At 65.2% G+C, this 57,014-nt stretch carries 54 protein-coding genes and 1 pseudogene (2 of these 55 cut by a window edge); 20 read left to right on the forward strand and 35 right to left on the reverse strand.

Annotation, left to right across the window (positions count from 1 at the left end):
* Positions 1–1,879, reverse strand: partial view of a non-ribosomal peptide synthetase gene (locus tag MYCSP_RS15355; protein WP_088415636.1) — the 5' portion only. Its footprint begins 5,789 nt before the window's first position; 1,879 of the gene's 7,668 nt are visible here — the first part of the coding sequence; it begins with the start codon at positions 1,877–1,879; its stop codon lies off the left edge, out of view.
* Between the two features lie 289 nt (positions 1,880–2,168).
* On the opposite strand from MYCSP_RS15355, the gene MYCSP_RS15365 reads away from it, so the two are divergent.
* Together MYCSP_RS15365 and MYCSP_RS15370 are read left to right on the forward strand one after the other, a co-directional pair.
* Positions 2,169–3,134 (forward strand): ArsR/SmtB family transcription factor, encoded by a 966-nt coding sequence (locus MYCSP_RS15365; protein WP_088414226.1) that lies wholly within the window; start codon positions 2,169–2,171, stop codon positions 3,132–3,134.
* 129 nt (positions 3,135–3,263) lie between these two features.
* Positions 3,264–4,310 (forward strand): oxygenase MpaB family protein, encoded by a 1,047-nt coding sequence (locus MYCSP_RS15370; protein WP_083019427.1) that lies wholly within the window; start codon positions 3,264–3,266, stop codon positions 4,308–4,310.
* Between the two features lie 4 nt (positions 4,311–4,314).
* Here MYCSP_RS15370 and MYCSP_RS15375 read toward each other — a convergent pair whose 3' ends face one another.
* The 5 genes from MYCSP_RS15375 to MYCSP_RS15395 all read right to left on the reverse strand — a co-directional run bounded on the left by MYCSP_RS15375 (position 4,315) and on the right by MYCSP_RS15395 (position 9,602).
* Positions 4,315–4,746: a DUF2752 domain-containing protein gene (locus tag MYCSP_RS15375; protein ID WP_083019429.1), complete on the reverse strand. Its 432-nt coding sequence runs from the start codon at positions 4,744–4,746 to the stop codon at positions 4,315–4,317.
* An 81-nt stretch (positions 4,747–4,827) separates the two neighbouring features.
* Complete coding sequence (locus MYCSP_RS15380) at positions 4,828–6,075, reverse strand: type I restriction endonuclease (protein ID WP_235629486.1); 1,248 nt, start codon at positions 6,073–6,075, stop codon at positions 4,828–4,830.
* Between the two features lie 123 nt (positions 6,076–6,198).
* Positions 6,199–7,200, reverse strand: a complete 1,002-nt coding sequence (ilvC, locus tag MYCSP_RS15385; protein ID WP_207547367.1) for a ketol-acid reductoisomerase — start codon at positions 7,198–7,200, stop codon at positions 6,199–6,201.
* 57 nt (positions 7,201–7,257) lie between these two features.
* Positions 7,258–7,761, reverse strand: a complete 504-nt coding sequence (gene ilvN, locus MYCSP_RS15390; protein ID WP_083015398.1) for an acetolactate synthase small subunit — start codon at positions 7,759–7,761, stop codon at positions 7,258–7,260.
* Positions 7,758–9,602, reverse strand: a complete 1,845-nt coding sequence (locus MYCSP_RS15395) for an acetolactate synthase large subunit (protein ID WP_083015401.1) — start codon at positions 9,600–9,602, stop codon at positions 7,758–7,760. Before MYCSP_RS15395 ends, ilvN begins: the two co-directional genes overlap by 4 nt.
* 233 nt (positions 9,603–9,835) lie before the next feature.
* Here MYCSP_RS15395 and MYCSP_RS15400 point away from each other — a divergent pair, with 233 nt between their 5' ends.
* Positions 9,836–10,258 (forward strand): PH domain-containing protein, encoded by a 423-nt coding sequence (locus MYCSP_RS15400; protein ID WP_207565770.1) that lies wholly within the window; start codon positions 9,836–9,838, stop codon positions 10,256–10,258.
* Here MYCSP_RS15400 and MYCSP_RS15405 read toward each other — a convergent pair.
* Genes MYCSP_RS15405 through MYCSP_RS15415 form a run of 3 tightly spaced genes read right to left on the reverse strand, consistent with a single transcriptional unit; the run spans position 10,255 to position 13,372 of the window.
* The gene (locus MYCSP_RS15405) at positions 10,255–11,481 is read right to left on the reverse strand and encodes a saccharopine dehydrogenase family protein (RefSeq protein WP_083015404.1); all 1,227 of its coding nucleotides are present in this window, start codon (positions 11,479–11,481) and stop codon (positions 10,255–10,257) included. The two genes, MYCSP_RS15400 and MYCSP_RS15405, sit on opposite strands and share 4 nt — an antisense overlap.
* A 2-nt stretch (positions 11,482–11,483) precedes the next feature.
* Entirely contained in the window at positions 11,484–12,869 is a 1,386-nt protein-coding gene (locus tag MYCSP_RS15410) for an aspartate aminotransferase family protein (protein WP_088414228.1), read from the reverse strand.
* The gene (locus MYCSP_RS15415) at positions 12,866–13,372 is read right to left on the reverse strand and encodes an Lrp/AsnC family transcriptional regulator (RefSeq protein ID WP_083015408.1); all 507 of its coding nucleotides are present in this window, start codon (positions 13,370–13,372) and stop codon (positions 12,866–12,868) included. The genes MYCSP_RS15410 and MYCSP_RS15415 overlap by 4 nt, the downstream gene beginning before the upstream one ends.
* A gap of 123 nt (positions 13,373–13,495) precedes the next feature.
* Here MYCSP_RS15415 and MYCSP_RS15420 point away from each other — a divergent pair, with 123 nt between their 5' ends.
* A complete protein-coding gene (locus tag MYCSP_RS15420) occupies positions 13,496–14,971 on the forward strand; it encodes a gamma-aminobutyraldehyde dehydrogenase (RefSeq protein WP_088415638.1) in 1,476 nt (491 codons plus the stop codon).
* Here MYCSP_RS15420 and MYCSP_RS15425 read toward each other — a convergent pair.
* A complete protein-coding gene (locus MYCSP_RS15425) occupies positions 14,968–15,438 on the reverse strand; it encodes a MarR family winged helix-turn-helix transcriptional regulator (protein WP_088414230.1) in 471 nt (156 codons plus the stop codon). The genes MYCSP_RS15420 and MYCSP_RS15425 overlap by 4 nt on opposite strands.
* A gap of 77 nt (positions 15,439–15,515) precedes the next feature.
* On the opposite strand from MYCSP_RS15425, the gene MYCSP_RS15430 reads away from it, so the two are divergent.
* Positions 15,516–16,688: an FAD-dependent monooxygenase gene (locus MYCSP_RS15430; RefSeq protein WP_088415639.1), complete on the forward strand. Its 1,173-nt coding sequence runs from the start codon at positions 15,516–15,518 to the stop codon at positions 16,686–16,688.
* On the opposite strand, the gene MYCSP_RS15435 is transcribed toward MYCSP_RS15430, so the two are convergent.
* Positions 16,685–18,379, reverse strand: a complete 1,695-nt coding sequence (locus tag MYCSP_RS15435; RefSeq protein ID WP_083015420.1) for an APC family permease — start codon at positions 18,377–18,379, stop codon at positions 16,685–16,687. The genes MYCSP_RS15430 and MYCSP_RS15435 overlap by 4 nt on opposite strands.
* A 119-nt stretch (positions 18,380–18,498) precedes the next feature.
* On the reverse strand, positions 18,499–19,305 hold the full coding sequence (locus MYCSP_RS15440) for a DoxX family protein (RefSeq protein ID WP_070909874.1): 807 nt from the start codon (positions 19,303–19,305) through the stop codon (positions 18,499–18,501).
* Positions 19,306–19,375: 70 nt separating this feature from the next.
* Here MYCSP_RS15440 and MYCSP_RS15445 point away from each other — a divergent pair, with 70 nt between their 5' ends.
* Positions 19,376–20,569 carry a PQQ-dependent sugar dehydrogenase gene (locus MYCSP_RS15445; RefSeq protein ID WP_070909873.1) on the forward strand — a complete coding sequence of 398 codons (1,194 nt, stop codon included), beginning with the start codon at positions 19,376–19,378 and terminating at the stop codon, positions 20,567–20,569.
* Here MYCSP_RS15445 and gatB read toward each other — a convergent pair.
* On the reverse strand, positions 20,566–22,065 hold the full coding sequence (gatB, locus tag MYCSP_RS15450; protein WP_083015423.1) for an Asp-tRNA(Asn)/Glu-tRNA(Gln) amidotransferase subunit GatB: 1,500 nt from the start codon (positions 22,063–22,065) through the stop codon (positions 20,566–20,568). The genes MYCSP_RS15445 and gatB overlap by 4 nt on opposite strands.
* 106 nt (positions 22,066–22,171) lie before the next feature.
* On the opposite strand from gatB, the gene MYCSP_RS15455 reads away from it, so the two are divergent.
* Positions 22,172–22,555 (forward strand): hypothetical protein, encoded by a 384-nt coding sequence (locus tag MYCSP_RS15455; protein ID WP_083015426.1) that lies wholly within the window; start codon positions 22,172–22,174, stop codon positions 22,553–22,555.
* 94 nt (positions 22,556–22,649) lie between these two features.
* On the opposite strand, the gene MYCSP_RS15460 is transcribed toward MYCSP_RS15455, so the two are convergent.
* The 5 genes and pseudogenes from MYCSP_RS15460 to MYCSP_RS15475 form a co-directional block, all read right to left on the reverse strand.
* Complete coding sequence (locus tag MYCSP_RS15460) at positions 22,650–23,681, reverse strand: ATP-dependent 6-phosphofructokinase (protein ID WP_070909870.1); 1,032 nt, start codon at positions 23,679–23,681, stop codon at positions 22,650–22,652.
* 46 nt (positions 23,682–23,727) lie between these two features.
* Complete coding sequence (locus tag MYCSP_RS15465) at positions 23,728–23,919, reverse strand: hypothetical protein (protein WP_088415640.1); 192 nt, start codon at positions 23,917–23,919, stop codon at positions 23,728–23,730.
* Positions 23,920–24,074: 155 nt separating this feature from the next.
* A complete protein-coding gene (locus MYCSP_RS15470; RefSeq protein WP_167346544.1) occupies positions 24,075–25,571 on the reverse strand; it encodes a carboxylesterase/lipase family protein in 1,497 nt (498 codons plus the stop codon).
* A 75-nt stretch (positions 25,572–25,646) separates the two neighbouring features.
* Positions 25,647–26,180 (reverse strand): annotated as a pseudogene (locus MYCSP_RS23540) (DUF417 family protein); the annotation flags it as partial.
* A complete protein-coding gene (locus tag MYCSP_RS15475; protein WP_083015622.1) occupies positions 26,068–26,343 on the reverse strand; it encodes a hypothetical protein in 276 nt (91 codons plus the stop codon). The gene MYCSP_RS15475 and the pseudogene MYCSP_RS23540, both read right to left, overlap by 113 nt.
* 278 nt (positions 26,344–26,621) lie before the next feature.
* On the opposite strand from MYCSP_RS15475, the gene MYCSP_RS15480 reads away from it, so the two are divergent.
* Positions 26,622–27,371 carry a response regulator transcription factor gene (locus MYCSP_RS15480; RefSeq protein WP_083015437.1) on the forward strand — a complete coding sequence of 250 codons (750 nt, stop codon included), beginning with the start codon at positions 26,622–26,624 and terminating at the stop codon, positions 27,369–27,371.
* On the forward strand, positions 27,368–28,492 hold the full coding sequence (locus tag MYCSP_RS15485) for a HAMP domain-containing sensor histidine kinase (protein WP_083015440.1): 1,125 nt from the start codon (positions 27,368–27,370) through the stop codon (positions 28,490–28,492). The genes MYCSP_RS15480 and MYCSP_RS15485 overlap by 4 nt, the downstream gene beginning before the upstream one ends.
* Here MYCSP_RS15485 and gatA read toward each other — a convergent pair.
* Positions 28,489–29,970, reverse strand: coding sequence for an Asp-tRNA(Asn)/Glu-tRNA(Gln) amidotransferase subunit GatA (gene gatA / locus MYCSP_RS15490; protein WP_083015443.1), 1,482 nt, complete (start codon positions 29,968–29,970; stop codon positions 28,489–28,491). The two genes, MYCSP_RS15485 and gatA, sit on opposite strands and share 4 nt — an antisense overlap.
* On the reverse strand, positions 29,967–30,275 hold the full coding sequence (gene gatC, locus MYCSP_RS15495; protein WP_070909863.1) for an Asp-tRNA(Asn)/Glu-tRNA(Gln) amidotransferase subunit GatC: 309 nt from the start codon (positions 30,273–30,275) through the stop codon (positions 29,967–29,969). Before gatC ends, gatA begins: the two co-directional genes overlap by 4 nt.
* A gap of 52 nt (positions 30,276–30,327) precedes the next feature.
* Between gatC and MYCSP_RS15500 the strand changes: the two genes are divergently transcribed.
* The gene (locus tag MYCSP_RS15500; RefSeq protein WP_088414234.1) at positions 30,328–30,984 is read left to right on the forward strand and encodes an ACT domain-containing protein; all 657 of its coding nucleotides are present in this window, start codon (positions 30,328–30,330) and stop codon (positions 30,982–30,984) included.
* A 123-nt stretch (positions 30,985–31,107) separates the two neighbouring features.
* Complete coding sequence (locus MYCSP_RS15505; protein WP_083015624.1) at positions 31,108–32,919, forward strand: ArnT family glycosyltransferase; 1,812 nt, start codon at positions 31,108–31,110, stop codon at positions 32,917–32,919.
* Between the two features lie 19 nt (positions 32,920–32,938).
* Here MYCSP_RS15505 and ligA read toward each other — a convergent pair whose 3' ends face one another.
* Positions 32,939–34,984 (reverse strand): NAD-dependent DNA ligase LigA, encoded by a 2,046-nt coding sequence (gene ligA / locus MYCSP_RS15510; protein WP_088414236.1) that lies wholly within the window; start codon positions 34,982–34,984, stop codon positions 32,939–32,941.
* A gap of 52 nt (positions 34,985–35,036) precedes the next feature.
* On the opposite strand from ligA, the gene MYCSP_RS15515 reads away from it, so the two are divergent.
* The 5 genes from MYCSP_RS15515 (at position 35,037) to MYCSP_RS15535 (ending at position 38,784) form a co-directional block, all read left to right on the forward strand.
* Positions 35,037–35,444 carry an MmcQ/YjbR family DNA-binding protein gene (locus tag MYCSP_RS15515; RefSeq protein WP_083015454.1) on the forward strand — a complete coding sequence of 136 codons (408 nt, stop codon included), beginning with the start codon at positions 35,037–35,039 and terminating at the stop codon, positions 35,442–35,444.
* A gap of 69 nt (positions 35,445–35,513) precedes the next feature.
* Positions 35,514–36,257, forward strand: a complete 744-nt coding sequence (locus MYCSP_RS15520; protein WP_083015458.1) for an Rv1815 family serine proteinase — start codon at positions 35,514–35,516, stop codon at positions 36,255–36,257.
* 101 nt (positions 36,258–36,358) lie between these two features.
* Positions 36,359–37,225, forward strand: coding sequence for an Rv1815 family serine proteinase (locus tag MYCSP_RS15525; protein WP_083015461.1), 867 nt, complete (start codon positions 36,359–36,361; stop codon positions 37,223–37,225).
* A gap of 5 nt (positions 37,226–37,230) precedes the next feature.
* Positions 37,231–37,911, forward strand: a complete 681-nt coding sequence (locus MYCSP_RS15530) for an Rv1815 family serine proteinase (RefSeq protein ID WP_070909856.1) — start codon at positions 37,231–37,233, stop codon at positions 37,909–37,911.
* A gap of 18 nt (positions 37,912–37,929) precedes the next feature.
* Complete coding sequence (locus MYCSP_RS15535) at positions 37,930–38,784, forward strand: crotonase/enoyl-CoA hydratase family protein (RefSeq protein ID WP_083015465.1); 855 nt, start codon at positions 37,930–37,932, stop codon at positions 38,782–38,784.
* On the opposite strand, the gene bluB is transcribed toward MYCSP_RS15535, so the two are convergent.
* The 3 genes from bluB to MYCSP_RS15550 are packed head-to-tail and all read right to left on the reverse strand — an operon-like array spanning position 38,781 to position 41,873.
* Positions 38,781–39,404, reverse strand: a complete 624-nt coding sequence (bluB, locus tag MYCSP_RS15540) for a 5,6-dimethylbenzimidazole synthase (RefSeq protein ID WP_083015467.1) — start codon at positions 39,402–39,404, stop codon at positions 38,781–38,783. The genes MYCSP_RS15535 and bluB overlap by 4 nt on opposite strands.
* On the reverse strand, positions 39,404–40,408 hold the full coding sequence (locus MYCSP_RS15545) for a methionine synthase (RefSeq protein WP_083015469.1): 1,005 nt from the start codon (positions 40,406–40,408) through the stop codon (positions 39,404–39,406). Before MYCSP_RS15545 ends, bluB begins: the two co-directional genes overlap by 1 nt.
* A gap of 16 nt (positions 40,409–40,424) precedes the next feature.
* Positions 40,425–41,873, reverse strand: a complete 1,449-nt coding sequence (locus MYCSP_RS15550; protein ID WP_083015472.1) for an NCS2 family permease — start codon at positions 41,871–41,873, stop codon at positions 40,425–40,427.
* 186 nt (positions 41,874–42,059) lie between these two features.
* Here MYCSP_RS15550 and MYCSP_RS15555 point away from each other — a divergent pair, with 186 nt between their 5' ends.
* On the forward strand, positions 42,060–43,061 hold the full coding sequence (locus MYCSP_RS15555) for an acyl-ACP desaturase (RefSeq protein ID WP_083015475.1): 1,002 nt from the start codon (positions 42,060–42,062) through the stop codon (positions 43,059–43,061).
* A gap of 109 nt (positions 43,062–43,170) precedes the next feature.
* The gene (locus MYCSP_RS15560; RefSeq protein ID WP_070910097.1) at positions 43,171–44,034 is read left to right on the forward strand and encodes an SGNH/GDSL hydrolase family protein; all 864 of its coding nucleotides are present in this window, start codon (positions 43,171–43,173) and stop codon (positions 44,032–44,034) included.
* A 4-nt stretch (positions 44,035–44,038) separates the two neighbouring features.
* On the opposite strand, the gene MYCSP_RS15565 is transcribed toward MYCSP_RS15560, so the two are convergent.
* Together MYCSP_RS15565 and MYCSP_RS15570 are read right to left on the reverse strand one after the other, a co-directional pair.
* The gene (locus tag MYCSP_RS15565) at positions 44,039–44,419 is read right to left on the reverse strand and encodes a limonene-1,2-epoxide hydrolase family protein (protein WP_083015478.1); all 381 of its coding nucleotides are present in this window, start codon (positions 44,417–44,419) and stop codon (positions 44,039–44,041) included.
* Positions 44,416–45,561, reverse strand: coding sequence for an NAD(P)H-dependent amine dehydrogenase family protein (locus MYCSP_RS15570; RefSeq protein ID WP_083015481.1), 1,146 nt, complete (start codon positions 45,559–45,561; stop codon positions 44,416–44,418). The genes MYCSP_RS15565 and MYCSP_RS15570 overlap by 4 nt, the downstream gene beginning before the upstream one ends.
* A gap of 64 nt (positions 45,562–45,625) precedes the next feature.
* Between MYCSP_RS15570 and MYCSP_RS15575 the strand changes: the two genes are divergently transcribed.
* Positions 45,626–46,483: a MarR family transcriptional regulator gene (locus MYCSP_RS15575; protein ID WP_083015484.1), complete on the forward strand. Its 858-nt coding sequence runs from the start codon at positions 45,626–45,628 to the stop codon at positions 46,481–46,483.
* 1 nt (position 46,484) lies between these two features.
* Here MYCSP_RS15575 and mnmA read toward each other — a convergent pair whose 3' ends face one another.
* The 6 genes from mnmA to MYCSP_RS15605 all read right to left on the reverse strand — a co-directional run bounded on the left by mnmA (position 46,485) and on the right by MYCSP_RS15605 (position 51,825).
* Entirely contained in the window at positions 46,485–47,552 is a 1,068-nt protein-coding gene (gene mnmA / locus MYCSP_RS15580) for a tRNA 2-thiouridine(34) synthase MnmA (protein ID WP_083015486.1), read from the reverse strand.
* Positions 47,549–48,760, reverse strand: coding sequence for a cysteine desulfurase family protein (locus MYCSP_RS15585; protein WP_083015489.1), 1,212 nt, complete (start codon positions 48,758–48,760; stop codon positions 47,549–47,551). The genes mnmA and MYCSP_RS15585 overlap by 4 nt, the downstream gene beginning before the upstream one ends.
* A gap of 46 nt (positions 48,761–48,806) precedes the next feature.
* Entirely contained in the window at positions 48,807–49,661 is an 855-nt protein-coding gene (locus tag MYCSP_RS15590) for a lysophospholipid acyltransferase family protein (RefSeq protein WP_070909848.1), read from the reverse strand.
* A 2-nt stretch (positions 49,662–49,663) separates the two neighbouring features.
* The gene (locus tag MYCSP_RS15595) at positions 49,664–50,542 is read right to left on the reverse strand and encodes a GNAT family N-acetyltransferase (protein WP_070909847.1); all 879 of its coding nucleotides are present in this window, start codon (positions 50,540–50,542) and stop codon (positions 49,664–49,666) included.
* Positions 50,543–50,686: 144 nt separating this feature from the next.
* Positions 50,687–51,067, reverse strand: coding sequence for a cupin domain-containing protein (locus tag MYCSP_RS15600; protein ID WP_088415641.1), 381 nt, complete (start codon positions 51,065–51,067; stop codon positions 50,687–50,689).
* 14 nt (positions 51,068–51,081) lie between these two features.
* The gene (locus MYCSP_RS15605; protein ID WP_088414239.1) at positions 51,082–51,825 is read right to left on the reverse strand and encodes an SDR family oxidoreductase; all 744 of its coding nucleotides are present in this window, start codon (positions 51,823–51,825) and stop codon (positions 51,082–51,084) included.
* 193 nt (positions 51,826–52,018) lie between these two features.
* Here MYCSP_RS15605 and MYCSP_RS15610 point away from each other — a divergent pair, with 193 nt between their 5' ends.
* Entirely contained in the window at positions 52,019–54,748 is a 2,730-nt protein-coding gene (locus MYCSP_RS15610; RefSeq protein ID WP_234809143.1) for an ATP-binding protein, read from the forward strand.
* Here the strand turns inward: MYCSP_RS15610 and MYCSP_RS15615 are convergent.
* The 3 genes from MYCSP_RS15615 to MYCSP_RS15625 all read right to left on the reverse strand — a co-directional run.
* On the reverse strand, positions 54,745–55,425 hold the full coding sequence (locus MYCSP_RS15615) for a hypothetical protein (protein WP_133054127.1): 681 nt from the start codon (positions 55,423–55,425) through the stop codon (positions 54,745–54,747). The two genes, MYCSP_RS15610 and MYCSP_RS15615, sit on opposite strands and share 4 nt — an antisense overlap.
* Before the next feature lie 104 nt (positions 55,426–55,529).
* Complete coding sequence (locus MYCSP_RS15620) at positions 55,530–56,486, reverse strand: electron transfer flavoprotein subunit alpha/FixB family protein (protein WP_070909844.1); 957 nt, start codon at positions 56,484–56,486, stop codon at positions 55,530–55,532.
* Between the two features lie 44 nt (positions 56,487–56,530).
* On the reverse strand, positions 56,531–57,014 hold the 3' portion of the coding sequence (locus MYCSP_RS15625) for an electron transfer flavoprotein subunit beta/FixA family protein (protein ID WP_070909843.1). 308 nt of this gene lie beyond the right edge of the window; 484 of the gene's 792 nt are visible here — the last part of the coding sequence; the start codon falls outside the window, past its right edge; the stop codon is at positions 56,531–56,533.

The raw sequence follows: 57,014 nt of genomic DNA on the forward strand, positions 1-57,014 counted from the left end.
TGATCGGAGTCGCCGCGACCGGCCCGATGCCTTCGTCGATAGTTCTGCTCTCGTTGTCACCCAAGGTGACTACTCGCGCCAGCCGGGCTACTGTCTGTTCGACAAAGATGTCACGCGGTCGGCACAGGACACCAACCGCACGAGCACGTGCGGCCACCTGCATCGACAAAATGCTGTCCCCGCCCAAGTCGAAGAATGAGTCGTCCACGCTGACCCGGTCAGTACCAAGCACTTGGGTAAATATGCCGGCCAGGACTTCCTCGACGGGAGTGGACGGTGCCCGGTAATCCGCTCCGGCACTGCGATATTCGGGTACAGGCAGCGCACACTTGTCCAGTTTTCCGTTCACCGTCAATGGCAGTGTCTCCAGCGCCACCACAGCAGCCGGCACCATGTACGCGGGTAGCTGCTCGGCCAGTGCGGTACGAGCGCCCCGCGCATCCGCCGTTCCGACGATATAGCCGACGAGGCGTTTATCACCGGGGCGATCTTCACGGGCGATCACCACCGCCTGCTCCACTCCATCCAGCCGCATCAATGCCGCTTGGATCTCGCCTAGCTCGATCCGGTATCCGTGAATCTTGACCTGCTCATCGGCCCGTCCGAGATACCGCAGCTGCCCGTCGGCACCCCACGACACCAGATCTCCGGTCCGATACATGCGGTCGCCGGGCTTGCCGAACGGACATGCCACAAACCGCCCGCCAGTCAACGCCGTACGACGCCAATAGCCTGACCCGACCCCGGCACCCGCCAGATACAACTCACCAATGACCCCGTCTGGCACCGGCCGCAACCACCGGTCGAGCACAAAGAACGCTGCGTGCGCCACCGGCGAGCCTATTGGCACGGAATCACCTGAGGACTCGGCCTCTAGGGGCGCACTCTTGCATGCCCACATGGTCGTTTCGGTCGGCCCGTAGACGTTGACCATCACTCGCCCCGGGGCCCATCGATCGACTAACTCAGGTGGGCATGGCTCGGCACCGATCACCAAGGCCGTCGACGCCAGCCCGGCCGACGAGAGCGCCACGGCTGCCGAAGGCGTTTGGGTCAACACCGTGACACGTTCACTCACCAAGAGATCGTGGAATTCATCTGGTGCACGCGCCACCGAGTCGGGCACGACCACCAGCCGGCCTCCGTGCAGGAGGGCGCCCCAGATCTCCCACACAGAGAAGTCGAACGCATAGGAATGGAACTGCGTCCACACCTGATCTGGTGCTAGTTGGATGCCGATGTCCAGCTCGTCGAATAGCTGGACGACATTGCGCTGGGTCACCGCAACGCCCTTGGGGACACCGGTAGTCCCCGAGGTGTAGATGACATGGGCAAGGTCATCGGGGGCCGGCAGCGGTGGCGCGGTGCAGGGTTGGGTGTATGCAGCGGGGTCGTTGACGTCAAGCACGGGCACCCCGAGCCCGTCCAGCTTGGCCGCCCACTCGGCTGTGGTGATCGTGGCAATGGGGGCGGCATCAGCGAGCATGAACTCGATACGCGCAGCCGGCAACGCGGGATCGATCGGCAAGTACGCCGCACCCGACTTGAGAACCGCAAGGATCGCCACAATCGCTTCGGCTGAGCGCGAAAAAAACAGCGCCACAAATTGTCCCGGCCCTGCACCCTTACCTGCGAGGAAGTGTGCCAACCGATTGGCAGCCTCATCGAGTTCGCGGTACGTCATGGACTGACCCTTGAAGGTCAGCGCCAGAGCATCCGGAGAGCGTTCCACCTGCCTGGCGAACGCCGCCGGAATCGACAGCACGGCTGTCGGGCACTCTCTTAGCACCGCCTGGTTACCCCACGCAGCAAGTTGGGCGTGTTCATCGTCGTCAAGCAGATCCAACGACAACAATGTCCGGCTGGGATCAACGCTCACGACTGTCCCCTCGCATCAGCTATCCGGCCAACCCGCGCGCCGCAATTGGTCGACCGGCATCCGATTTGCGACGCCGATCGACTTGCGAACCCGCCGGTGCCCGCCGTCCTGATTGAACCGCGACGACCTGCAAGCGGTACAACATTTCGACCGACACCGAAATGTTCATAGCGCTGCGTGAGCTCCCGACAACTTCACGCAGCGCGATGTTTCATGGGCGTACCGAAAGGTATGGGCATATCGTGTGAGAATGCTCATCAAAGCGGTTCGCAGCGAGGTGTAGGCCAGCATGTTGCGCCTCATCTTCACCGCGAATGACCTTGCCTTGACTCGGTTTCTCCCGATGCCCGCCCCATTGCTGGAAATGAAGTTCGCGACACGTGCACTGCGGCATGGAATTCGCACTCCGTGGGGCGAGCGATGGCGTTGTCATGCACTTGCGGCGTTTCCCATCGCGGCGGCACCGGGATGGGCTGTGGTGAGTCACTTTTCGTGGTCGCTGTCACCCACTGTGCTGGGCGGCGACTTCGATGAGGGTATGCAATCCATTCAAAAACTGGACCGGCGGCAGGCACAGGCCGAGTTGGCCGTCTTCGGGCGTGGCCCCACCGAAGGCCCCGGCCCGCCGCACTATCTTCGATACGCCATCGCGGGCGATCGTGAGGCCACTATGGCGTTGGGGCGCATGACAAAAGATGCGTACAAGGCGGTGCTGGAACCGTACTGGCCCGATATTCAGGCGAACCATCAGATTGAACTTGTCAGGCAAGGACGGATGATGGCGCGTCACGGCGTACGAGCAGCGCTCAGCATGATCGTCCCCGGCGCGCGCTGGAACGGCGATTGCCTGGAGATCGACAGTCCGCAACGGCAGACCATCGCGTTACGCGGTCGGGGCATCGTATTGACACCCAGCGTCTTCTGGGCAGGTCCGCCGTTGGTCGGTGAGCTTGACGAGCAACCGGTCGTCCTCGCTTACCCCGCTCCCATTGACTTGACCCTCAGCGTTGGTGACGAATCTGACCCGCTTGCGGCGATTCTCGGATCGACCCGGGCGGCCGTACTACGACTACTGGCCAATGAGCACACCACCGGTGACATCGCCCGCGCGCTCGGCATTAGCCCCGCGTCCGCATCCGAGCACACGTCGGCACTGCGGCAGGCTCGGTTGGTACGCAGCCGCCGGGACGGCAAGGCCGTCATTCACGACGCCACCGCCCTGGGGCTGGACCTCATCGACGCGAACCGCCGCTAGCCAACGCACCACCGCGCGGGGATTACAACTCGGGAGTCACTCCAGTAACAGTTGCGCGCGCCACTGTTGACAACTGGCGTTGTTAACGTCTCCAATATTGATTAGCAAACCGCTCCCTGGGAGGCAACGATGCCAAGCACAGCTGCACATTCCACAACACCGCGCTCGGCGGGCATGCCGCCACGAGGTGATGCCAAAGCCCGGATCTGGCGGCGCGGGGACGGCGCCACGCCCGCCGGCCAGCGCACCGGCCCCGACGGGCAGCCCGATTACGGCTACTTCGGCCCCGACTCGGTGACCTGGAAGGTGTTTCTGCACCCGTCTGTGGCGCCAATGATCGTGCTGGTGACGGCACTCCTGGAGGGCAGTCACGAGGGACTGCAGGCCGTCGAGATCAATCACGATCCGGTGTTCACCAAGAGCAGGCGCAACCAGATCGACTTCGACGACACGGTCAAGCGCATTCAACGCACCGCCGGGGTCCCGATCCCGATCATCTTCGGCGACACCGCGAGCGCTGATGCCCTCGCCGCGCACCTACGCCACTACCACCGCAACATGAAGGGCGTCATCCCCGGCACCGACCGGCCCTATGACGCACAAGGACCGGCGCTGGTGCTCTTCGCGCACGTGACGATCATGCATGCGGCGCTGCGGATCTACGAGAACACACCCGCGCCCGGACGCCTCATCCCCCGGCGCCTGCCCAAGGCCGAACGCGACCAGTTCTTTGCGGAGGTCAAGACGTTCGCCGAACTCATGGGCGCCGATCCGGACACGGTGCCCGTGACCTCCGATGAGGTGGCGGCGTACTACGACTCGATCGAGTCTGAGTACCGGATGGTGAAAGGCTTCGTGCCGGGCGGCATGCGTTTCGCACTGTCGGTGATCCGTAACGCGCGTGGCTTCGGCGGCCTGACGGCCGCTGCGGTCGCCGCGATCACTCTCGTCACCGCGGTGCCCTCGGTTGCGGTGGTTCCGCCAAAGGTACGGCGCCATTTGGGAATTCCCCGGATCGCCGACCCGGTGCTGGCGATGCTGCTGCGGGTGGCACAGCCCGCCTTCGTGCCGTTCACCGTCGAACCTCTGGCGCGCCAGATCTCCCGCCTGTTCATCGGGGATGACGGTATTACGTTGGGAGAGAACGCCCGCGAGCTCATGGAGCAGTCCGCGTAGGATCTCACACCCGCAGCGCGGTGAACGGCGCGATGGGGATCAGCCGGATCACGAACCACGCCACGAACACCGTCAGGATGATCGCCGGAACCCAGCCGCGCAGCCACGGCGGGTTCCAATCGGCCTCCCCTCGCCAGCGGCTGCGCGTCCACGCGACAAAGCAGATCGCCAGGAACGCGACGGCCACCAACGCAACCGCGTTGTAGTGCAATGCGCCAAGCACATCGCCGTGCAGCAGCGAGTAGACCATCCGCAGGCCACCGCACGCGGGGCAGTCAAGTCCGGTAAGCGCCTTGAACGGACACACCGGAAGCACTCCCCCAGGCGTCGTCGGATCGCCGAGCCAGATCGCCGCACAACCCGCGACTGCCGTCGCGCCCACCGCGGCGGGGGCAACGAGTCGGGAAACCAGGGAGGTCGGCTGGAAGGTGGTCATCGATTCCAGTATTGCCCTAGGGTCGGATTGCTGTCACGATCGCGACGAAGATGCGTGCTCAAATTGGAGCCCAAAGCCGACCTACTCGACTGTCGGGGTCAACCCGCCTTCCTCGTCCCCTAGCGGCGGGGCTGCCAGCGCGCCTCCGCTTTCGTATTGGCGGATCGTTTTCCTGATCTGCTCCGCAGCCACTGTGTAGATATCAACCACGGATTTGATATCCCGCCGAACCCCATCCTTACCACCCTCAAACGTGGTCACGAACTTCACGCTCTTACCATTCAGGTGCAGTCGAATGATCGGCTTTCGATTGTTATTATCCAGCAGTACTGCGAAGTACGACTTCCCATCTCGGTGATGAACACGTTCTGGGCCTACTTCTGATACCGCGATAGCACGCACAATGTTGAAGCCCTCCAGCTCTTCATCCGTGGTCACTACATCGGGATCGGCGACAACTGTTGCGAGAGCCGACTCTGCGTTGAGCACCTGTCCCGCAGGCACTTGCACCTGTGTAAGTGGTAGCGCAAGTTCGGTCGAACGATTCGGATCTGGCGCGTCATCCCCCAGCGCAGTTTTGAGCCTGCTATTGACCTGATCCCCCACATACTGATTCAGCGCTTTGGCCACCAGTGGGCGGAACTGTTCGAGGATTCGTTGAGTCGTCCGACCCTCGTATATACGATTTACGAAAAACCGCACCCATTCCTCAGAAGGTTCCTTCACCTCGGCTGCAATGATCCGCCGGATTCCGCCGATGTACTTCAGCTCTTCTGCGGCGCTGACCACGGAGTCGATGTCGAACGATTCCTTAGAGAATTTCTGAATCTCGGGAACCAAGGTGCGATCAATGTCAAGCAGGTCAAAAATCAGGAATGGCTTCTCGTCCATACGATTCGGAAGGTCACCGTCGGTGTAGACGTGGTACTGCTGACCATTCGTCAAGATCGCGATCCGGGCAGAAGTGACCGCAAAGTATCGGAATAGTTGGGAGGCATAACGGAGGTCTAGAGGATCACCGATCTTCTTGCACTCAATGAGGATCTGGACCTGGCCATCTTTGAAAATGGCATAGTCGACCTTTTCACCCTTCTTGACACCGACGTCTGCGATGAACTCCGGCACCACCTCCGAAGGGTCGAAGACGTCATACCCGAGCACATTCGAGATGAAGGGCATGATGAAAGCATTCTTAGTTGCTTCCTCTGTTTGGACCGAGTCCCTGGTGTCGCGAATCTTCTTCGCCAGGCTCGCAAGTCCGTCTGAAAACGCCAAAGCATCCACCCCTAACGTGACCAAAACGACGCCCTCTAGGCCGCTGCTGAGCACGATAGACGAGCAGCCGATCTAGCGTCCCAAAACTGATCGAGATAGGCATGGAGGAAGTTCACCCCACGCAAAAGCCCCCGTCACTCCGAAGAGTGCGGGGGCCTTGCGTTAGACAGCTAGAGACTAAGCGGTCTCGGTGATGGGCCGGTCGACCCAGCTCATCAGGTCGCGCAGCTTCTTGCCGGTGACCTCGATCGGGTGCTCGGCGTTCTCCTTGCGCAGACCCTCGAGCTCCTTGTTGCCACCCTCGACGTTCGCGACGAGGCGCTTGACGAAGGTGCCGTCCTGGATGTCCTTGAGGATGTCCTTCATGCGCTGCTTGGTGCCGGCGTCGATGACGCGCGGACCCGACAGGTATCCACCGAACTCGGCGGTGTCGGACACCGAGTAGTTCATGCGGGCGATGCCGCCCTCGTACATCAGGTCGACGATCAGCTTGAGCTCGTGCAGCACCTCGAAGTACGCCATCTCGGGGGCGTATCCGGCCTCGACCATGACGTCGAATCCGGTCTTGACCAGTTCCTCGGTGCCACCGCAGAGCACGGCCTGCTCACCGAACAGGTCGGTCTCGGTCTCTTCCTTGAAGTCGGTCTTGATGACGCCGGCACGGGTGCCGCCGATGCCCTTGGCGTAGGACAGCGCCAGGGCCTGGCCCTCGCCCTTGGGGTCCTGGTGCACGGCGATCAGCGCGGGCACACCCTTGCCATCGACGAACTGACGACGCACCAGGTGGCCGGGGCCCTTCGGGGCGACCATGGCGACGGTGACGTTGGCCGGAGGCTTGATCAGACCGAAGTGGATGTTCAGGCCGTGGCCGAAGAACAGCGCGTCGCCATCCTTGAGGTGCGGCTCGATCTCCTTGGAGAAGATCTCGGCCTGCGCAGTGTCAGGCGCCAGGATCATGATGACGTCGGCCCACTTGGCGACCTCTTCAGGAGTGTCGACCTCGAGTCCCTGCTCGGTGACCTTCTCGCGCGACTTGGAGCCCTCGCGCAGACCGACCTTCACCTGAACGCCGGAGTCGCGCAGGCTCAGCGAGTGCGCGTGTCCCTGGCTGCCGTACCCGATGACGCCGACCTTGCGGCCCTGAATCAGGGTCAGGTCCGCATCATCGTCGTAGAACATCTCAACTGCCACAGTGCTTTTCCCTTCTTACTTCTTCTCTTAACGTCTTTATGACTTTTACTTGGCGGCGGCGATGGACCGCGGGCCACGCGACAGCGCGACCACGCCCGATTGCACGATCTCCCGAATACCGTACGGGTCGAGCATCCGCAGCAGTGCATCCAGCTTGGACTGGGTGCCCGTCGCCTCGATGGTCACCGACTCCGGCGACACATCCACGACCTTGGCGCGGAACAGGTTCACCACTTCGATGACCTGTGCGCGCACCGTCGCATCGGCGCGCACCTTGACGAGCATGAGCTCGCGCGCCACCGAATTCTCCTCGTCCTGTTCGACGATCTTGATCACGTTGATGAGCTTGTTGAGCTGCTTGGTGACCTGTTCGAGCGGAAAATCGTCGACGGTGACGACGATTGTCATGCGCGAAATATCTTTGAGCTCCGTCGGGCCCACCGCCAGCGAGGCGATGTTGAAGCCGCGACGGGAAAACAATGCGGCGACGCGGGCGAGCACACCGGGGCGGTCCTCGACCAGAACGCTGAGGGTGTGGGTACTTGTCATTCGTCTGCCACCAATTCGTCGTCGTCGAACAGCGGCCGGATGCCCCGGGCCGCCTGGATCTCGTCATTGCTGGTGCCCGCGGCGACCATCGGCCACACCTGGGCATCGGCACCGACGATGAAGTCGATGACCACCGGGCGATCGTTGATGGCGCGCGCCTCTTCGATCACCTTGGCCACGTCTTCCTCACGCTCGCAACGCAACCCGACGCAGCCGAGCGCCTCGGCCAGCTTCACGAAATCGGGGATGCGGCGCGAGTGTGTGGCCAGGTCGGTCTGCGAGTAGCGCTCCTCGTAGAACAGGGTCTGCCACTGACGAACCATGCCCAGGTTGCCGTTGTTGATCAGCGCCACCTTGATGGGCACGCCCTCGATGGCACAGGTGGCCAGTTCCTGGTTGGTCATCTGGAAGCAGCCGTCGCCGTCGATGGCCCACACCTCGGCCTCGGGCCGCGCCATCTTGGCACCCATGGCCGCGGGAACCGCGAAGCCCATGGTGCCCAGGCCGCCGGAGTTGAGCCAGGTGCGCGGGTTCTCGTACTTGATGAACTGCGCGGCCCACATCTGGTGCTGTCCCACACCGGCCACGTACACCGCGTCGGGTCCGGCGATCTTGCCCAGCGTTTCGATAACGAACTCCGGGCCCAGGCTGCCGTCGTGCTGGGCGTCGTATCCCAACGGGTACGTCTTGCGGATACCCGAGAGGTACTCCCACCACTCGGAAAGAGGATCCGCCACTGTGCCAGCAGCTCGGTCCGCCCGGATGGCCTCGGTCAGCTCGGCGATGACGTTCTTCACGTCACCGACGATCGGCACATCGGCGTGGCGGTTCTTGCCGATCTCGGCGGGGTCGATGTCGGCGTGGATGACCTTGGCATCCGGCGCGAACGAGTCCAGCTGTCCGGTCACCCGGTCATCGAACCGCGCACCCAACGTGATCAGCAGATCGCTGCGCTGCAGTGCGGCCACGGCACCGACCGTGCCGTGCATCCCGGGCATACCCATGTGCAGCTCGTGGCTGTCGGGGAATGCACCGCGCGCCATAAGGGTGGTGACGACGGGGATGCCGGTCAGTTCGGCCAATTCCTTGAGTTCCGGGGAAGCATCCGCACGGATGACACCGCCACCGACGTACAGCACCGGGCGCTTGGCGGCGGCGATCAGCCGGACCGCCTCACGAACCTGCTTGCCGTGCGGCTTGGTGACGGGCTTGTAGCCGGGCAGATAGATCTGCGGCGGCCAGCTGAATGTGGTCTGCGCTTGCAGGATGTCCTTGGGGATGTCGACGAGCACCGCGCCGGGGCGACCGCTCTGCGCGATGTAGAAGGCCTCGGCGATCACCTTCGGGATGTCCTCGGCGTTGCTCACCAGGAAGTTGTGCTTGGTGATCGGCATGGTGATGCCCGAGATGTCGGCTTCCTGGAAGGCGTCGGTGCCGATGAGGCCCCGACCCACCTGCCCGGTGATGGCGACCACCGGGATCGAGTCCATCTGCGCGTCGGCCAGCGGCGTCACCAGGTTGGTGGCTCCCGGACCGGAGGTGGCCATCATGACGCCGACCTTGCCGTTGGCGTGCGCGTAGCCGCTGGCGGCGTGCCCGGCGCCCTGCTCGTGACGCACTAGGACGTGGCGGACCTTGGTCGAGTCGTAGAGCGGGTCGTACACGGGCAGGACCGCACCGCCGGGAATGCCGAAGATGACCTCGACGCCGAGCTCCTCAAGCGACCGCACTACCGACTGCGCGCCGGTGACGCGCTGGGGTGCGACAGTGTTCGATTCCGGAGCTGTTTCTGGGGTCCGCCCAGAAGCAGAAGCCGGCTTGGGCTTTGCGGGAGCGCTCATTGGTGGTCTGTCCTCTTGTTGTGGCCGTACTGAAACCTATGGCAACAAAAAACCCCCGCCAGCGGTCTGCTGTACGAGGGTTGCGCGTCGAGTGTGCGCGAGTTGCCTTGGACTCGGGCTACGCGTCGACGCGCATACCGATTACTACGAGCAAGGCGTGGTTGTTCACATCGCGCACGGTAGTCGTTTCTGGAGGTCCGAGTCAAATCCGATCCATCAGGGACACTGTGTGTATGGGAGAGACGAAGCGAACCCCGGATGAGCCGCCGACGCGAAGGCCGACAATCGTGCGGATATCGCCGATGGCGCATTTCATGTCCGGGTTTCTTGCGCTCGGCATCCTGGCGTTCGTCCTGTATCTCCCGATTCTCGCGCCACTGCTGGCCGTCCCCGTCGTCATCTCGTATGCGATTTACCGGTATCAGACCGCGGTCGACACCGAATCGGTGCAGGTGCGCACGCTGACGACGGTCCGGACGCTGCCCTGGACCGAGGTCAAGGGGCTCGGATTCGACAAGCACGCCTGGGCCCATGCCCAGCTCGTGGACGGCACGTCGCTGCGGCTTCCGGCCGTCACCTTCTCGACGTTGCCGATCCTGTCGGCGGCCAGCAACGGCCGCGTGCCCAACCCGTATGAGGGAGTCACCCGCGACTAAGCGGCGACCCGTTCCTGGATGCCCCAGGGCGCACCGAAGGTGTTCAGCCGATCCAGGAACGGCAGGCTGTCGAAGGCCTCCGGTCCCAGCACGCCGGTACCGCTCCAGGCACCCTCGGCGAGCAGCTCCAGGGCCACGACCGGATTGACGGCGGTCTGCCACACCACGCACTGCGCACCATCGCGGGCCATCGTCCATTCGTTGTCGACGACGTGGTGCAAATAGACCTCGCGCGGCTGGCCGTCCTTGCCCGTGCCGGTGACCCAGAGGCCCGCACAGGTCGCCCCACGCATCAGGTGTCCGAGCCCGGCCGGGTCCGGCAGGCAGGCCGCCACCACATCGCGAGGACTCACCGCCGCGGCACCGCCGTTGGCGTGCACACTGACCGGGTCGGTGCTGTCCAGCCCGACCAGGTGCAGGGTGCGCAACACGTTGATGAACTCGGCACCCAGGCCGTATTTGAAGGTGACCCGCCGGGCGTTGACCCAGCGCGGCATGAGCACCACTTCCTCGTGCTCGACGTTGACGCATTCGACGGGGCCGATGCCTCCCGGAAAGTCGAAAACCTCCGGCTCGCTGAAGGGCTCGGTGGTGAAGAACCCCTTGTCGCGCTCCCAGATCAGGGGCGGGTTGAGGCATTCCTCGATGGTCGTCCAGATGGAGAACGACGGGGCGAACCGATACCCCTGCACCTCCAGGTTGGATCCGTCGCGGGTGCCCAACTCGTCGATCTCGGAGAACAGGTGATCAGCCGCGTACCGGGCGAACACATCGCTGAGGCCCGGCTCCACCCCGATGCCCACCAACGCCAACAACCCTGCGGTCTGCCACTTTTCGGCGGCCGCGAACTGTTCATCACCGAGCATCACGCCGGGCAGCTCATAGGGCTTGTCCGGGTGACGGTGCGACAGGCTCATCGCCATGTCGAGGTAGGTCACGCCCGCGGCATAGCACCCGTCGAAGACGCCCATGACGTATCGGGGGTCGACCGCGTTGAGCGCGTGGGTAATTCGATGTTCCCGGCACAGGGCAGCCACATCTTGCGCCGACGATGCGTCGATGCGGGCGGCCGTGAACCGTGGATCGCCGAGACGATCGACCACCTTCTGCGCCCGTGCGATGTCGTAGTCCGCGATCACCAGGGCTTCGAAGAACTCCCGCCGCGCCGCGATGAACGCAGCGGCACTACCCACTCCCCCGGCACCCACGATGAGGACTCTCATGGCTATAACCGCGCCCATGCCTCGGTGAGCACCCCGCGCAGGATCTGCTCGATCGCCTCGAACTCGCGTGGGCCGCTGATCAGCGGTGGCGCAAGCTGAATCACCGGGTCGCCACGGTCGTCGGCGCGGCAATACAGCCCCGCGTCCCAGAGCGCGGCCGACAGGAATCCACGCAGCAGCCGCTCGCTCTCCTCGCCGCTGAACGTCTCCTTGGTGACCTTGTCCTTGACCAGCTCGATTCCGTAGAAGTAACCCTCACCGCGCACATCGCCGACGATCGGCAGATCGTGCAGTTTCTCCAGGGTGGAGCGGAACACCGGGGCATTCTCACGCACCCGATCGTTGAGCCCCTCACGCTCGAAGACATCGAGATTGGCCAATGCCACCGCCGCCGAAACGGGATGGCCCCCAAAGGTATACCCATGCGGGAAGGTGGTCTTGCCGTCGTCGAACGGCTCGAACAGCCGGTCGGTGGCGATCATGGCCCCGATGGGCGAGTAGCCGGAAGTCATGCCCTTGGCACAGGTGATGATGTCGGGCTGATAGCCGAAATCCTCACAGGCGAACATCGATCCGATGCGACCGAACGCACAGATCACCTCGTCCGACACCAACAACACGTCGTACTCGTCGCAGATCTCGCGCACCCGCTCGAAGTATCCCGGCGGCGGAGGGAAGCAGCCGCCCGCGTTCTGCACGGGTTCAAGAAAAACAGCGCACACCGTCTCCGGCCCCTCAAATTCGATGGCCTCGGCAATGCGGTCGGCGCAGTAGCGGCCGAATGCCTTGGGGTCGTGGGCATACGGCTCCGGCGCGCGATAGAAGTTGGTGTTCGGTGCGCGGAACCCGCCCGGAGTCAGCGGTTCGAAGGGCGCCTTGAACCCGGGCAGGCCGGTGATGGCCAGCGCCCCCTGCGGGGTGCCGTGGTAGGCGATGGCCCGCGAAATCACCTTGTGCTTACCGGGCTTGCCGGTCAGCTTGAAGAACTGCTTGGCCAGCTTCCAGGCACTTTCCACTGCTTCTCCCCCGCCGGTGGTGAAGAAGACCCGGTTCAAGTCACCCGGCGCGTACCCTGCGAGGCGTTCGGCCAGTTCGATCGCCGGCTCCGTGGCGTAGGACCACAGCGGAAAGTAGGCGAGCTGTTCGGCCTGGCGCGCCGCGGCCTGCGCCAATTCGGCGCGGCCGTGTCCGGCCTGCACGACGAAAAGTCCGGACAGGCCGTCCAGATAACTGCGGCCGTGCTCGTCCCAGATCCGCACTCCCTCACCGCGGGTGATAATCGGCGGCGCGATACCGGCACCATGACGGGCGAAGTGCCCCCACAGATGCCGCGACGCCTTCGCGTCTAGGTCGCCGGAAGCGTCTTGTGCTGCATGGACGGTTGTCACCGTGTTCCCCAATTGTATTGTTGTTTCACTAGTTTCAGATAGACTAGAGTTTCCGTTGAGGTCACTCCCGACACCGCGCGGATCTGTTTGTTCAACAGATCGAGCAGATCGTCGTCGTCCTCGCAGACCACTTCGACGATCGCGTCGAAGGTGCCCGCGGTGAGCACCACGTAATCGACCGCCTCCAACTCGGCCAGCCGATCAGCCACCTCGGTGGTGTCACCGGAGCATTTGATGCCGATCATCGCCTGACGTTTGAATCCGAGCTGCATGGGATCGGTGACCGCGACGATCTGCATGACGCCCGCGTCGATCATGCGTTGCACGCGTTGTCGCACTGCGGCCTCGGAGAGCCCTATCGACTTTCCGATGGTCGCGTAAGGCCGCCGCCCGTCCTGCTGGAGTTCCTCCACGATCGCCTTGGAGACGTCGTCGAGCTGGAATGCCGCGGATCCGTTGCCCGGGTCCGCGACCCGCAGCAGTCGTCGTGTCGTGTTGGCCACGAGCTCGATTGTGCACGGATTCCGTCTATTTTCGCAACGATTTACGACGAATTGACAATATCAACGGATCTTTGACGATGGAATCCGTGGCCTTAGTCCGCGATGTTCGATACCGTGGGCGAGGTGAGCGCCCCCAGTAGCTGGATCAACGGCCGACCCGTCACAACCCGTGGAGACACCCACCGCGTGATCAACCCCGCGACCGGTACCACCGTCGCGGAACTGGCCTTGGCCACCCCCGATGACGTGGACTCCGCGGTGGCGGCGGCCCGGGCCGCGGGTCCCGGCTGGGCGTCGTCGACACCTGTCGATCGCGCGGGCGTCCTGGCCAAACTCGCGGCCACGATGGCCGCCAGTGCCGACACACTGGTGGCCGAGGAGGTCGCGCAAACCGGCAAGCCGGTGCGCCTGGCCTCCGAATTCGATGTGCCCGGCAGCATCGACAATGTCGAGTTCTTCGCAGGTGCGGCAAGACATCTGGATGGCAAGGCGACGGCCGAATACTCGGCCGACCACACCTCCAGCATCCGGCGCCAGGCCGCCGGAGTGGTCGCCACCATCACCCCCTGGAACTACCCGCTTCAGATGGCGGTGTGGAAAGTGCTGCCTGCGCTGGCGGCGGGGTGCACGGTGGTGATCAAGCCCAGCGAGCTGACACCACTGACGACACTGACCCTGGCACGCCTCGCCGCCGAGGCCGGGCTGCCCGACGGCGTGCTCAACGTCGTCACCGGGCGTGGCGATGACGTGGGCGACGCACTCGCGGGTCACCCCGATGTGGATCTGGTGACGTTCACCGGCTCCACCGTCGTGGGCCGGAAGGTGATGGCGGCAGCGGCCGTTCACGGCCATCGAACACAATTGGAGCTCGGCGGCAAGGCGCCCTTCGTCGTCTTCGACGACGCCGATCTGGACGCCGCGATCCAGGGCGCGGTCGCGGGGGCGATCATCAACTCCGGCCAGGACTGCACGGCCGCCACACGGGCCATCGTCGCCCGCGACCTGTACGACGACTTCGTCGCCGGCGTCGGCGAGGTCATGGGCAAGGTGATCGTCGGCGATCCCCTGGACCCGAACACCGATATCGGACCACTGATCTCGGACGCACACCGCGTCAGGGTGTCGAAGATGGTGGACCGCGCACCGTCGCAGGGCGGCCGGATCGTCACCGGCGCAAGCTCCCCCGATCTGCCGGGATCTTTCTACCGACCCACGCTGATCGCGGACGTAGCCGAGACCTCCGAGGCCTACCGTGACGAGATCTTCGGCCCGGTGCTCACCGTGCGCGCCTTCACCGATGACGACGATGCGCTACGGCAGGCCAATGACACGGCCTACGGCCTTGCCGCCTCCGCCTGGACGCGCGATGTATACCGCGCGCAGCGGGCATCACGGGAGATCACGGCGGGATGCGTCTGGATCAACGACCACATCCCCATCATCAGCGAGATGCCCCACGGCGGATTCGGCGCCTCCGGATTCGGCAAGGACATGTCCGACTACTCCCTTGATGAATACCTCACCATCAAGCACGTCATGAGCGATATCACCGGCGTTGCCGAAAAGGACTGGCACCGCATAATTTTCGCGAAACGCTAAGTCCGCACGTCCACGTTGCCGTTGATCAACGCCGCGAGCCTGGTGAGGCTGCCGGTGATCACGCGCCGATCGGCACTGGTCAGCTCCGCGAAGACCTCATGCTGCCGAGCCCGAAAGGCCGACTGAGCCTTGATGACCCGCGCACGCCCGGCGGTGGTCAGGCCCACCAGCACCAAACGATCATCGGATGACGAGCGAGTGCGCTCTACCACACCGCGTTCTTCCAGTTGCTTGAGCGCTCGGGTGGCCGTCGGCACCGCCACCCCCGCCGTCCCGGCGAGCTGACTGACCGACATCAGCTGCCGGTCGAGCAGCGGAGCCAGCAGCTCGAGCTGCGAGCGGCTCATGCCTGCCTGCGTGCCCGCGGGCGACGTTCGACCCCGGCGCATGGCGAAGTACAGCGCATCCGTGGCCGCAACAAGCTCTTCGATCTCGCGCGCACTGTTCCCACTCGGTAGTCCTGGCACCCCACCAGTCTAAGGGTTAGCATGATAATAGTTAGCATGCTAACGTTATGAACGGAAGCCAGTGGAAGGAAGGACACATGCGGGTAGCGATCATCGGCGCCGGAATTGGCGGGCTCACCGCGGCAGCGGCATTGCGCGCCAACGATATCGACATCGTCGTCTACGAGAAGGCACACGAACTGCGCGAGGTGGGTGCGGGCGTGGTCGTGGCGAGCAACGGCCTGCGCGCGTTCGACGAAGTGGGCCTGGGTGATCGCGTACGCACCGTCGGCACGCCGATCGGGCGCACGTTGTGGCATACGTGGCAGGGAGAGAGCGTTCCGGTACCGCCCGGGTGGCCCGCGGTGAGCCCCGATCGTCCGGTGACCTCACTACCGGTACACCGCGGCGAGCTGCAGCGGGCCTTGCTGGGTGCGTTACCCGAAGGAACCGTCCACCTCGGCCGCCCCTGCCATGACATCGTCGAGACCGCGGACGGGGTGCGCATTCTTTTCGCCGACGGCACGCACGAGATCGCCGACCTCGCAGTGGGGGCCGACGGCATCCACTCGGCGGTGCAGCGTGTGGTGGCCGATCCGGTCGAGCTGTCCAGCGAGGGCATCATGGCCTACCGAGGCCTGATTCCTGTCGAACGCCTCGGCGGCGCGATCCATCTGGATTCCATGCAGATGTGGCTCGGCCCCGGACGCAGCTTCCTGATCTATCCCGTCTCGCAGGGCCGGCTGCTCAATGTGGTGGCCTTCACCGCAAGCAATCTCGATGCCGAGGAATCCTGGACCGCCCCCGGCGATGTCGCGGAGTTGGCCGCGGAATTCGCGGGGTGGGACCAGCCGGTCCAGCGAGTCGTCGAGGCAATGACGGAGACCTTCCGCTGGGGCCTGTACGACCGAAAGCCGTTGAACCGCTGGACCACCGATCGCATAGCGCTTCTCGGCGACGCGGCCCATCCGATGACACCGCACCTCGGACAGGGCGCGAACATGTCGATCGAGGACGCCGTGGTGCTGGCCACCGTGCTCGCCGACGCATCGGAGAGCGACATCCCCCGCCGACTGGCCCTGTACGAATCACTGCGGCGCGATCGCACGTCCCGGGTGCAGCGCAACGCGCGTCAGTCAGGCAGTGTCTATCGCTCCGTCGATCTGACCGCACAGCAGCAAGCCGCGCGGCTCACCGAAATCCTGGCCGACAACTGGATTCCCGACTATGACGCCGCCGGAGCGGCCGGGGTGGCGCTCGCCGGACTCTAGTCCTTGGTGAATTCCTCACCCGTCTGCGGGTTCACCGCGACCTCGCCCTCCGGCAGGTTGGACAGATCACCGGCGATGACGGTCTGCTGTGCCTCGACCGCATCGGGCAGACCGAAATGCGTTGTGGCGGCAGCGGGTGCCAGCACCAGATCCGCGCTGCGCCGTGGCAGTGTCGCCCCCTGGAAGAACGGCGGAGCGGCCACCCGCCACAGCATCATCACAACGACGCCGAGCACCAGTGCGCCGATACCGACCACCGCCACCGCCCCGAATCCGAACACGGTGACGTTGTTGCCGGCGTCGTCGATGAGCCAGCTGGGCTTGGCGTACTGAATCAGCCCGTAAGCGAAGATGACCGTCAGCGCGATTCCACCGAGCAACGGGATCGCACCACGCATCATGAAATTGCGCGCACTCTGCGTGAGTGTCCGACGGTAAAACCACACACACGCGAATCCGGTGAGCCCGTAGTAGAAGGCAATCATCAGTCCGACCGATCCGATGAGTGCTGTCAGCAGGTTGGTGCTGATGATCGTAAAGAGCACGTAGCAGGTAATCGAGACCGCACCCATCGCCACGGTGGAAGTAGTGGGCGTCAGATACGTGCGATGGATCGATGCGAACGAGTCCGGCAGCGCCTTGTAGACACCCATCGACAAGGTGGTGCGGGCGGTGGGCAGGATCGTGGTCTGGGTGCAGGCCGAGGCCGACGTCAGAATAGACGCGGACAGCAGCAGCATCCCCACATGCCCAAGGAAGCTGTCGCCGAACAGCTCGGGACCAATGGCTGCGAACACGTCGGCGGCGTTTTCCTGATTGCCCAGGCCTATCCCCTCGGTGCCGACTCCCGCGAACGCCACCGCAGCCACACTGACCAGCGCATAGGTGGCCAGCAGCAAGAATGTGGACAGCACTGCCGCGCGCCCCGGCGTGCGTCCCGGGTCATCGGACTCCTCGTTACAAGCCACCGCGGTATCCCAACCCCAGTAAATGAAGATCGTGGTCAGCACGGCGGGTGCGATGACGGTGCCGAAATCCAAACCCCCGGGCCAGAACCAGGACAGCGAAGGCAGCAACGAATAGGCCTCGGCGTTGTGGGTGTAGACCTTGATCAGCGCGATGATTGACACGGCGACCAGAACAACCATCTCGACCAGTAAGAGCGCGTACTGCAGACGCACCGAGACTTCGATACCGCGATAACAGACGTACGTCATGATCACGATCCACAGAACGCCGGCCACCGTCGACCACAGGGTGCTGTCGGCCAGGCTTGCTGCCGCGGTCCACCCCAGATCACCGACAAACGTGAACGAATAGGCGCCCGCGATCTGGGCCAGGTTCGCCATCACGATGACGTCGGCGGCGATGATCCCCCAACCACCGAGCCATCCGACAATCGGCCCGAAGGTGCGCGAGGCCCAGGTAAAGGTGGTGCCGCAGTCCGGCTCGGCCTTGTTCAGCTCCTGATAGGCCACCGCGATCAGATAAATCGGGATGAACGAGATCAGCACGATGGCCGGCGCCTTGACCCCGGCGAGCAGGGCACCGCCACTGGCGACGATCAATCCCAGGGTGGCAGCCAGGCTGTAGGCCGGTGCCGTAGAGGCGAGCCCAACGACGACGCTGGAAAGCAGCCCCATCGCGCCGCCCTTGAGCCCCTTGCTCTCGACGGGGGTGTCTGAACTCATACGCATCTCCCTGCTCGGCGGACTGGGAGCAGAATACGTTTTCCGTCGAGATTTCGCCCAGCAAGAGCGGAATTCGTCATCAAAAACCGGTTTGGCACCGGATTCGGCGTAGTTGCCGATTAGGCCAGCGGATTTGTTCCGTTGAGGAAGACCCAGATGGCCGCTGCCGCGCCCAGGCCCAGCAACAGCGCCGCGAAGGAGCCCACAAATGGCCTGCGGGCCCAGCCGCGCCCGGCGTCAAACCCGTAACGACCAGGACCGACGAGGATCACCGCGATGATCGCGACGATCATCAGCAGCTCGAACTCATGACCGTCCGGCCAGAAGATCGCGTAACGATTCGCCTTGTCGGACACCATGTCGGACAGCAGTACGTTGACCATGAAGGCCAGTGCGGCCGCACCCGCCAGCGGCGTGAGCAGGCCCAGAACCAGCAGCACCCCGGCGCCCAGCTCCGCCGTGACGCCCACATAAGTAAGGATGTCGGCGTACTTGAAGCCGCGCTCTCCCAGAGTTGTCTCGAAACCGCCCAGTCCGGTCCCGCCCCACCAGCCGAAAACCTTGCGCAGTCCGTGGGCGATCAGCACCGCGCCGACGCCGACACGCAGCAACAACAGTCCGAGATCTTGAGTGCCGCGACGGTCGCCCGTCGGGTCCTGCGTCCCCCACGGCGCGGCATGTCGGGCCTGCACCGCCTCGGAGGATATTTGCGTGGTGGCAGGTTCGGCATAGGGCAGCGGCGCTGGATCGTACAACGGTCCAACCTCTTTCACGTCGTGGGAGCTCGTCAGCTTCTCCGCCTGGTAATGCGGGATTGCCGTGGTCTCGAAATCGCCGCCATAGGTGGCCGACGGCACATCGTCTTCAGGGTCGACCAGTTCAGGCGGCTTACGCCACACCTGTGGATCGTCTGAATGACCGGTCACGGCCCAAGAGTAAGTCCATTGGAGGCCCGAATGTGGCGAGCAACGCCGTAAGGTCCGTAATCTTGCGGTCATGCTCATTCGCTCCCGGAGCCGCAGAGTCGGCGACATCCGGCCAAATCCCGTAACGGGACCGACCAATGAGCCATCGGGGAAAAGACTGTTTGTCGGTTCGGTGGCGGCGCTGGCGGGGACGGTGACACTGCTCTCCGGTTGTGTACGGTTCGACCCCACGCAAGATCAGCCGTTCACCGAGGTTCCGCAGCGTGGGGTTGCGCAGACCACGACCACCCCGCCGCCGCCGTTACCGGGTAAGCCGTTTCCCAAGCAGTGCCCTGCCGACGGCGTCATGCAGGGATGCCTGGAGGCCACCAGCGGACTCATCATGGGCAGCGACGGCAAGACCGCCCTGGTCGCCGAGCGCGCCACCGGCGCGGTCAAGGAGATCGCCACGAGCGCCGAGCCGAAGGTCAAGACGACCATCCCCGTCGATCCTTCCGGCGACGGCGGCCTGTCCGACATCATCCTCTCCCCTTCCTACCAGCAGGACCGGCTGATGTACGCCTACATCAGCACCCCGACCGACAACCGGGTGATCCGCATCGCCGACGGCGATGTGCCTAAGGACATCCTCACCGGAATCCCCAAGGGCCCCACCGGCAATCCGGGATCGCTGGCGTTCATCAGCCCCACCACACTGGTGGTTCAGACCGGCACCGGCGGCAATGCGGCGGCAGCCAACGATCCGAACTCTCTGGCCGGCAAGGTGATCCGCATCGAGCAGCCGACCACCATCGACCAGGCCGCTCCGACGACCGCGATGAGCGGTCTCGGCGACGGCGGTGCCATGTGCGTCGATGCCGCCAACGGCACCCTCTATGTCACCGATCGCTCCCCCGCGGGCGACCGGCTGCAAAAGCTCACCAAGGACGGCAAGATCTCGACGGTCTGGACCTGGCCGGACAAGCCCGGAGTGGCCGGATGTGCGGCATTGGACAGCTCGGTGATGGTCAACCTGGTGTTCAACCAGACGACGGTCGTCGTGCGCCAGAATCCCGAAACGGGGGCGGTCACCGGGGATCCCGAGGTGCTCCGGCAAAAGGAGCAGCACGGTCACGTACGGGCGCTGAAGCTCTCGGCCGACGGAAACGTCTGGGGCGGTTCCATCAACAAAGACTTCGGTACCGCCACCCCGACCGAGGACGTGGTCTTCCCGCTGTTCCCGAAGGGCGGCGGATTCCCCCGCGCCAACGACGACCTGGACTAGCCCTGGCCGCAGGCCTTGAGCACCAGGTCCTTGACCAGCGCCGCATCGGCCTGCCCCTTGGTGGCCTTCATGACCGCACCGACGATGGCGCCCGCAGCCGCGACCTTGCCGTCGCGGATCTTCTGGGCGACATCGGGATTGGCGGCCAACGCCTCGTCGACGGCGGCCTGGATCACCGAGTCGTCGCGCACCACGACCAGACCGCGGTCGTTCATCACCTGCTCGGGTTCGCCCTCGCCGGCGAGAACCCCGTCGACCACCTGCCGCGCCAACTTGTTGGACAGCTTGCCGTCCTTGATCAGCGCGACGACGACGGCCACCTGCGACGGTGTGATGGGTAGCTCGGCCAGTTCGACCTCACGTGTATTGGCTTGCTGCACCAGGTAGTTGCCCCACCACGAGCGCGCGTCCTCGCTGCTGGCCCCCTCGGCGACGGTGGCCTGCACCAGTTCGACGGCGCCGTTGTTCACCAGGTCGCGCATCACCTCGTCGGAGATGCCCCACTCCTGCTGAATGCGGCCCAGCCGCAGCCAGGGCAGCTCCGGCAGGGTGCCGCGCAACCGCTCGATCAGTTCGGTGCTGGGCGCTACCGGCTCGAGGTCGGGCTCCGGGAAGTACCGGTAATCCTCGGCCGTCTCCTTGCGGCGTCCCGCGCTGGTGCTGCCGTCCTGCTCCAGGAAGTGCCGCGTCTCCTGGATGACGTCCTCGCCCGCATCCAGAACAGCCGCCTGGCGCCGCATCTCGTAGCGCACCGCCACCTCGACGCTCTTGAGCGAGTTGACGTTCTTGGTCTCGGTCCGGGTACCGAACTCGTCGGCACCGGTAGGCATCAGCGAGACGTTCGCGTCGCAGCGCATCGACCCGTGGTCCATTCGTACATCGGAAACGTCCAAGGCGCGCAACAGGTCCCGCAGTGCGGTCACGTAGGCGCGGGCGATCTCGGGAGCCCGCTCGCCGGTGCCCTCGATGGGCTTGGTGACGATCTCCACGAGGGGCACGCCGGCGCGGTTGTAGTCGAGCAGGGACTCGGTGGCGCCCGAGATGCGGCCGGTCTCGCTGCCGATGTGGGTCAGCTTGCCGGTGTCCTCTTCCATGTGGGCGCGCTCGATCTGCACCCGCCAGGTGGTGCCGTCGTCCAGCGGAACGTCGAGATAACCGTTGAACGCGATCGGCTCGTCGTACTGAGAGATCTGGTAGTTCTTCGGCTGGTCCGGGTAGAAGTAGTTCTTGCGGGCGAAGCGGCCCCACGGGGCGATCTCACAGTTGAGCGCCAGCCCGATGCGGATGGCCGATTCGACGGCCTTCTCGTTGACCACCGGTAGCGAGCCCGGCAGGCCCAGACAGACGGGACAAATCTGGGTGTTCGGCTCCGCGCCGAATGTGGTGGGGCAGCCGCAGAACATCTTGGTAGCCGTGGACAGTTCGACGTGAACCTCCATACCGAGCACCGGCTCGTATCGGGTCAGCACGTCGTCGTAGTCCAGCAGTTCTGTCATGCTGCGATCCTAATAGGTCGGCTTTGCCTGCCGAGCAGACGCTTATCGCACAGGAATCGCAGGTCGCGGCTGCGCGCCCCCTTCGTTCACGGGTACGGTCACCCTCATGAGCGGCAGCGTCGTGGTCATCGGCATCGATCCCTACGTGATCGACTTCAACAATCCCGAATTCGCCCGCACAGGCCTGACCGCCGACGCCATCCAAGAAGGACTGGACCAATCGGCGGCCATCCTGAACGCCGAGGGCTACACCGCCGAACTGTGCTTGATCAGCCTCGCGCCCGACGAGCTCACCGCGCAACTGAAGCGGGCACTCGACGCGCGGCCGTGGGATTGCGTGGTCATCGGCGCGGGCATACGCGCCATGCCGTCGAACCTCGAACTCTTCGAAATCGTGCTCAACGTGGTGCACGCGCACGCGCCGCACGCGAAGATCTGCTTCAACACCACGCCCACCGACACGGTGGCCGCCGTCGAGCGCTGGATCTGACCCAGCTCCCCACGCCGAGTGCATACCGCACGCAGGTGGATCGGGCCAATCACCTGCACCAGGTATGCGCTCGACGAGGAGAGCTCGCCACGATCTAACCGAAGAAAGCGGCGGCGTCCTCGTAACGATTCTTCGGGACCAGCTTGAGATGGCGGGTCGCCTCCGACAGCGGCACCCGGCCGATGTCCTGCCCTCGCAGCGACACCATGACCCCGTACTCGCCGGCGTGTGCGGCGTCCGCCGCGTTCACCCCGAACCGGGTCGCGAGCACCCTGTCGAACGGCGTCGGCGTGCCGCCGCGCTGCACATGCCCCAGCACCGTGGTGCGCACCTCCTTGTTGATGCGCTTCTCGATCTCCACCCCCAACTGCTGGGCTACCCCGGTGAACCGCTGGTGCCCGAACTCGTCAATTCCTCCGTCTCGCAGTTCCATTGAGCCCTCGGCTGGCTTCGCGCCCTCGGCCACCACGCAGATGAAATGCGAATCCCCGCGCTGGAAGCGGCCTTTGATCAGGCGGCACACCTCGTCTACGTCGTACGGCACCTCGGGGATCAGCGTCATGTGCGCACCCGACGCCAACCCGGAATGCAGGGCGATCCAGCCCGCGTGCCTGCCCATCACCTCGACCAGCATGACGCGCTGGTGCGATTCGGCCGTGCTGTGCAGCCGATCGATGGCCTCGGTGGCGATGGTCAGCGCGGTATCGAACCCGAAAGTGACATCGGTGCAATCGATATCGTTATCGATCGTCTTGGGCACCCCGACCACCGGCACGTTCTCGTCGGCAAGCCAACTGGCCGCCGTGAGGGTGCCCTCCCCACCAATCGGGATGAGCACATCGATCCCGTTGTCGTCCAGGGTCTGTTTGATCTGGTCCAGCCCGGCACGCAGCTTGTCCGGATTGGTGCGCGCGGTGCCGAGCACCGTGCCACCCTTGGTCAGCAGCCGATCATTGCGGTCGTCGTTGGCCAGCTGGATGCGCCGGTTCTCCAGCAGTCCCCGCCATCCGTCCTGAAATCCGACTACCTGCGAGTCATAGCGATTGGCGCAGGTTCGCACCACCGCGCGGATGACGGCGTTGAGCCCCGGGCAATCTCCTCCACCGGTAAGCACTCCGATACGCATGGCCCCATACTGCCGGTTTTGCACCAAAGTCTCGATCCGAACCGAGTCACCTACGCGGCACCACCACTGTCGGGCGTGTTTTGGTCGCCGGCATCGTTGCCGGGGGCGGCACGTTGTTGGGATCGGGAGCCGAGCTCAGATGCGGGTCATCGGAGTGGAAACAGGCACGGTCCGTCTTCACCGAACACATCGCCCGCTGCATCACGACAGACCTCGCCTCCGGGCCCGCTTCGGTCATCACCACCGACACCGCTGTCAGGGCGCCGGCAGCACCGACTATCGCCAGGAACATACGCAGCCGTTGCATACCCACCCACCGTACTCAGCGAATCCTGTGAGATTTCGTAACGCCTGACTTAGCCAATATCACCAGATACTGGGCAAATCGATGCGTTACGAGGCCTGCGGTCGGCGATCCGGCGCTCTCAGCAAGAAGCCGGCCCATATATCGCGGCGGTCGGCGCCCAAGTTCGGCTCGACACGCGTCTCACGGTCGAAGACCATCACCGGCCAATCCGGACCGTGATACGGCGGCCAATCGTCGCTGGGAGCACCGCTGCGTGCGAAGGCCACCCACCGCTGTTGCACCTCGTCGACGACTCGCGACGCGTCCCGATGGGTCAGACTGCCGGCCAAGATCGGGCCGGCAGGCCCCCGGTAGTTGCCGAAGACCGCGAGCAGCTCGGTGGCATGTGATCCCTTCAAACCGACGGCGCGCACAGGCCAGGGCGCGTAATCGAATTGGTAGACGTACACCGGTGCGACCTGTTGATGCGCCCGCGCGATCCGCCACACCGAGGATGTGAAGAACATGTCGCCCGCCAGCCGCAGCCGTGCGTCTTTCGACGGATATCCCGGGTAGGCCGCGACAATCCGTTCTCGATAGCCCGAGCCGCCGCGCACAAGGATCTCCAACTGCTCGGCTTCCGACAGGGGCATCACCTTGATCGCCTTGGTAAAGAGTCTGGCCTCATCGGCATTGCTGCCGATGATCAATGGAACTCTTTGCGCTTCACCGCGTTCCATGGATTCGACGGGAGTCCTTGGCAGATAATCACCATCGACGGAAGGCCCGAACGGAAACCCGCCCTCCGCGATCAACTTGTGCTGCGCCCGCAGGAGCTGTCGCGGCGAGGCATTCATGACGGTTGCGGCAGCGTTATCGGCCGTCGCGCCAAGGAGTTCGGCGAAACGCCGGGCATCGTGGGCGATCGAATCGGCATCGGCGGCCAGGCCACTCGCGGTGCTCTGGATGATCGCGCGATGGAACAACCCTGCCGCCGCCGGGGTCGCCATCAATGTTTCTACGCCACTGGCACCCGCGCTCTCGCCGAAGATGGTGACGTTGTCCGGGTCGCCGCCGAACGCGCGAATATTCTCGCGCACCCACTGCAGGGCCAACACGAGATCCCGCAGGTACAGATTGCTCTCGATGACGTGTTCGCCGTCGGACAGCGAGGACAGATCGAAAGCACCCAACGCACCCACGCGATAGTTCGCCGACACGTAGACGCATCCGCGACGTGCCAGAATCGATCCCTCGTAGGGCGGCGATGCGCTGGCGCCGAGAAAGTAGCCGCCGCCGTAGATGTAGAACATCACCGGCAGCGGACCCTCCGGCAATACCGAGGGCGTCACCACATTGAGTGTCAGGCAGTCCTCGCTGCGCCGCTTCTGCGGCGTGAACACCTTGGGCTGGTATGGCACCGCACCAAATCGCTTGCAGCGCCGCACACCTGCCCAGGGCTGAACCGGCTGGGGCGAACGCAAGCGCAGCGGCCCCACGGGCGGTTCGGCATACGGGATCCCACGGAAACGCCGCATACCGCGACGGACAAATCCCTCGATCTCACCGCTGTTGGTCGCTACACGTAGGGGCGCCGATGCCATGGGAGCGAACCTAGCCGGGGCCGCGGGCTCGGCGCTAGTCAACCGGCGACACGGATCTGCACGACAAGTGGCCGAGGTCCACACCGAAACCCCGAAAAGCACCAGGTCTTTGAGCAGAAACTGACCAGGGCTTGCAGAAAGCACGGGCACGCCCGCGATATGACCCGCGACCACACCGGGGGTGGTGACCAAGAAACTCAGGGTGCCGGTGAACAACAGGACCGCCAAGCCACTTCCGATCGCCGACGCGCGCGGACACCACCGATACACAGCGATAAGCAGAGCCGCAACGATTTCCAGGGTGCCAAGCCCTCGAGAAACGGCGGTGGCACTGAGATAGTCAAAGATCCACCGCATCAAGGGGCTGTGCTCGATGAGCACCTTCGAGTCCATTTTCAGGTACTTGCCCAACCCGATCCACGCCAACACGACGACCAATCCGTATCGGATCGCGAACTCACCCGATCTCGTCAACACGATCGCAGCCGGCACGCGATCAGTTGTCCACGTCGTGACAGCTGACATCGACATAGACCGTCCCCGACGACGACGTCGCCAAGGCCGAATGCACATCGGTGGCCACACATTCGGACAGCGGCGCAGACACATTCCCGTTGATCTGCACCGTGTATCCCTGTCGCTGAAGATTTCCGATCGTGTCCGAGGCACTGCCGCCGCCGGTCGACGTGGACGCCGCGGCGATGCCCGCGAAACCAAGGCTGGCAGCCGTCAGGGCTGACGTGACAATGGCGGTACGCGCGATCTTTCTCATGGTGACCCTCCTTGGTGACCGTGTCGCCGGACCACTTCCCGCGACACCACCCAGGCTCATTGCGGCGGACATGTATTCGGCCGTTGCGCGCTGAAGATTCAATGGAGAAATCGGGTCGCCGCTGCGCGGCTCATCAGGTCTGTGACCAGCAATTTCTCCGGACCATGCGAGACCATTCGCTATCGGCCGGCCGGCGGAATTCTGAAGTTTCGATAAAGAAGCGCCGACTGTGTGGCGCGACCTTAGACGCGGCCGGAACAGTCGGGCACGATTGGCTGATGGACGGTCTTCCCGACAAAGCCGCACCGATCCCCGCCCCAGACTATCGAGCGTTGGTCGTCGACGATGAAGTGCCGCTGGCGGAAGTGGTGGCGAGTTACCTCCGACGCGAAATGTTCGAGGTACACCTCGCACACGACGGCCGCCGCGCACTCGATCTGGCGCGCGAGGTCGATCCCGATGTGGTGATTCTCGATATCGGCTTACCGGGTGTGGACGGCATCGAGGTCTGCAGGCAGCTTCGGGTCTTCTCGGATGCCTATGTGGTGATGCTGACGGCACGGGATACCGAGGTGGACACCATCGTCGGGCTTTCCGTCGGCGCCGACGACTACGTGACCAAACCCTTCAGTCCACGCGAGGTCGTCGCCCGCGTTCGCGCAATGCTTCGACGCCCCCGCCGGGTGCCGGCCCCCTCGGAGGACCCAGCCCTGGAACTAAGCCCACCCCGCGTGTTCGGCGCATTGCGCATCAATGTGGACAGCCGTGAGGTGCATGTCGACCAGACCCCAGTCACGTTGACCCGCACCGAATTCGATGTGCTTTCCGCCCTGTCGTCACGACCGGGCATGGTGCTCAGCAGAAAGCAACTCCTCGACGCGGTGTGGGGCGACAGCTGGGTGGGAAACGACAACATCGTCGATGTGCATATCGGGCACCTGCGCCAGAAGCTGGGTGACAACCCGACCTCGCCTCGGTATGTGACGACCGTGCGGGGCATCGGCTATCGCATGGGGTCTGGATCGTGACACGCCCGCGATATGGCATCGGCCCGCGCCTGCTGGCGGCCAACTCGCTGGTTGTCCTCGCCGGAATCGCCACCACCAGCGTGGTGGCCGCCATCGTGGGGCCTCCCATGTTCCGTCGGCTCATGGACCAGCAGGTGGCGCCCGGCGCGGGGAACGATCACCCCTATGAGCGAGCCTTCCGCGATGCCACCGCGATGTCCATCGGGTTCGCGGTCGCGGTGTCGGCGTTGGCGGCACTCGCCTTGAGCTGGTACCTGAGCCGCCGGGTGCATCGTTCGGCCACCGCGCTGTCTCGGGCGGCCTCCGCTGTTGCCGACGGGCACTACGACATACGAGTACCACCGCCGCATCTGGGCAGGGAATTCGATGACGTCGCAGCGGCATTCAACAAGATGGCGCAGCGGCTCGGCGCGGTGGACGATGCGCGCAGGCAGATGCTGGCCGACCTTGCTCACGAGATCAGGACCCCGGTGGCGGTGCTGGAGGCGTACATGGAGGCCGTGGAAGATGGTGTCCAACAACTCGATCAGCAGACGGTCGCCACCTTGCGGGATCAAACCCGTCGCCTGACTCGGTTCAGCGTCGACGTGAACGCGTTATCTGTCGCCGAGCGCCGCACCACCTCCATCGACGCCAGGCGAGTGTCCGCGGCCGACTTGATCACCACGTCGGCCGCGGCGTTCGCACCGCGCTATCAGAGCAAGGAGGTGACCCTGCAGGCCCGCGCCGACGACGGATTGCCCGACCTATGGGCCGATCCCGAGCGTATCGCCCAGGTTTTGAGCAATCTGCTCGATAACGCACTGCGCCATACGGGCCCAGGCGGCCGGGTCGATGTGACGGCGGCGACAACCGGTGACGACATCGCGATCACCGTCTCCGATACCGGCGACGGCGTGCCCGCGGAGCATCTGGACCGGCTGTTCGACCGGTTCTACCGGGCCGACGCCGCCCGCGATCGCCAACACGGCGGGGCAGGCATCGGACTGTCGATCGCCAAGGCGCTTGTGGAGGCGCACGGCGGGCACATCCAGGCACACAGCGATGGGCCGGGCACGGGAACCACGTTCACGGTGTCCCTGCCCAGCGCGCGCCATCACCTCGAAAGCGCCGACGACTAGACCGCCGCGGGCAGAGCTCCACGTGCCGCTTCGTATGCCGCGCCCACCCGGTACAACCGATCGTCGGCGAGCGCGGGCGCCATGATCTGCAGACCCACCGGAAGCCCGTCATCGGCCGAAAGGCCCGACGGCACCGACATTCCGCAGTGACCGGCCAGGTTCAGCGGCAACGTGCACAGGTCGAACTGGTACATGGCCAGCGGGTCATCGACCTTCTCCCCCAACCGGAATGCGGTCGTGGGCGTGGCGGGCGTGACCAGCACGTCCACCTGCTCATAGGCCTGCTCCAGATCGCGTTTGATCAGGGTGCGAACCTTCTGCGCCCGGCCGTAGTACGCGTCGTAGTACCCGGCGGAAAGCGCGTAGGTCCCGATCATGATGCGCCGCTTGACTTCTGGGCCAAAGCCCGCGGCTCGGGTGAGAGCCATGACTTCCTCGGCGCTGTGCGTTCCGTCGTCCCCGACACGCATGCCGTACCGCATGGCATCGAACCGGGCCAGGTTCGAGGACACCTCCGACGGCAGGATCAGGTAGTAGGCCGGAAGTGCGTACTCGAAGTGGGGGCAGGACACCTCCACCACGTCGGCACCCAGCGCGGTCAGCTGTTCGACGGCCGCGTCGAACGACGCCATCACGCCGGGCTGGTACCCGTCGCCGCGCAGTTGGGAAACCACACCAACACGAACACCCTTGAGATCTCCGGAGGCTCCGGCACGCGCGGCGGCCACCACATCGGGCACCGGCTCGTCGACCGAGGTGGAGTCGCGCGGATCGTGTCCGGCGATCACCTGGTGCAGCAGCGCGGTGTCCAAAACCGTACGCGCGCAAGGCCCGCCCTGATCCAGCGACGACGCGCAGGCTACCAGGCCGTAACGCGACACCGTTCCGTAGGTGGGCTTGACGCCGACCGTCGCGGTGAGCGCCGCGGGCTGACGGATCGAGCCCCCGGTGTCGGTGCCGATGGCCAGCGGCGCCTGGAAGGCTGCCAGCGCGGCCGCGCTACCGCCGCCCGAGCCACCCGGCACCCGCTCGATGTCCCACGGGTTGCGGGTAGGCCCATAGGCGGAGTTCTCGGTGGAGGAACCCATCGCGAACTCGTCCATGTTGGTCTTGCCCAAGATCGGGATCCCGGCCTCGCGCAGTCGTGCGGTCACGGTCGCGTCGTACGGGGGCACCCAGTTCTCGAGGATCTTCGATCCGCATGTGGTCGGCATGTCCCGGGTGGTGAAGACGTCCTTGAGCGCGAGCGGAACGCCGGCAAGCGCCGATGCGGGCTGATCGCCGCGGGCGATCACGTCGTCGGTGTCCTTGGCCGCGGCCAGAGCCTGCTCCCCCGCCACATGCAGGAAGGCGCGGTAGGTCTCGTCGGTGCTGGCGATCTGATCCAGATGCGCACGCGTCACCTCGACCGATGACACCTCGCCCGCATGGATCAATGTGGCCAGCGACGCGGCGTCCTGCCTGATCAGGTCGCTCACTCTTCTTCTCCCAGAATCTGCGGAACCGCAAAACGCCCCTCGGCCACCCGGGGGGCTGCGGCGAGCGCCTCGTCCGGTGTGAGGCAGTCGGCGATCACATCGGGCCGTGTGACATTGACCGCATCGAGCGGAGAACTGGTCGCATCGACCTCGTCGAGCTCATCGGTAGAAACGGCACTGATCTGGCTGACGTGGCCGAGGATCGCGTCGAGTTGCCCCGCGTATCCATCCAGCTCAGCGTCGGTCAGCGCAAGCCGGGCCAATCTGGCCAGGTGCGCGACCTCGTCACGGGATATGGCGCTCACGGCTAGATAGCCTAGAGGGCGGCCGTACCTGACCTGTGCCACAGTGTTGGACGTGCCGTCCTATCTGCTGCGCTTACAACTTGCCGACCGACCCGGAAGTCTGGGATCGGTCGCCGTCGCGCTGGGCACGGTGGGTGCGGACATCTTGTCCCTCGACGTCGTCGAGCGCGGTCCGGGGTACGCCATCGACGACCTGGTCATCGACCTGCCGCCCGGCTCCATGCCCGACTCGTTGATCACCGCCGCGGAGGCGTTGAACGGGGTGCATGTGCATTCCATCCGCCCGCACACCGGCCTGCTGGAGGCACACCGCGAGCTGGAGCTCATCGACAGAGTGGCCGCCGCCGCGGCACCGGCGCGCCTCGAGGTGCTCGCGCAGGAGGCTCCCCACGTGCTGCGCGCGAACTGGTGCACCGTGGTGCGCCAGGACGGCTCCGGATTCATCCGGGTGGCCGGCAGCGCCGGGGCCCCGGAAACGCAGGCCACCTCGGCCCCCTGGCTACCACTGGGGCGTGCGCAGGTTCTGGACACCGGCGCCGAGTGGGTGCCGCAGCTGTGGAAGGACATGGACACCACGTTGGCCGCCGCACCACTGGGTTCGGGCGACACGGCCGTCGTGCTGGGCCGTCCGGGAGGCCCGGAGTTCCGGCCCTCCGAGGTCGCGCGCCTGGGCTATCTGGCGGGCATCGTCGCAACCCTGGTGCGATAGGGCTGCTCACAGGAACAGCACAGCGATTTGCCGGGTAGACCAGGCACACTCGCCGGCGTGCCTGAATTGAGGAGCTGGGTCTACCCGCGTCGCGAACAGTTGGCTCTCGCCGCGCTCATCGCCATGATGGCGATCGTCTATCTGTGGAACATCAGCCAGAACGGTTGGTCCAACGCCTTCTATGCGGCGGCGGTGCAGTCCGGCAGTCAAAGCTGGAAGGCGTGGTTCTTCGGCAGTTTCGATCCCCAGAACTACGTGACGGTCGACAAGCCCGCTGGCGGCCTGTGGTTGATGGGATTGTCGGCCAGGATCTTTGGCTTCTCCAGCGCCAGCATGCTGATCCCCCAGGCGATACTGGCCATCGCCAGCGCCCTGCTGATACGCGCCGCCGTTCGCCGTCTCGCGGGGCCGGCAGCCGGCCTGCTCGCCGCCGCGGTGTTCGCGTTGATCCCGGTGGTGTCGGTGATGTTCCGCCACTCAAATCCGGACGCCCCCATGGTCTTCGGCATGGTGGTCGCCGCATATTTCCTCACTCGCGCACTGGATACCGAGCGGGCACGCGAGGCGGCGGGCTGGATGGCCCTGGCCGGAGCCGGTATCGGCTTCGCCTTCCTGTGCAAAACGTTGGAAGCGCTCTTGGTGGCTCCGGCCCTGCTGCTGGTGTACGTGCTGGCCGCCAAGTTCGGATGGAAGGCCAAGCTGGCCCACCTGGCGGCCGCGACGGTCGCCCTCATCGTGTCCTCGGGATGGTGGATGCTCGCGGTCGCATTGACTCCGGCGGCCAGCCGGCCGTACGTCGACAACTCGACCGACAACAGCGAGTGGACATTGGCGATCGGATACAACGGGCTGGATCGACTGCTGGGCAAGGCTTCAGGCATGTCCCGGGAGTTCGAGGGCCCAAGTTTTTCCGGGACGCCCGGACTGTTCCGGATCTTCGAGGACGATCAGGCCTTCCACGTGGCGTGGCTCATCCCGGCGGCGCTCGTCGCACTGGTGCTTGGGCTCGCCATCACCAGCCGCACCGACACCTCGGGCCTGTTGACGCGATACCGGTCGCTGATCACCAATCCCGGCGGGGTGGCGTTGATTCTGTGGGGCGGCTGGCTGGTCTCGACGTACGTGATCCTGGCGTACATGAAGCAGCAGTTCCACCCGTATTACACCTCGGCGATGGCGCCGGGCATCGCGGGCACCCTCGCGACCGGCGTTGTCGTGCTGTGGCAGAAGCGATCCGAACCCATCGGCCGCTACGGATTGGCGGCCGTCACGCTGGCCGCTGTCGCGATGGGATGGGTGCTGCTTCGCCGCGACCCGGCCTGGCTGCCCTGGTTGCGGTGGGTGCTGCTCGTGGGCGGGATCGCCGCGGCGGTCGTATTGGCACTCGGCGGGTTACAGCGTTCGCAACGGCTACGGATCGGCATTGCCACACTGGCGCTTGCCGTTTCGTTGGGTGGGTCGATCGCGTTCACCATTGCCAATGTCACCACCCCCAAGGTCGGCGGGCTGTCCACCTCGGGCCCTGCGATGCCCGACGACGACAAGTTCGGCGGCCGGGAGCCCGCACCCCTCGACCCGTCGCTGGCCGCATTGATCAAGGATTCCGGCGCGCGGTGGCCGGTGGCGACCACCAATACCCGCACCGCCGCGCCCATTCAATTGGAAACCAATGCCCCGGTGATGGCCATCGGCGGATTCTCCGGACGCGACAATCCCATCACGCTCCAGCAGTTCATCGACTACACACAGGACGGCACCGTCCAGTTCTACGCCGAGTCCGTCAAAGACAAGGACAAACAGAAGGAACAGCCCCAGCACGACAGCGATACCAAGCGGGTGGCCGACGACATCCAGAAGTGGGTCGAGAATCACTTCTCCTCAAAGGATTACGGCGACCTACGGGTGTTCGATCTTTCTGTTCCGCCGAAGCCTTAGGACTCTTTCTGCGGCGAAGCTACGCGGGGGGCCCGTCGGCGAGCAACGCCCGGAAGCCGTCCTCGTCGAGGATGGTCAACCCCAGCTCTACGGCCTTGTCGTACTTGGACCCCGGCGAGTCACCGACGACGACGAACGCCGTCTTCTTCGACACCGAGCTCGCGGACTTGCCACCCCGGGCGATGATGGCTTCCTTGGCCTCATCGCGGGAAAACCCAGGGAGCGAACCCGTTACGACGATGGACAACCCTTCCAGGTTGCGTGGTATCGACTCATCGCGCTCATCGGCCATCCGCACCCCCGCGGCGCGCCACTTGTCGACGATGGCGCGATGCCAATCCACGGTGAACCAATCCACCACGGCCGCGGCGATCGTGGAACCCACGCCTTCGACGGCTGCCAGCTGTTCGACAGAGGCCGCCTCGATGGCCTCCAGTTCGCCGAACTCGGTGGCCAAGGCCCGCGCGGCGGTTGGGCCGACGTGCCGAATCGACAGTGCCACCAACACCCGCCACAGTTGCTGCTGCTTCGCCTTGTCCAAGTTGTCCAGCAGCCGGCTTCCGTTGGCGGACAACGACCCGTTCTTGGTCTTGAACAGATCTGTGCGCAGCAAGTCATCGGCGGTAAGGCTGAACAAATCACCTTCGTCCTCGATCACCCCTGCCGAGAGCAAAGCGACGGCAGCCTCGTAACCGAGCGCCTCGATGTCGAAGGCGCCGCGCCCCGCCACATGGAACACCCGCTCGCGCAATTGCGCCGGGCAGCTGCGCGAGTTGGGGCAGCGAATGTCGGCATCGCCCTCCTTCTCGTGCGCCAATGTGGTACCGCATTCGGGACATGTTGTGGGCATGACGAATTCACGCTCGGATCCGCTTCGCAGATCGGCGACCGGGCCCAGCACCTCGGGGATGACGTCACCGGCCTTGCGGATGACCACAGTGTCACCGATCAGCACGCCCTTGCGTTTGACCTCGGACGCGTTGTGCAGGGTCGCCAGCGACACCGTCGATCCGGCCACCTTGACCGGAGTCATGTACGCAAACGGTGTCACCCGCCCGGTGCGCCCCACGCTCACCCTGATGTCGAGCAGCTCGGTCGTCGCCTCCTCAGGCGGGTACTTGTAGGCGATCGCCCAGCGCGGCGCGCGCGAGGTGCTGCCAAGGCGGCGCTGCAGGGCCACGGCGTCGACCTTGACGACCAACCCGTCGATCTCGTGCTCCACATCGTGCCGGTGCTCGGCCCAGTAGTTGACACGTTCCTGCACCTTCGCCACGCCGCGAACCTTCGTGGTGTGAGTAGAGACAGGTAAACCCCACTGCCCCAAAGCCAAATAGGCCTCGTGCAGGCTCTCCGGAGCGAAACCCTCGGCGCGGCCAAGACCGTGGCAGATCATCCGCAGACGCCGCCTGGCGGTGATCGCAGGGTTCTTCTGCCGCAGGCTGCCCGCGGCGCTGTTGCGCGGATTGGCGAACGGCGGCTTGCCCTCCTCCACCAACGAGGCATTCAACACCTCGAAATCCTCCAGCCGGAAGAAGACCTCGCCACGCACCTCCAAGAGCGCGGGTATCGGGTATTCCCTTGAGGCCGTAAGCCTTTCCGGTACATCCTCGATGGTCTTGGCGTTCAGGGTGACATCCTCGCCGCTGCGGCCGTCTCCACGCGTCGCGCCGCGCACCAGCACACCGTTCTCGTACACCAACGAAAGCGCGACCCCGTCGATCTTCAGCTCGCACAGGTATTCCGGTTCTTCCCCGATATCGCCGCGTACTCGGGCATCCCAGGCCGTCAACTCCTCGGAACTGAATGCGTTGTCCAGACTGAGCATTCGCTCCAGGTGGTCGACCGATCCGAATTCGGTGACAAATCCCGCTCCACCCACCAGCTGCGTGGGTGAGTCCGGGGTCTGCAACTCGGGATACTGTGCTTCCAGCGCCTCAAGCTCCTTCAGGAGGCGATCGAACTCGCCATCGGAGACGACCGGGGCGTCCTTGACGTAGTAGCGGAATTGGTGCCCACGCACCTCGTCGGCAAGCTCACGCCACTGGCGCTGCACGTCAGGATCCACATCGGCAGGCTAACCCACCCGCCCGACAGTCCCCGAACCCTACGATGGGCCCATGGGCACGCATCCCATCATGTTCACCGAGGAAGATCCCGGTCTGGCAGAACTGCGCCAGCTGGCACTCGCACTGCCCGAGGCGGCCGAACAGATCTCCTGGGGTCGGCCCGTCTTCAAGGCAGGCAAGATCTTTGCGATGTTCGGTGGCAACGCCAAAGGAAACGCCAAGGGCGAGATGATCGCGTACCCGTACTCGGTGCTGGTCAAGGTGGACGATTCCGAACGCCCCGCACTCCTGCAGGACGAACGCTTCTACTACCCGGCATACATGGGTCCCTATGGCTGGCTGGGGCTGGATTTCAGCACCGCCGACGTGGACTGGGGCGAGGTCGCCGAGCTTCTCGATGCCTCCTACCGGCTGATCGCGACCAAACGGCTGATCAAGCTGCTCGATCAGCGCGACTGATCCGCCGATAATCCCTACACTCTGTTTCAAGATTTGCCTAACACCCACAGAGACAGGCTGGGACACAAATTGTCTGTTGCTAGCAGATTGCGCGGCGCCCTCGGCGGGGCAGTGCTCACCGCGGTCGCGCTCGCACCTCCCGCCCTTGCCGACGGCCCGCTGGTGTTTCCCGGGATGGAGATCATCCAGGGAACGCAGAGCTGCACGCTGGGGTTTGTCGATCCCGACGCCCGGATCGGTCTCACCGCAGGCCATTGCGCTATGGACACCGATGGCCCGGTGTACGACTCGGCGGGCGAGGTCATCGGCGTCCTCGTCATCGCCGGCTCCAATTTGCGCGATGGCGACCGGATCGACGGCACCAAGTACGTCATCGACTACGAGGCCATCAAATTCCGCAGTGACGTGGCGATCAACGACATACTCCCCAACGGGATTCGGCTTGAACGCGGCGGCGGGATCCAGCCGCACACCGGGCTGCCGGTCTGCCGAAACGGTGTCACCACCGGCGAGGCGTGTGGCACCGTCACCAACGTCAACAACGGCTGGTTCGAAATCGACGGACTGCCGGCCGACCACGGCGACTCGGGCAGCGCCGTGTACTCCATCACCTCGCCCGGGCATGGTGCCATCGTCGGGATCGCGCGTGGAACCACCCGGAGCGTTGAGACCGGCGTGGTTCAAACCACCGCGGTTTCCTGGTCGACCATCCTCAATCAACTGCGAGAAGACCTGGAAAGAACGCCCGACGCTCCCCCGCCACCTGGGGATTCACCGGATACAGCAGCACTTCCTGCACCACAAGAGGCCTGAGTCGCATAGGCTCGTGGCGACACGGAGAGTCGTGCCGCGTGCTCTCCTGATGCTGGTCGGGGCTTTGTTGACGGTGAACGTGGCAGACAGAGAGCTACGGCGTGACCAGTGTCGGCGTTAAGGGTCGACTGCCCGGCCCCCGGAGGCGATTGGCGGTGCCGATCGCGTTCCTGGCCGTGCTGGCCGGTCTTGGCCTTGTCAACCCGATTGCGGCACATGCGGACCCGCTGATCTACCCCGGCATGGAGATCATCCAGCGCCCACCCGGCAAGGAATCGTTGAGCTGCACACTCGGTTTCGTCGACCCTGTCGCGCGCGTGGGTGTCACTGCAGGTCACTGCGGCGGCAACGGGCCTGTGTTCACCAACGACGGCGTCCGCATCGGACAGCTGGCCGTGGCCCAGTCCAATATCAAGCCCGAGGGGCCGCTCTCACGCGACGATTACCGAATCGACTATGAGGGCATCGCCTTCGACGAGGGCGTGCCGATCAACAACGTGCTGCCCAATGGACTACGACTCGGGGTGGATCCGGCCGTTGTGCCCCGGGACGGCCTGGCCGTGTGCCGCGTGGGTATCACGACGGGCGAAGCCTGCGGCGCGATCGCCGGATTCGGCAACGGCTGGTTCCTGGTGGACGGCCTACCCGCCGACCACGGAGACTCCGGGAGCGCCGTGTACACCGTCACCTCACCGGGCAACGCCGCCATCGTCGGAATCGTCAGCGCGCGCTTCACCGCCAACCAGACCCGCCGGGAATCCACCGTGGCGTTATCCTGGCCGACGGTGCAACAACAGATCCGGGCAGATATCGCTGCTGCCCAACGTCCCGAGGTAGCCAGCCCGGTGGCGATCAATCCCCAGGCGCCACCTCCCGTTGCCGTCAACCCGCAGGCGCCGCCGATGGTCCTGCCTCCCGCGCCCGCCGATGACCGCCCTTCCGGGCCCGCGAGAATGGTTGTCCCCTAACCCTCATGCGCCCGCTTTTATGGATAGGCACCGTCGTCGCTGTGCTGTGCGCGCTTTCTGCCGTGCATCCGGCACCCACACATGCCGACCCGCCGCTTGTGTACCCGGGCATGCTCATCTACCAGGGCTCGCTCAGCTGCACCCTCGGCTATGTCGATCCCGGACTTCACGTGGGCATCACGGCGGGACACTGCTTCGACGGAGACGGCATCGTTCGTAGCGGAGACGGCGCCGCGGTCGGGCACAAGATCCTGGCACACGACAACCGTCCCCCCGAGGGCCCGGTGTACGAGAACGAGTACACCATCGACTACGAGGCCATCTCGATCGACGACGGATTGCCCGTCAACGACATCCTGGCCAACGGCCAACGGCTCGAACGTGATGACTCGGTCACCCCCGATCTCGGCATGCCCGTGTGTCGCACCGGCTTCACCACCGGCGACGCCTGCGGCGCGATAACGCGACTTGGCAACGGCTGGTTCAGGTTCAACGGCCCGGTGATCGCCAAAGGCGATTCCGGCGGGCCGGTGTACACCCATGTCGGCGATCGCACCGTACTCGTCGGCATCATCCGCGGGTTCATGACCAGTCAGTCCGGCGACGATGTGCAGTCCTGGGCGATGTCGTGGCCATCGGTGATCAAACAGCTCCGCGAGGACCGCAAGGGCCTGCTGCCCGGCTGAACCCGTAGGCTCACGGCCATGGCTGATTCTCTTCACGCAAGCGGCTCATCGGCGGGCGACTGGAAAGCCTTCACCGTCGAGACCACAGGGCACATCGCCCAGGTCACCCTGATCGGGCCCGGCAAGGGCAACGCGATGGGACCCGACTTCTGGCGGGAGCTGCCGCTGATCTTCGCCGAGCTCGACGCCGACCCGCAGGTACGGGCTGTCGTGCTCGCGGCCGCCGGTTCGCACTTCAGCTACGGACTGGACCTGCCCGCCATGGCGGGCACCTTCATGCCGTTGATGGCCGACAAGGCCCTGGCCAAGCCGCGCACGGACTTTCTCGATGAGATTCGGCGGCTGCAGGCTTCGGTGACCGCCGTGGCCGACTGCCGTAAGCCGGTAATCGCCGCGGTGCAGGGTTGGTGCATCGGCGGCGGCGTCGACCTGATCGCCGCGGCCGATATCCGGTACGCGAGCGCCGACGCCAAGTTCAGCGTGCGCGAGGCCAAGGTCGCCATCGTCGCCGATATTGGCTCGCTGCACCGGCTTCCGCCGATCATCGGTGACGGTCACCTGCGTGAGCTTGCGTTCACGGGCAAGGACATCGACGCCGCACGGGCCGAGAAGATCGGACTCGTCAACGACGTGTTCGACTCCGCCGAGGCCACGCTGGCCGCCGCGCATGCCACCGCCGCCGAGATCGCGGCCAATCCCCCGCTGGTGGTGCAGGGCGTCAAGGACGTCTTGGCACGCGAGCGTGAGAGTGTCGTCGCCGACGGCCTCAAGTACGTCTCGACCTGGAACGCCGCGTTTCTGCCGTCCGAGGACCTGCAGGAAGCCATTGGGGCGGTCTTCGAGAAACGAGATCCAGACTTCAAGGGACGCTAAGCGTCCCGGTAGCGCCCCCAGTGCACGGCGTCCTCTAGAAGGCGTCCGCTGCGCCAGCCGAACCGCTCCAGATCGGGCCGCTCAGCGAATTCACGCACCGGACCGACACATAACCACGCGATCGGCCGGATATGTGTTGGCGCGTCGATCAATTCGGCCAGGAACTGTTCCTCGTAGAAAGATACCCAGCCGACGCCGATCCCTTCGGTGACCGCGGCCAGCCACAGGTTCTCGATGGCGAGCACCGCGGAGAACAGGCCCGCGTCGGAAATGGTGTGCCGACCGAGGACGTGCGGGCCGCCCCGACCGTGGTCGTAGGTGACCACCACCCCGGTGCCGCTCTCGCGGATGCCCTCGATCTTGATGGGGTCGAAGGTGTTTCGCCGTTCTTCCGGAAGACTTTCGGCGAATCGGCGACGTTGCACGGCGACGTGCGCGGCGAAGTCCTCCAGCGCTTGCGGCTCACGCACCACCACGAAGTCCCACGGCTGACTGTTTCCCACGCTGGGTGCACGATGCGCGGCCTGCAGCAGCTTCAGCAAGGTTGCGTCGTCGACGACCTCTCCGGTGAACTCGGCGCGCACGTCCCGGCGGGTGGCAATGGCCTGGTAGACGTCCATCACAGCGCATCCGGGTCGGCATCGATGAGGTCGCTGACCTTACGTGTCAATTCCGTTGCCGTACGCGCCCATTGCAGATCCGTGCCGGCCAGTCCGCATCCGGCACTGATGCCGATGCGATCGCGCAGCACGGCCCGCCCGAAGCCCAGCTTGTCGGCCAGGCTTGCGGTGCGGGTTGCCAGCACATCGACCGATATCGGCACCGACGGCGCGACGGAGGGAATCACCCCGAGCACCGCCGTCTTCCCGGTGTCGAGCACCGAGGCCAGCCCGTCGAGTGCCTGCGCCTCCGTCAGGTATGCCGCGTCCACCGCGATCCCGCGGATATTGGCTCCGCGCAACAGTTCCCACGGAGGATCGGCAGCACAACAATGCACCAGCAGTTCACCGCCCACCGCATCCGCGCACTGGTCCAACAGCGAGGTCGCGGTCGGTACGTCGACCGGATGCACCGGCGAGAACATGCTCGTCCCCGACAGTCTGCCGTCCAGCGCGGCGGACAGAGACGGTTCATCGATCTGCACCACCACGGGAACGCCCAGCCGGCGAGACAGCGTGGCTTGATGTTGCGCCAGTCCCTCAGCCAGCGACGCCGCCAGATCGCGTACCGCTCCCGGATCGGTGATCGCACGATGGCCGTTCGGAAGTTCCAGTTGTGCGGCAAGCGTTACCGGCCCGGGGCCCTGCACCTTCACGGCGCGTTCCCCGCCTCGGTGACCGCCGCGCTCCCATTCCTCTTCCAACGCGTCCACGTCTTGATCCAGGAATCCGCGCGCCCGTCGCACCACGGCACCGGGGCGGGCGGTAGTGCGGTAGCCGGTGGGTGAGACATCCATGGCGATGTCGACCAGCAGCGCCGCGGCCCGGCCGATCAGATCGGCTCCCACGCCGCGCGCGGGCAGCTCCACGACATGGGGCAGCGGTAGCTCGGCCACCACGATCTCGGTCGCGGCACGCACCTGTTCGCCCGGCCAGGAGCCGACACCAGTTCCCTTCGCCCACATGTTCACATGCAGAACGTTAGGCGATGAGCGATTCGATGGGTCCCTTGGCGAAGTAGACCACGAACAATCCCGCCACCACATATAGCAGCGGATGCACGCGGCGAAGCCGAGCCCCGGGCTCCTCCGATACAACGGCGAGCACCACCCAGCTGATGAACCCGACACCGATCCCGTTGGCGATCGAATACGTGAACGGCATGGTCACCACTGTCAGGAAGCAGGGCAGCGCGTAGTCGAACCGCGTGAGGTCGATGCTGCGAAGCTGCCCGATCATCATGGCGCCCACCACCACCAATGCCGGTGCCGCCGCCTCCAGCGGCACCACCGAGTACAGCGGTGTGAAGAACATGGCCGCCAAGAACAGCAGCCCGGTGACCACATTGGCCAGTCCGGTTCGTGCGCCCTCGGCGATACCTGACGCGGACTCGACGAACACCGTGTTGGAAGACGAGGAGGAGACACCGCCGACGACCGCGCCCACGCCTTCGACGGTCAGCGCCCGCCCGATCCCGGGCAGCGTGCCGCGCTCGTCGGCCAGACCGGCCTCTTTCCCCAAACCGGTCATGGTGCCCATCGCGTCGAAGAAATTCGAGAGCACCAGCGCGAACACCAACACCGTCGCCGACAGGACGCCCACCCGGGTGAAGGCACCGAACACGTCCACCTGTCCGAGCAGGCTGAGATCCGGCAGGCCGCCCGCGGATGACGGCCAATCCGGCACCGTGAGATTCCAGCCCTTGGTGTCGGCGGGCTGTGCGCCGCGCTCGGTCAACGCCTGGGCGATCATGGACACCACGGTCATGACCACGATGCCGATGAGCAGACCACCACGAACCTTGCGCACCACCAGGGTTCCCATCAACAGCACACCCGCGGCGAAGATCAGCGTCGGAACGGTGGCCACCGAGTTGTCGATGCCCAGTCCCACCGGCACCGTGGTGTTCGCAGCGTCCGGGATCCGTCGTACGAATCCCGCGTCGACGAACCCGATGAAGGCGATGAAGCACCCGATTCCCGCGGCTATCGCCGCCTTCAGCTCGTCGGGAATGGCATGGAACACCGCCGTCCGAAAACCCGAAATACCCAGCGCCACAATGACCAGACCGTCGACGATGACCAATCCCATGGCCTCGGGCCAGCTCATCTGAGAGGCGAACGAGACCGCAAGCAGACTGTTGATGCCCAACCCCGCGGCAAGCGCGAAGGGGTAATTGGCGATGAATCCGAACAGGATCGACATCACTCCGGCGGCCAGCGCCGTGACCGCCGCTACCTGCCCCACCGGCAGTACTTGACCCAGCACGTCGGCGTTGTGATTGCGACCCGGTTCGCCGCCGATGATCAGCGGATTGAGCACCACGATGTAGGCCATCGCGAAGAAGGTGACGATCCCGCCGCGAACTTCTCGCCCTACCGTCGACTGCCGTTCGGTTATCCGGAAGAACCGGTCGAGGAGCGCAGCCATAGCCGTTGAACGTACAGGCCGTGGCTACCTGCCGCCCGCCCGAACCCCTCTCCGGAGCCACTCGGCGAAGGGACTTTCCCACCGCAGATCGAGGACCTTGGTCACTTGAGGCAGCCGCGGGTCGCTAGGTCCAATGTATCTGTCACTTTCAGACACAGATATCCAGCCGAACCGAGGACCTCACTCATGCCGCAGAAGGAATTCACCGACCTTGAGCTCCTACACGAGCTCGAACCCGTGGTCGAGGAGAACACCCACCGCCACCTCGGCGTCTTCAAAGACTGGAATCCGCACGACTACATCCCCTGGTCCGAGGGCAAGAACTACAAGGCCCTGGGCGGGCAGGACTGGGATCCCGAGCAGTGCAAGCTCTCCGAAGTCGCCAAGATCGCCATGGTCACCAATCTGCTGACCGAGGACAATCTGCCCTCGTATCACCGCGAGATTGCAATGAACTTCACCATGGACGGGCCGTGGGGCACCTGGGTCAATCGCTGGACGGCAGAAGAACAACGACACAGCATCGCCATCCGCGACTACCTCGTCGTCACCCGTTCGGTCGACCCGATCGAACTGGAGAAGTTGCGCGTGGAGCAGATGACCCGCGGCTTCTCCCCGGGCCAGAACCGCCAAGGCGGCGACCAGATGTTCGCCGACAGCCTCTTCGACTCGGTGGCCTACGTGTCATTTCAGGAGTTGGCCACCCGCGTCTCGCACCGCAACACGGGAGTCGCCTGCGCCGAGCCCATCGCCCAGGAACTCCTCAAGCACATCTCCAATGACGAGAACCTGCACATGATCTTCTACCGCAACATGGTCGCGGCCGGTCTCGAGATCGCACCCAACCAGGCGGTGAAGTCGATCCACAAGGTGCTCGACAACTTCACCATGCCCGGCTACACGATTCCCGGATTCCGCCGCAACGCGGTCACCATCGCCACCGGCGGCGTCTACGACCCCCAGTTGCACCTGGCCGAGGTGGTACAGCCGGTGCTGCGCAAGTGGCGCATCTTCGAGCGCGACGACATCAACGGCGACGGCGAGTGGTACCGCGAGGACCTCGACCGCATCATCACCGACCTGAAGAAGACCGCCTCCGACTTCGAGGAGGTCAAGGCCAAGTACCTGGAGCGCCAGGCCAGGCGTGCCGAGCGCAAGACGGCGAAGGCAGCGGTTTCGATCGCCTGACGCATGAACCAGCTCCCCCTCTCCGTAACGTTGACGTGGGCAAACGGCGATAGGTCGTTCAGTACCATTGATCGGGGCCATCTTCCGGCCGGCGGGGAGGAGAGGAAACATGCGCGCGCTCAGGACGCTCTCAACGGTGCTCGGCCTGGCCACTGTGGTGGCCGCGACGGTGAGCGGCCCGTCGATCGCTTCGGCCGAGCCCGCCACAGGTGCCCAGCTGGTCGCGATCGGCGATTCGTTCATGGCCGCGGGTTCCAACGCCGCCGCAATCACTGGTCCCGTCGGCACCGCGTGCAACCAGGCGACCGACAACGTGGCGCATCTGGTGGCCTCCTCGTTCCCGCAAATGACCTTCGCCGACTACTCCTGTGTGGGCGCACTATCCACCGACGTCTACACCCCGTCTACCCGGGGCCCGCAGAACACGGGTCTGTCCCCCGCCACCAAGGTCGCGATCGTGTCCATCGGCGGCAACGACGCCGGATTCGAGCAGATCGCCACCGACTGTCTGTTCGCATTGAGCTGCCCGCCGGAGAGGAAGGCACAGTTCGCCGCCAACGTGTCCTCGGTGGGCCCGAAACTGACCGGCGCGTACGCGGCGATCCGCCAGGCGGCACCAAACGCGCGCGTCTTCACCGTCGGCTACCTGCCGATCCTGCCCCCGGACGCCAAGGGCTGTCTGGTCGGGCTCATCAACACCCAAGAGACCATCACCTTCCTCAACGGCCTACAGCGCCAACTGAACGACACGATCGTGGCCGAATCCGCGAAGGCGGGGTTCACCCCGGTAATCCCGGCTACCAGCAGCGACCACAGCGTGTGCGCCGCCGACTTCCAGCGCTATGTGTCGATGACGGGCACCGGCGCCGGCGATGAGGGAATTCCCATGCACCCCACCGCACCCGGGCGCCAGTACGTCGCCGAACGTGTCGCGATCGCCATGCGTGCGGCCGGCCTGCCGTCCACTTCCTGACACGTCAGGCAGAGGCCGCCTGAAACGCCGCCGTCATCGTGTTCATGTCGAAGTAGTCGCGCCACGCGTGGATCTTGCCATCGGCGATCTCGAAGATTCCCATGACAGGCAACGGGACTCGCACCCCGTTGACACGCAGCGTATCGGTGCGCTCGTTCATGACGACATTGCCCGCGCAGACTTGGCGATGGATCTCGAAATCGATGCCCTCCATCGCGGCGGACCATCCCCTGATGAGCGTTGCGATAGCTTCCCGGCCCACCGCCGGTTCCATCGGAATATTGTGGTAGACAGAGTCTTCGGTAAAAAACGCGATCATGCGTTCCACATCCATCGCCGCCCACAGACCACAGAACTCACGCACGATCTCGCCATTGCTACTCACTTCGCGCCGCCCACCAGACGGCTGTCCGGGGAGAGCCCTGGTTCGACGTCCATCAGCCCTACTCCGGTGATGATGGGAAGATCCAACACCGACAACAGTCCCGGCTTCGCGGCATAGACGGCGGGAATCGCGTTCACCATGTGCGCCGCCCCGGCGATACGGGCACCGAGGTCATGATCGTGGTCTTCGGCCAGCTCAAGCTCGCAGACAATATCCGGAGATCCCTTGATCTCGACGCGATAGACACCCTGACCGCTGGCGCCGCCAAAGCCGAAATCACTTGGCGCCATCGATATCCGGGGCTGCGGCCAATGCGGCGCCAGGTCGTCGTGCATACGGCTGACGTGGTCGACGACAATCGTTCGCCCGCCGTCGACATGGCCGGTGAGGGTCGAGCGCATCGCGCCAACGGTTCCGGCCTCGATGCGGCCCGTGGGTGTGTCGAAGGACTCTTCGACGACCAGGCGCTCGACATCTTCCTCGAGCCGATCGATCTCACAACCCAGGCCGTGGGCTATCTGATGCACGACAGGTCCCCACCCGAACGTGAAAACGCCCTCCGTGGCGGCGAACGCCTCGAACTCGGGAGGCTTGCCGAATCCGAGAATCTCGTAGACCGCACCCTTCTCCGGATACGTGGCGTAGTTGAATATCTCGGTCACCCGGACCGATCGGATGGTGCGCGAGACCCCCGACAGCACCAGCGGCAGCACATCATTCGCGAAGCCCGTATCGATACCGGTTGTGAAAAAGGATGATCCGCCCGCTGCGGCGGCATCGGCAAGGGGCTGAGTCAACGCGTCGTCCACGGCCTCGGGATAGACCAGGGGCACCACCGAGCACGACACCACATTCTTGCCCGCACGCAGGAGCGAGGCCATGTCCGCGATGGCTTCGAGGGGACGCACATTGGCCGCCGCCGCGTAGACCACCACGTCGGCGTCGCCCTGGATGAGCGTCTCAGCGTCGGCGGTCGCGAGGACCCCCACGGGGTACGTTCCGCACAGCTCTCCGGCGTCCCGGCCGATCTTGGCCTCGCTGTGCACCACCACATCGGTCAGAGCCAAGTCCGGGTGGTCGATCACCGCGCGCAGCGCGACCACACCCATCGAACCCGGCCCCCATACGCCGACCTTGATCATGATCCTCCTAATATTTAGAGTGGGTTCGAAATAATCGGAGGGATCGTAGAGAGGAGGCCGCACGGTGTCAACGGTGAAATCGCCGCCCACTCAAAGGGTCGTCGATGTCATTACTGCACTGGCCAATTCGCCGGCGGCAAGCACGTTGACCGAGTTGGCGCGAGCCTGTGGGATCACCACCTCGACCTGCTCACTGCTCCTTCATGACCTTGAGCAACGCGGCTGGGTGCACCGACGCGAGGACCGTCGCTATGCGCTCGGCGCCGGACTACTTCCGGTGGTCCATGGCCTGCGGCGACAGCACCCCCTGCTGGACAAGGGCCGCGACGCACTGCTGTACCTGCACGAGCAGCTGGGTGCGGCATGCTCACTGTCGAAGATCGGCACCAAGAATCTCGCGGTGCTCGACTCGGTGGGGCACCCAAGCGATACCGCCCACGACTTGGGACAGCGATTTCCCATCGACCCCCCATTCGGCTTGGTGGCCATGGCATGGCGCGACCAACCCGCCATCGAGCAGTGGCTACGCCAGGTCGAGCCACGACTGACCCGAGCGGACATCGACCGGCATGTGCGTGTTCTCGCCGACATTCGGGACCGCGGCTACGGGGCATGGCGATTCGACGACGATCATCCCGGGCTGCACGAGCGGTTGGCGGCCATGCTGGAATCGGTCGACTCGACGCCCCTCCTCGCACGACAGCTCACCACACTCATGACCATCGTGAGCCTGCAATCGGTCACCGCGACGCTCGAAAGTTCCCTCTCAACAACCGAATTCGTAGTAGTTCCAATATTCGGGCGAGACCGACAACCCGAGTATCAGATTCAAATCCATCTAGGCCAGGACAACGCGCTCTCACTGGAGCATCTCGACGAAACCCTGCGGTACGTTCAGGCGCGGCTCGTACCCGCGCTGTGAATCAGCGCGTGATGATGGCGCTGCCGAGCACCTCGTCGCCCTCGGCATCGGGACGGTACAGCACCACGGTCTGCCCGGGGGCCACTCCCCGCAGGGCGGTACGCAGACGGACCTGGATCCGGTCGGCGGCGGGCTCGACAATGGCGTCGACCACCGATCCGTGCGCGCGTACCTGAACCTGGCATTCGACGGGCTCGGCCGGGACCCGACCGGAGGTCCACACCACCGGCTCACCCCCGAACTCCCAAATCTCGAGATCCTCAACGGTTCCCACCTTTACGGTGGCGGTCTCGGCATCGATCGACGTGACGTATCGGGGTCGGCCGTCCGCGGCGGGTCCGACCAGCCCGAGGCCCTTGCGCTGGCCGATGGTGAACTCGTGCACCCCGGCGTGGGTTGCCAGCACACTGCCGTCGGCATCCACCACATTTCCTCTGCGCACTCCGATGCGCGCGCCGAGGAAGGCCTGCGTGTCCCCGGAAGGAATGAAGCAGATGTCATGGCTGTCGGGCTTGTTCGCGACCAGCAGTCCGCGCTGCTCGGCCTCCGCCCGGATATCGGGCTTGGGGCTGTCACCGACCGGGAACAGCGCACGGCTCAACTGTTCCGGCGTGAGCACCCCCAGCACATAGGACTGGTCCTTGTCCTCATCGACCGCACGCCGCAGCCTGCCGTCGTGCAGCCGTGCGTAGTGACCGGTGGCCACCGCATCGAAACCCAGGGCGACGGCCCTGTCCGCCAGCGCCGCGAACTTGATCTTCTCGTTGCACTTCACGCACGGATTCGGGGTGCGCCCCTCCGCATATGCCTCGACGAAGTCGTCGATGACCTCTTCTTTGAATCGATCCGCGAAATCCCATACATAGAAAGGTATTCCGAGCATGTCGGCGACACGGCGCGCATCGGCGGCGTCCTCCTTCGAACAGCATCCGCGAGATCCCGTGCGCAGGGTTCCCGGTGCGGCCGACAATGCCAGGTGCACGCCCACCACATCGTGTCCGGCGTCCACCATGCGCGCGGCCGCCACCGAGGAGTCCACTCCCCCGCTCATGGCGGCGAGCACCTTCATGACCGGCCTCCCGCGCTGGCGAGCGCAGCGGCCCGCGCACGGGGAACGGCGGCATGCAACGCTTCGACCGCACGGTCTACGTCCGAGGGCACCGAGGTGTGGCCGAAGGTGAATCGCAAGGATCCACGCGCGACTTCGGGATCGATCCCCATTTCGATGAGCACATGTGAGGGCCGCGCGACGCCCGCGGTGCAGGCGGAGCCGGTAGAACACTCGATGCCATTGGCGTCCAACAACATCAGCAGGGAGTCGCCCTCGCAACCGGCAAACGTGAAATGAGCGTTTCCTGGCAATCTGCCGCATCCGGGCGCACCGTTGAGCGTGGAACCCTCGATCTGCGCCAGCACATGATCGATCAGCGCATCGCGCAGGGCCGCCAACGCCACAGCACCCTCACACCGTTCCGCGACGGCCTCCACGAGTGCCGTCGACATTGCCACGATGGCCGCGGTGTCAGGAGTGCCAGAACGGATATCGCGTTCGTGTCCACCGCCGTGTAACAAGGGGACACAAGCGGTTTCCCTTCGAAGTAGCAGCGCGCCGACGCCCATGGGGCCGCCGAACTTGTGCGCGGCCACGCTCATCGCCGACAGCCCGCTGAGCGCGAAATCGACATCCAGCTGACCCACCGCGCCGATGGCATCGCTGTGCATGGGGATATCGAATTCGGAAGCGATGGAGGCCAGTTCACAGATCGGGTTGATGGTGCCGACCTCGTTGTTGGCCCACATCACCGTGATAAGTGCGACGTCGTCGTGCTCGGCAAGGGCCGCGCGCAGCGCCCCGGGCGTCACGGTGCCGGCCTCGTCGACGGGCAACCAGGTGATCTCGGCGCCCTCGTGGTCGGAGAGCCACTGCACGGCATCCAGCACCGCATGGTGCTCGACGGCACTGGCGATGATTCGTCTGCGTCGCGGATCGGTGTCGCGGCGCGCCCAGTAGATGCCCTTGACGGCGAGGTTGTCACTCTCGGTGCCACCGGCGGTGAAGATCACCTCGGAGGGCCGGGCGCCCAGGGCCGCGGCGATTGACTCACGCGATTCCTCCACCCGCCGGCGGGCGTCACGGCCCGCACCGTGCAACGAGGCGGCGTTCCCGGTCTGCGCCATGGTGGCGGCCATCGCCTCGATGGCGGCCGGGCGCATCGGGGTGGTTGCGGCGTGGTCCAGGTAGACCACACCTTCAGCTGGGGTTCGAGCAGCAGACATAACGCATCCAGGATAGGTCCCACCCAGGTGGGCTCGTCCAATCGCGTCAGGCTGCGATCGGCTCCGGGCGCTCCGGGTGGCTGTGGATGTGCGGGGTTCGGTCGCCCGCTCGGACGGCGGCCTCACAGCGGCTGGCCAGATCACGGCGGCTCTCACCGGGCAATTGCAGCCCGGCCACCTGGATATGTGCCACGGTCATCCGCGTTGCCGTGAGTCGTCGGATGGACGCCATCAGGGTGTCCTCGCCGACATAGGCCGGAACGGTCGAGAGCTCGCCGTTGAGGTGCTGATACGTCAGCCGCAGCGGCTGCACCGGGCGCTGCGCGTCGATGGCTGCCTGGAACATCGCCGGGCGGAATGACCCGTACGCACGACCGCACCACGTGGTGCCCTCCGGGAATGCCACCACCGTCTGGCCGGCCTCCAACCGGGACGCGACAGTGTCGACCACCCGGGGCAGTGTGCGCAGGTTCCCCCGTTCGATCGGGATGACCCGCATCATCCGCGCGATGACGCCCAGTCCTGGCCAGTCGATCAGGTCAGCCCGGGCGACGAACGAGCCCGGGAGCACCGCTCCGATCGCGAAGACGTCGACCCAGGACACGTGCCCGGCGACCACCAGGGAACCCCGGATATCGCGAATCGGACCGCCGGAGACGCTGATGCGCACGCCGAGGCAGCGCAGCATCAACCGGCAGTAGCCACGCTGCCAGCGCACCCGTCCGGGCAGCGGTATCCCCAGCAAGGGTGCCAGGGTCAACAACGTGATCGCCATGGCGATACGCGTCGCGGTCCGAACGGTGCGCATCAGTCGCCCGGGCTCGTCGATGGGATTGGCCCGCATGCAGCTGTCGTCACAGGTTGCCTTCGGCAGCCAGGCGTGAGCGTATTCGGGTGCCATCGCTATTCCTGGCCGGCTGCCGCTGCCGAACCGATTTCCGATGCCGCCCCAACGGACCTCAGCCGCTTCAAGTACCGCACGTCGGCCTCGTCCTTGTTGAGCAGCGCCATGAAGTCGGCCACACCGAAGTCGGGGTCGTGCGCCGGCTCCCCGAGAACCTTGGCGCCGAGCCTCAGGTATCCCCGCATCAGTGCCGGCACCTGCACCTTGGCCGGCGGTTCGATGTCATCGAGGCCCATGCCGTCGACAACTACCGGGTTGTAGGGGCGCACCGTGTACTCCGGCGCCGCGGCATGACGCTTCATGACGAAGTCGCGCACGGCGCGTACCTGGCTGCCCGGCGCTTGCTCGGGGCTGTCCTGCATGGGAACCGACACACAGCCGGTGACGTAGGTGTAGTCGCAGCGGTCCAGGTAGGCCAAGATTCCGGCCCACATCAGCAGCACCACCGCTCCGTTGCGGTGATCGCTCCGCACCACGGCGCGTCCCATCTCCACCAGCTGGGGGCGCAGTGAATCGAGCCCACTGATGTCGAATTCCGTTGCGCTGTACAGCCCTCCGGCGGCTATGGCGCCGGGCGGCGGCAGCATCCGGTAGCAGCCCACCACGTCACCCGAGGTGTCCTCGCGCACCAGCAGGTGATCGCAGTGCTCGTCGAAACGGTCGGCATCGCGCCCTTCGAACGCTGCCGGAGTGCTCGCGAGCTGAAACCCGGGCTCACTGCTGAACACGTCGTATCGAAGCCGTTGCACGGCATCGATATCGGCGGGATCGTTCGAGAGCAGCAGGGTGTACCGAGGACCCAATGGAGCGTCCCCGTTTGTGCCCGCGACGTCTAGCATGGATTGATCTGCGGCGATGAGAACTGATGCGGTGCTCATGACTGCGAGATTCGCCGAGTTATGCAGCGGAACGGCATCGGAAGCGTGTCGTGTCCATGCACGATCCGTTAATTGCGGCGTTCAGTACGCCAAATGCGTGCTTGCGGAAGTGGATCCGAAAGGCAAACGCGGAGCGAACAGACGCTACGCGGACACCCTCTGATCGGCCCGCTGTCGAAGTTCCTCCTCGTCGACCAGCACCAACATCGGCGCGCCGGGTTTGCACATCATGGTGACCACGAAGCGCAACGCGGTATCGGTGCGGTTGTTGGCATCCGAGTAGTGGATGACATCGCCGCCGGGCTCCCAGAACGCCTCACCGGCCTTGACCACGCGCGGCGCTTGGCCCTCCAACTCGAAGAGCATCTCCCCCTCCACCACGTAGCCGAACGCCGGACCGCCCGGATGACGATGTGGTGGAGTCCCCGAACTACCGGCAGGCCACTCGATCTGCACCGTCATCACGTGGGCGTCGGACGGGATCACCGGCGGTGTCACGGTCTGCAGCACCGTCAGTGCGCTCATCGGGTCATTCGCGATCACCGGCGAGCCGGCCAATCGGCGAACCGGGTCTGCGTCAACACACCGTCCTCACCGGTGACCAGACTGAAGTCATCCACGGGCGTACCGAAGTAGGTAGCACCGGAGTCCACCACCACCGGCTTGTCATCGCCGCGCGCGTCGAGTACCGCCCGCGCCATGTCTGCGAACGAAAGCTTTTCTGGCCCACCGATATTGATGATCCCGTTGCGGGGCTCTGCCTCCGCGGCCTGTGCCACCTGTGCGGACACATCGTCGACGGCGATCAGCTGAATCCTGGCGTCGGGCACCCGGATCTCGTCGCCGACGACCAGCGTGTCGGTGATCGCCTCCGCGAATTCCTGGAACTGGGTGGCCCGCACAATGGTGTAGGGCAATCCAGATTCGGTAATGATGTTCTCCTGCGCCACTTTCGCCCGCATGTAGCCGCTGTCCGGCAGACCGTCCGCGCCGACGATGGAGAGTGCGACGTAGTGGCCCACGCCGGTCTGGTTCGCCGCGTCAACGAGATTGCGTGCCGAGGCTGTGAAGAAGTCCATCACCGGGCCGTCGTCGAACGACGGAGAATTGACAACATCGATTACCACATTCGACCCTGCCAACGCGTCGACCAATCCCTCGCCGGTCACGACGTTCGCGCCCGAGGACAGCGATGCCGCCACCACCTCATGGCCGTCTGCGGTGAGCAACGACACCACCCGTGAACCGATTTGGCCGGTGGCCCCAACAACTGTGATTTTCATTGCGCTCATACCTTTCTGGTCTCACCGCAACGCTCGCAGCTCAGCGCGGGGTTCGAACCCTGGAAAGCACGTAGTCGTGGGCACCGGTGGAGCGCTCGGTAAACTCCCACGGTATTCATCTGATTCGGCGGAGCACGTGGTCAACAGTTATCAGGGATCGCGTTTGTGCGGTCGAGCGCGCGAGTGCGCATCGCTGCAGCGCCTCGTTGCGGACGCGCGGTCCGGCCCCAGCCAGGTAATCGTCCTGCGGGGCGAGGCCGGGATCGGAAAGACAGCCCTTCTCGGACATGCCATCGACCATGCGCAAGGATTTCGCATCGCCCGCACCGCGGGTGTCGAGTCCGAGATGGAGCTCGCGTTCGCCGGTTTGCAGCATTTCTGCGGCGCGCTGTCGAAGCACCTCGACGCCTTGCCCGGCCCTCAGCGCGAAGCACTCGACATCGCGTTCGGCGTCAGCAGCGGTCCGGTACCCGATCGCTTCCTCATCGGGCTCGCGGTACTGAGCCTGCTGGCGGCGGCGTCCGAGCAGCAGCCCGTGCTGTGCGTGATCGACGACGCCCAATGGCTCGATCGGGTCTCGTTGCAGACGCTCGCGTTCGTCACACGGCGTTTGGGCAGTGAACCGATCGCCATGCTGTTCGCGGTGCGCGAGGGCGCCGACGACGAACTCTCGGGACTACCAGAACTTCAGGTGCGAGGGCTACGGGCCGCGGACGCCGGCGCCCTGCTGGATTCCGCGATTCCCGGACTACTCGACGATCGAGTTCGCGACCGCATTGTGGCTGAGACACAAGGTAATCCGTTGGCCCTGCTGGAGCTGCCCCGGGGCCTGACGGCCGAGGAACTTGCCGGTGGGTTCGGGTGGCCCGACGGCGCCAGGCTGTCTGGCCAGATCGAACGTGCGTTCCTACGACGGGTGCGGCAGCTGCCCACCCCGACGCAGACCGTGCTCCTCACGGCGGCAACCGATCCGCTCGGCGATTCGGGACTGTTGGCGCGCGCGGCCGAGCGACTCGGAATCTCCTTGAATGCCCTCGGGCCTGCCGAGTCTGCGGGTCTGATCGAGTTGGGCACACGTGTCCGCTTTCGCCATCCGCTGGTGCGTTCGGCCATCTACCGAAATGCAGACCCTTTGGAACGCAGAAGAATTCACGGCGCCCTCGCGCAGGCGACAGATCCGGCGACCGATCCCGATCGTCGGGCGTGGCATCGCGCCCACGCCGCGCCCGGCACCAATGAGTCGATCGCTGCCGAACTCGAACAGTCGGCCGGTCGCGCTCAGGCCCGCGGAGGCATCCTGGCAGCAGCCGCCTTTCTGCAGCGCGCGACCGAGCTCACCTCCGATCCGGCCCTGCGCGGTTCGCGCGCACTGGCGGCCGCCCAGGCGAAGCACGACGCCGCGGCCTTCGACGCCGCGCGGGACCTCCTTGCCGTCGCGGACATGGCTCCGCTGGACCCATTGGCGCGAGCGCGGGCGGTGCGGCTGCACGCGAAAATCGCCTTCGCACAGAGCCGCGTGGGCACCGACGACGCCGCCACGGTGTCCGAGGCTGCGATCGGCCTGCTGGAGGCCGCCAAGGGCCTGGAGAATTTGGATGACGACCTGGCCCGTGAGACCTATCTGGATGCGGTGGGGGCGGCCATGTACGGCGGACGACTTTGCCCGCGCGGGGGCGCCATCGAAGTGGCCGAGCCCGCGCGCCTGGCGCCCGCTAGGTCTTCACCTCCGCGGCCGACCGACCTCTTACTCGACGGTCTGGCGATGCGAATCACCCACGGCGCGGCGGCAAGCGCGCAGATGCTGCGCGACGCCCTCGACCTGATTCGCCGCGAGGCCGACCGTCCGAACAACACCAGCTGGATGTGGCAGGCGTTCCCCATCGCGCTCGAATCGGCCATTCACGAGGTGTGGGATGACCAGATGTGGCATCGCCTTGCCACCCGCGCGGTGCAAGTCGCGCGAGATGCCGGCGCCCTGTCGGTGCTCCCGGCGGCGCTCGTCTACCGCGCAGGTGCGCATGTACATGCCGGCGAGCTCGATGCGGCCGCCGAGCTGGTCCAGGAAGCCGATGCCATTTCGGCCGCGACAGGGCACGCCCCGATCAGGTACCACTCGTTGGTCCTGGCGGCCTGGCGGGGCACCGAGCCCGAGGCCATACCGCTCATCGATGCCGCCATGCGAGACGGCGCGGCCAGGGGCGAAGGCAGACTACTCGGCGCCATGGGATACGCCGCGGGCGTGCTCAACAACGGCCTGGGCCGCTACACACTCGCGTTTCACGCGGCACGAAGGGCGTGTGAACACGAGGATCTCGGGTTGTACAGCTGGTGCCTCACCGAACTCATCGAAGCCGCCACACGTTGCGGAGAGCACGATGCCGCGGCCAAGGCACTCGACCAACTGGAAGAGCGGACGCTGGCCGGCCAGACCGATTGGGCCCAGGGCATGGTGGCACGCTCGCGCGCGCTGCTCGCCGTCGACGAAGACGCCGAAGCCCACTATCGCGAGGCCATTGAACGACTCAGTACCACAAGGATTTCCGTGCATGTGGCCCGCGCCCACCTGATCTACGGCGAGTGGCTGCGCCGCTGCCATCGACGAGCCGACGCGCGCACGGAACTCCAAGCGGCGCACGAGAGTTTCTCGCAGATGGGTACCGAGGCTTTCGCGGAGCGGGCGCAGCGCGAGCTGCTGGCGACGGGCGCCAAGGTCCGGAAACGTGCTGCCGGCACAGCGGCCGCCTCGGCACAGACATTGACGGCCCAGGAGGCACAGATCGCCCGGATGGCCGGCCAGGGCATGACGAACCAGGAAATCGCCGCGCAGCTGTTCATCAGCGCGCACACCGTCGAGTGGCATCTACGGAAGGTGTTCGCCAAGCGAGGCATTACCTCTCGCCGCCAACTGCGCAGCGGGCGCTAGGCCGGCACCCGTGAACGCAGTTCGTTCGCGATCTTCTGCAAGGTGTCCTCGGTTTCGGGCGGCCCGGTCAACATGACCACCGCCAGCGTGTCGCGGGTTCCACCAGAAGTCGAAGCAAACGCACATGTCATCGCGATTCGGACCACTCGCATGCCGTTTCCCAGGGTGCCTGTCATCCGTGCATAGAACGTGACGGCGTCAACGGGCTTCCAGGACTGTGCATCGACCGGCAGCTTCGCGCGCACCTTGTCCTGGGTGGACTGCCCGCACCCGTCGGCGCACCGATTCGACCCGATCCAGCCGGCCGCTCTGCTTTTGTTGACCTCGTCCATGCATGTGACCCGCTTGTCCAGCGGCTTGTTCTCGGTGTGCATGCACCCCCACCCGCTGGGCAGGTTGAAATCAAATGGCACATAAGCGGGCATCGAGATGGGTACCAGCTTCTCGCCCGGCCCGTATGTGGGACCGCCGAGCGATCCGTTCGACCCGTTGGGCGGCGGGATGACCCCCGCCGTCGCGCCGGGGGGAACCGTCGCCTGCGCGGGTGCCATCGGGGACTCCCCCGGTGCCATGACCGCGACGCCCGCGACGCTGCGCTGGGACCCGACGATGACGACGGCCGCCACCAGACCCACGACGAGGGCCCCCACAAACGCCGAAAGGACTATCCAGGGCACTCGACTCGATGGTCGAGGCTCTGGATAGTCCAGTGGCATACTGCCAGCCGCCCCCTGAGGTTGGATGTCGCCGGCGTGGCGGCTCCAGGGCTCCATGGGGTTGTTTAGCCCTTGCGGGCCTTCACGGCGTCGGTGAGCTGCGGTGCGACGTTGAACAGGTCGCCCACCACGCCGAAGTCGGCGATCTCGAAGATGGGGGCTTCCTCGTCCTTGTTGACCGCGACGATGGTCTTCGAGGTCTGCATGCCGGCGCGGTGCTGGATGGCGCCGGAGATGCCCAGCGCGATGTACAGCTGGGGCGACACGGTCTTGCCGGTCTGGCCCACCTGGAACTGGCCTGGGTAGTAACCCGAGTCCACGGCGGCACGCGAGGCACCGACGGCGGCGCCGAGCGAATCGGCGAGAGCCTCGACCACGCTGAATTTATCGGCGCTACCGACACCACGACCGCCGGACACGACGATGCTGGCCTCGGTGAGCTCAGGACGGTCGCCACCGACGACCGGTTGCCGCGAGGTGACCTTGGTGGCGTTCTCGGCGGGAGCGGGCACCTCGATGGTGACCTGCTCGCCGGCACCGGCGGCCGGTGCGGCCTCGACGGCACCAGGACGGACGGTGAAGACCGGGGCATCGCCGTTGGCCTGCGCCTCGACGGTGAACGCGCCGCCGAAGATCGAGTGCAGACCCTTGCCGCCCTCACGGACTTCGACCACGTCGGTCAGCAGACCCGAGCCCAGGCGTGCCGCCAGACGTCCGGCAACTTCCTTGCCCTCGGTGGTGGCGGCGATCAGGATGCCGGCGGGGCTGGCGGTCTCGGCCAGGCTGGCCAGAATGTCCACCTTCGGGGTCACCAGGTAGCTGTCCACGACATCGGACTCGGCGACATAGATCTTGGCGGCGCCGGCCTCCTTGAGGCCGTCGATCAACGGCGCGGCGGTGCCGGCTGGACCGGCGACGACGGCCGAGGGCTCACCCAGGACGCGGGCGGCGGTGATGAGCTCGGCGCTCACCTTCTTCAGCGCACCCTCTGAATGCTCAACGAGCACAAGTACTTCAGCCATATCGATTCTCGTTACTCTCTCGTTTGGGTATTAAGGGGGTCGATTTAGATGATCTTTTGGGCAACCAGGAACTCGGCGACCTTGCTGCCGCCCTCGCCCTCGTCGGTGATCTTCTCGCCCGCGGTCTTGGCGGCCTTGGGAGTGGAGGACAGCACGGTGGAACCGGCGTTCGCGACACCCACCTCTTCGGCCTCCACGCCGATCTCGGCGAGGGTCAGCACGGCGACTTCCTTCTTCTTCGCGGCCATGATGCCCTTGAAGGAGGGGAAGCGGGGCTCGTTGATCTTCTCGGTGACGCTGACGATGGCCGGCAGGGTCGCCTCGACCTCGAACACGCCCTCGTCTGTCTCGCGCTCGCCCTTGACGACGCCGCCTTCGACGGTGAGCTTGCGCAGGTGGGTCAGCTGCGGCAGACCCAGGTACTCGGCGATGATCGCGGGGATGGCACCCGAACGACCGTCAGTGGCCTCGTTACCGGCGATGACCAGCTCGACGCCCTCGACCTGACCCAACGCGCGGGCCAGTGCC

The sequence above is a fragment of the Mycobacteroides saopaulense genome, from assembly GCF_001456355.1.
GTDB classification, from domain to species: Bacteria; Actinomycetota; Actinomycetes; order Mycobacteriales; family Mycobacteriaceae; genus Mycobacterium; species Mycobacterium saopaulense.

What these genes read in the sequence shown, in the direction of transcription:
- MYCSP_RS15365 (WP_088414226.1), top strand. Translation starts at nt 2,169, where the DNA reads ATGTTGCGCCTCATCTTCACCGCGAATGACCTTGCCTTGACTCGGTTT.
- MYCSP_RS15370 (WP_083019427.1), top strand. Translation starts at nt 3,264, where the DNA reads ATGCCAAGCACAGCTGCACATTCCACAACACCGCGCTCGGCGGGCATG.
- MYCSP_RS15375 (WP_083019429.1), bottom strand. Translation starts at nt 4,746, where the DNA reads ATGACCACCTTCCAGCCGACCTCCCTGGTTTCCCGACTCGTTGCCCCC.
- ilvC (WP_207547367.1), bottom strand. Translation starts at nt 7,200, where the DNA reads ATGTTCTACGACGATGATGCGGACCTGACCCTGATTCAGGGCCGCAAG.
- ilvN (WP_083015398.1), bottom strand. Translation starts at nt 7,761, where the DNA reads ATGACAAGTACCCACACCCTCAGCGTTCTGGTCGAGGACCGCCCCGGT.
- MYCSP_RS15395 (WP_083015401.1), bottom strand. Translation starts at nt 9,602, where the DNA reads ATGAGCGCTCCCGCAAAGCCCAAGCCGGCTTCTGCTTCTGGGCGGACC.
- MYCSP_RS15400 (WP_207565770.1), top strand. Translation starts at nt 9,836, where the DNA reads ATGGGAGAGACGAAGCGAACCCCGGATGAGCCGCCGACGCGAAGGCCG.
- MYCSP_RS15405 (WP_083015404.1), bottom strand. Translation starts at nt 11,481, where the DNA reads ATGAGAGTCCTCATCGTGGGTGCCGGGGGAGTGGGTAGTGCCGCTGCG.
- MYCSP_RS15430 (WP_088415639.1), top strand. Translation starts at nt 15,516, where the DNA reads ATGCGGGTAGCGATCATCGGCGCCGGAATTGGCGGGCTCACCGCGGCA.
- MYCSP_RS15435 (WP_083015420.1), bottom strand. Translation starts at nt 18,379, where the DNA reads ATGAGTTCAGACACCCCCGTCGAGAGCAAGGGGCTCAAGGGCGGCGCG.
- MYCSP_RS15445 (WP_070909873.1), top strand. Translation starts at nt 19,376, where the DNA reads ATGCTCATTCGCTCCCGGAGCCGCAGAGTCGGCGACATCCGGCCAAAT.
- gatB (WP_083015423.1), bottom strand. Translation starts at nt 22,065, where the DNA reads ATGACAGAACTGCTGGACTACGACGACGTGCTGACCCGATACGAGCCG.
- MYCSP_RS15455 (WP_083015426.1), top strand. Translation starts at nt 22,172, where the DNA reads ATGAGCGGCAGCGTCGTGGTCATCGGCATCGATCCCTACGTGATCGAC.
- MYCSP_RS15460 (WP_070909870.1), bottom strand. Translation starts at nt 23,681, where the DNA reads ATGCGTATCGGAGTGCTTACCGGTGGAGGAGATTGCCCGGGGCTCAAC.
- MYCSP_RS15465 (WP_088415640.1), bottom strand. Translation starts at nt 23,919, where the DNA reads ATGACCGAAGCGGGCCCGGAGGCGAGGTCTGTCGTGATGCAGCGGGCG.
- MYCSP_RS15470 (WP_167346544.1), bottom strand. Translation starts at nt 25,571, where the DNA reads ATGGCATCGGCGCCCCTACGTGTAGCGACCAACAGCGGTGAGATCGAG.
- MYCSP_RS15475 (WP_083015622.1), bottom strand. Translation starts at nt 26,343, where the DNA reads ATGAGAAAGATCGCGCGTACCGCCATTGTCACGTCAGCCCTGACGGCT.
- MYCSP_RS15480 (WP_083015437.1), top strand. Translation starts at nt 26,622, where the DNA reads ATGGACGGTCTTCCCGACAAAGCCGCACCGATCCCCGCCCCAGACTAT.
- MYCSP_RS15505 (WP_083015624.1), top strand. Translation starts at nt 31,108, where the DNA reads ATGATGGCGATCGTCTATCTGTGGAACATCAGCCAGAACGGTTGGTCC.
- MYCSP_RS15515 (WP_083015454.1), top strand. Translation starts at nt 35,037, where the DNA reads ATGGGCACGCATCCCATCATGTTCACCGAGGAAGATCCCGGTCTGGCA.
- MYCSP_RS15530 (WP_070909856.1), top strand. Translation starts at nt 37,231, where the DNA reads ATGCGCCCGCTTTTATGGATAGGCACCGTCGTCGCTGTGCTGTGCGCG.
- MYCSP_RS15535 (WP_083015465.1), top strand. Translation starts at nt 37,930, where the DNA reads ATGGCTGATTCTCTTCACGCAAGCGGCTCATCGGCGGGCGACTGGAAA.
- bluB (WP_083015467.1), bottom strand. Translation starts at nt 39,404, where the DNA reads ATGGACGTCTACCAGGCCATTGCCACCCGCCGGGACGTGCGCGCCGAG.
- MYCSP_RS15545 (WP_083015469.1), bottom strand. Translation starts at nt 40,408, where the DNA reads ATGTGGGCGAAGGGAACTGGTGTCGGCTCCTGGCCGGGCGAACAGGTG.
- MYCSP_RS15550 (WP_083015472.1), bottom strand. Translation starts at nt 41,873, where the DNA reads ATGGCTGCGCTCCTCGACCGGTTCTTCCGGATAACCGAACGGCAGTCG.
- MYCSP_RS15555 (WP_083015475.1), top strand. Translation starts at nt 42,060, where the DNA reads ATGCCGCAGAAGGAATTCACCGACCTTGAGCTCCTACACGAGCTCGAA.
- MYCSP_RS15560 (WP_070910097.1), top strand. Translation starts at nt 43,171, where the DNA reads ATGCGCGCGCTCAGGACGCTCTCAACGGTGCTCGGCCTGGCCACTGTG.
- MYCSP_RS15570 (WP_083015481.1), bottom strand. Translation starts at nt 45,561, where the DNA reads ATGATCAAGGTCGGCGTATGGGGGCCGGGTTCGATGGGTGTGGTCGCG.
- mnmA (WP_083015486.1), bottom strand. Translation starts at nt 47,552, where the DNA reads ATGAAGGTGCTCGCCGCCATGAGCGGGGGAGTGGACTCCTCGGTGGCG.
- MYCSP_RS15585 (WP_083015489.1), bottom strand. Translation starts at nt 48,760, where the DNA reads ATGTCTGCTGCTCGAACCCCAGCTGAAGGTGTGGTCTACCTGGACCAC.
- MYCSP_RS15590 (WP_070909848.1), bottom strand. Translation starts at nt 49,661, where the DNA reads ATGGCACCCGAATACGCTCACGCCTGGCTGCCGAAGGCAACCTGTGAC.
- MYCSP_RS15595 (WP_070909847.1), bottom strand. Translation starts at nt 50,542, where the DNA reads ATGAGCACCGCATCAGTTCTCATCGCCGCAGATCAATCCATGCTAGAC.
- MYCSP_RS15600 (WP_088415641.1), bottom strand. Translation starts at nt 51,067, where the DNA reads ATGAGCGCACTGACGGTGCTGCAGACCGTGACACCGCCGGTGATCCCG.
- MYCSP_RS15605 (WP_088414239.1), bottom strand. Translation starts at nt 51,825, where the DNA reads ATGAAAATCACAGTTGTTGGGGCCACCGGCCAAATCGGTTCACGGGTG.
- MYCSP_RS15620 (WP_070909844.1), bottom strand. Translation starts at nt 56,486, where the DNA reads ATGGCTGAAGTACTTGTGCTCGTTGAGCATTCAGAGGGTGCGCTGAAG.